Source organism: Sphingopyxis sp. 2PD (assembly GCF_005503695.1).
Lineage (GTDB): Bacteria > Pseudomonadota > Alphaproteobacteria > Sphingomonadales > Sphingomonadaceae > Sphingopyxis.
On the sequence record NZ_SCMU01000026.1, the window covers coordinates 1 to 41,806 of the forward strand.

Genomic DNA, 41,806 nt, shown 5'->3' on the forward strand with positions numbered 1-41,806 from the left:
TCACGTAGCTTGCCGATAATCTCTTCCGGGCGATGCTTCTTGCTCGGCATTCTATATCTCCTTCGTCGTCCAAAATATCATCAATTTTGGACCACTCAGAAGGGGGCAGATCAGTCGGGAAAAATCCATCAACTTATCGAGCTCAACCCCGAATGGATCGCGCGCAGGCTCGGAACAGTGACCCGCCTGCGTTGGACCAACAAATATGGAATCGAAACGTTTGGCGATCTCGTGCTTCCACCGGACGCTCGGCACGATGAGCGTTTGCCACTTGTTGTCGTGCAGTACAGCAGTCGCGGCTTTCTCAGAGGCGGAACTGGCGACGAATATCCGATTCAGGCTATCGCGGCGAAAGGCTTTGCCGTCCTGAGTTTTGACCGTCCGCTCGACTACCGGACCGCGATGTCTCGCGCCGGCCGATCGGTATCCCGACGGCACATCGCGAACGCGTGGACCGATCGTGCGAGCGTTCACGATTCTCTTATGCGCGGAATCAAGCTGGCGGCTGACACGCACCCGATCGATGCCGACCATATCGCGATCACGGGACTCAGCGATGGCGCGTCCACCGCGACATATGCGCTAATCCATGCCGATATATTCTCGCTGGCGCTCATTAGCTCATGCTGTGAAGACCCGAGCATTTTGGAGACCGGTGTTGGGGAAGCCTATGCGAGCATTTTGCGCACGAATGAATATCCACTGCCTTGGGAACAGCACAAATCGAGTTGGAAGCGCGTCAGTCTCGCGATGAACGCAAGCCGCGTGTGCGCGAAGATTATAATTCAGAGCGCGGATCGGGAAGCGCGCCTGGCCACTGCCTCCCTTCGGGCGCTGCGGCAATTCGGCCGTGATGTGACAATGTTCATTTTCCCCGATGAGTATCATGTGAAATGGCAGCCGGTTCATCGTCAGGCCGTTTTCAGACGAACGCTCATGGAACTCGACGACTGGCGGCGATTGCCTAAGGCGCGGTGTTCAAGGTGACTTGCGGCGATGCTCTGCACCAAGCCTCGACGTCGCACAGGCGGAGAATTCGTCCCATATCATTCACGCCAAATGTCAGGTCGTCCTTCAGCTGCTGTTCGATCATGCTGCGATCAAGAATACCCGCGCCGCTGAGTAGTCCGTCCATCAGCATTTCGCGAATGAGAACTCGTCGCTCGCGCAGCATCTGCAATTGAAACTGGCCGAGGCCTCCTTTTGAGATCCGCCATGCGACTTTGGCGGGAAGATCCCGCTCCATGGCTCGGCGGGCTATGTAACGACTTCGCCCCCGGCCGACCCAAAGCCAAGTCGGTATGCGTAGGCAAGTCTCGACAAGGGGCTGCGACAATAGGGGAAATATCCCCTTCATCAAATCGGAGCGCCGATAACCATTCATGTTATAGCAGCTGTTGTATAGTCCATGAACATGTTCAACCTTTCCGGGAAGCGGTCGGTTTTTTGGCGGAGGCCACGGCAGCCCAGGTGGCGATTCATTGGATGGAAGATCTTTGGAAAGAAATGCATCATTCGCGCGCCAGTTGGCGTGGTGCTTGCCTTTCCATCCCTTCCTGATCGCCTTCCAGCCGAGATCCCACGCGTTGCACTGATTTGCACGCGCCACCTCAAAGACGGTTCGTGCAAAATTTGGACTCGGACCTTTCGCTCGAAGGGTGTCCGCCGCGGGTCCGGAACTCTGCAGATGGCAGAATACGGCGTCGCCGCCCTGACCGTTGACAAATGTGTCGATCGACCGGTCCGTTGCCATTTCGAGGGAGATGCGATCGGTTTCTTGAACAAAGGACCGCGAGTGGGGTCGGGGCAAGTGCGGCCGCGCCGAATGAAGAAGATCTGGTCTTCGATGATCAGGCGCACCCTCGTCCAGGGAGATATGTAAGTGGCTGGCTACGCTTCTTGCAAAATTCCTCTCGTCCCCATCGTTTCCTTCGCTGAACATCGTGATCGCGTGAATTTCACGCCCAGCAGTGGCGGACCCCGCCGCGATTATCGACGAATCCAAGCCCCCTGAAAGATCGAGGGCGTAAAACCGTCCGCGCGGCATCTGCGCTCCGATGCAGCGAAGAATTTCCCGGCGAACAAGTTCCATGGCTTCATCTGGATCGGTGATCAGGACGTCGGGATTGGTGAACTTCCAAGGGTCCCAGTGAAAACTGGCCTCAAGCGCCCGTGGGGCTTCAAACTTGATCGATTCTCCACACCTGATCTCGGAAACTCCGGAGAGGCATGTGGATGACATGCTGAGATTATCCCAAATCAGATGTCTGGCGACTGATTCCCAGTTTATCGACGGCGGGCGCCTTGCCATTTCCAGCAATAGCCTTGTGTCCGAGGCAACAACGAGGACTCCGCCCTCGACTATGTAATAGGCATTGATGCTACAGAATGGGGATCGTTCGCAGGTGATCACGCCGTTGGGCAAACTGGCCAGGACGATATAGGAACCCCAATATTCATTGTTCAAATGGCCGCCTCGATACGCCGCCGTGACACGCGCCCCTTCGTCGATGTTCTTTCCAAATGCGCGCGACGGGACATGCCGGCAGAAGACGTCGCCAACGACGACGCCAGTGCCATCGGTGAGGTGGTTGATTTCCAACCCGCTGTCGGAATAGACAACAAGGCGTTCGTCACGATGGGTCACGCTCAGCCCCGACTGATGAGCTATTTCATCCAAATGTAGGTCGAGGGCGCATGGGACCTGGGTCGGCGAGCTGACGGCTAAGAATCTGCCGATCATCGCACTGCTCTGATAGGTTCGAAGGGGCCGACCATTTCGATCGTATCGTTGAGGATGAGGTCATCATCCTGAAGCCAGCAATGGGCTTCGAATGGATGAAGCCGAACACCGAAAACCAGTGTGCTCTCATACCCGTTTTGGGCCAAAAGATGCTGAAGGCCGATTGAACGGAGCAGGCAGCGATCCCTCCTGATCGCAAACCGTTCTACATATTCGAATGCTGATATCAGACCGCTGCGGTTTGACGCCGGAGGGCCTTCTGTCTGGGCGATCATGTTATTGCGTTGCACCCACCACAGCAATTCATCGAATCCGCGCAGTGCAATGGTGAATCGTGCGCTGGCGAGAGATCTGAATGCCGATGCAATTTGCCGGCCGGATGGCGAACGCATATCGAATTCCGCGGAATGTTCACGAGCTGGGCGAGTAATTGCGCAGCAGGAACTACGGGCTCCTTCCGCATTGGAGTTCAACCAGTGGCGATCCTCAATCAGGCGCCGAAGGCTCGGTTGCAGTGAATCAACGTCTCCTCTTCCGAGGGCAGACGCAGCCTCCTTTTCCAAGCGTGAATATCGATTTGCGAGGACATCCAGAAAGACGACCTGACCATCGATTTCGCAGCTCGAAACCCACGAAGGAAGCATGAGTGACGCCTTGGCGGAAAAAGCCGGCCGGGAATTTATCCATTCCCGGCCGGCCATTGATCAGTCGACGACGATGCCGAGCGGCTGGCGCGGCTGCACACCGTCCGGCGCGATGTTTTCGTTCGACCCGTGGGTCTCTTCGGTGACGGTGCCGAGGTCGATCAGTTCAGCGTCGCGATAGTTCGGTTCCTTGTCCATGATAGTCTCCTTTCCCGCCGCACAAATGCGACACCGAAAGAATCCCAGTTTCAGAGGATATATCCAAACATATATGTTCTGAATCTGAAGCTATATATGGAAGGGGCGAACCCCGGTATCGGCATTCTTGAGGCCGCCCTAGGTAAGTCCACTCATGATTTCAGGAAGATTACGGATACGGCGTCGATGATATGCGACTACCGATCGCCTGATTGACTGCCTGTTTCCGCGTTCAATCTTCCCGAGCAAAGCATCGAATTCGCGGCGCAAACCGCTCAATTTACGCTCTTCGGCGCGCCGGATCCGACGCATTCGATCGTTGAGATTCCGGACCAAATGCATGAAAAAGACGTTCTGGGTCACCTGGGAGATCGAGTCGAAGAGTAGTTCAATCGGCGGCGGCGCGCCGAGCTCGTCCTGTTGATTAAAGTCATGGGAAACAAGGAGACTGCTCCGGCACGAGGCGGCTGTGAGCATTACATATTGGCTCAGAATATAGAGGTGGCGAGCCGCATTCTCGTCGAGCGACGGTATTTCAAATCCGCCAGTTACCGGCATGTCGAGTAAAGCTTCGCCGACGAGCCGCAACATCGCCTCGCGGACCGGAGTCGCGCTCATTCCATATCGATCAGCTAGTTGTCCGATATTGATTCGCCCAGACGCGATACGACCTTCAATGAGATCGAGTTTAAGGCTGGTGTAGGCTCTTTGGCTAAGCCCGTGATCTGCGCTCATCTTCATACACTCCGAGTTCGAGCGCCCGTGCGCCAGTCGCGGACATGACCGATGCTTAGTGGAGTCTCGGACTGAGCATTGTGGTCAATCCCGGCGTGGAATGGTCGCCACAGAGCCCCTCCACGGTTCGCGCGTCGGCGACGATGCGACGAATCAGTCAGGAACGCGGGGCGGGTGTGATCGTCTTCGCGCGCGAAGATGCGGCGCGATGTCGCTGATGAGTCCAAGCATATTCCTGGAGCCCGTCACGTGTCCTGCGGTGATGTCGCCGTGTCCCAATGGCGAGGATTGCGACCATTGGATAGGCGATCTTACCTACGATCCACCAATAGGCGACGGGCAAGATCTCGGGATTGTATGCCGTGACGCCGTGTGCCGCGACCGCAACCAACTGAAAGGCTGCCAGCCAGATCGGCCAGAATCTGTCTGCCGCCCCGGCGATTGCCGAAAGCGCCAGCAGGAGCCCGAAATCGATAAGTAACATTTCCCATTCGACGTCGCGATAGGATGGATTGCTTAGTCCGGCCCAAAAAGTTCCCATCGTGGCGATGACCATGCAGATCGACGCAGTCCTTTCCGGGGCTCCGCCTCGCCACTGCGCATAGGCAGAGACGAGGAAGAGCAGGATCATGAATGCCACAATGACGATCACGAGCAGCGGCCCCCTTGGTCAGGCGGCCAATTCAAGGGGCGTCGCGCCGCGCGCGCTTGGGCGCTTGACGACATCCCCGAAAGCTTCAGGATCAATGCCCTGCTTTTGTGCCAGCACTTCAAGCTGTCGATGACCTTCGGCCATGTAACCGAGCGCTCCGGTAACCGAGAGCTGCGCGTTGGTCAGGGCCGACAATATCTGATGTCCGACCAGCGGCGAAAGATTTTGGTGCGTCTGCGCGTCGATTGCCGCAGTGGCGAGCCGCCCGCCTTCCGCGAAAATCTGCTGCAGCAGTTTTTCGTAGCCGAACAGCGATTCGGTCAGATGCTTGATGCGCTCTTCATCGTCGGACCTTCTATCCGAGAAGCCGGGAGAGGACGTCGAGTCCGACGGCGAGCATGCCGAAGCCGACTGCAAGCGCGATCGCAAGGAAGACGAGCCAGAAGTAACGGAGGTACGGGTCGAGGTCATTTGCAGATACTCCCATGGTTCGTAGAGGAAGCAACCTGACCCAGGAGGTGGGCGGTGGTTCCGCCTTCTCCGGTGGCTCATCGGCCTGGCCGGTGCCTACCCCCGTATTCTCCAACTGCATTTTGCGGGGGGTCATCGCGGCGTCTTCGAAGGCGTGGAAAAGTTCCGCTGCGTGCCGGCGATTGCGGGCGCGCAAAATGGCGACAGCCTCGCTGATGTAAGTGTCGACGGTGCCGACGCCCAGACCCAATTCGAGGGCGATTTCCTTGGAGGTCTTGAGCCGATAGACATGGCGGAGGCACTCGCGTTGGCGCGGGGCCAAGCGTTCGCAGAGAGCGATGCTCGGCTCTTTTACATCACTAGCAGACAAGTGCGCGCTGCTTGCCATCAATGGACGGCAAGTCCCTTACGCTATCTAAAACAGCACCTCTTTTTCTCGACCCGAGCATTGCTTTCCGACGGATTCTGCAAGCGGCTCCCCGTGCATTCCGTCAACAGAGCCGGTTCCCGACTCTCTCTGAATTTCAACTTAACACGGGAGTAGGCGGACCGGAATTTTCAGGCAACCCTTGGCAACGATTTGCTTTTCTTCACCGAGTATCTCGTATGGGTGCTCTGCGATAAGGTCCGGTTAGTGAAAATCATGGCTGCGGATACGGAGGATTTCATCTTGTTCGGGGGTCGTCCGAACGGCCGTGACGCCGATGTGCGCCCGCGCGGCGCCCATGTCGGATCGCGCGGATCGGGGCCGCCGCCATTCTTCGCCCCGTCACCGCGGCCCGGCGCGACCGTGAAATCCATCCGTGCGATCGACCGCAGCATTTCGTCGTGATCATTGATGCGGTCGCAGATGATATGCATCGCCGGCGGCAGGCGGTCGGCGGATTGCCGCTCGTGCTGCCGCGCAGGGACAGTCCGCGCCGATGAGGCAGCCCTCCGATGCGGTTACCTCGCATCCGAATCCTGCGCCGGAAACTAGAACGGATAATTGATCCCGCGACCATAGTCGTGATCAAAGGTCGGCTTGCTATCGGCGCCATAGCGCGGCGCCTGTTCGAGAACCTTCTTGTCGAGATCGACGACATAGCCGCCCTGTTCGGTGTCGTAAGTCAGGACGTCCCAGGGCAGCGGATAATAGTCGCTGCCAAGACCGAATAGACCGCCGAACTGGAGGACCGCATATTCGACGCGACCTTAGCGCTTGGTGACCATGAAATTGTAGATCGGTCCGAGCTTCTCGCGGTCGCGGTCGCGGTCGAGTCCCGCCTGGCGCTTCGCAATCGCCCAGCGCCTCTGCTTGCGCCGAGTTTCCTTAGGCTCCCCAGTCGACCACGCGAGCGATAGCGAACTCGGCATCGTCACGGGCTCTGCGTCGATGAAGTCAAAGCGGCCCTTTGCCGTGCTCTCACAGTTTCGGCCGATGAGATGGAGTCGTCTCGGCTGAAGGGACGCCGGCTCTGGCGCCGACGAGGCGCTAGATATCAGGCTCGGTTCCTGTGATCAGCCTCAGGCATTCCCGAACCGTGATAATCCGCGCCCCGCCGTGGCGCCCGAGACTCAACAAGTCGGCCTTATCGCCGGTGATCAAAAGTTCGGCCATCCCGGCCTCAATCGTCGCCAGAAGATAGTTGTCCCAGGGATCCGGGCTGACGGACACGTCGGGCAGATTCTCTATAACAATGGCGCTGCCCTTGAGTTCATTGACGAGTCTGCCGACAACGGCTGGATTCAAGCGAGCCCGCAGTTTGGGATAGCGCGTACCGCGCCGAATTTCCTCTAGCTGTTCAGCAGAGGTGATTAAGGTGATCTTGCCTTGGCACCACAAGGCAATCAGGTGAAAGGGAAGCGACCGCCCGTGCAAATGGGCGCTGACAAGCACATTGGTGTCGATGACAACGCGCATTGATCAGTTCCGACGCGCATCCGCAATCGCTTCATCGATCAACTGGCTCATCTCTTCCGGCGAGACGTCATCGAAACCGGCGCGGGCCTCGGCGAGCGTAAGATCGAGCAGGCGCCATTTCACGGACTCTTCAATGAAGCGCGATAGGTCGCCCTTTTTCATTCCGCGCTGAGCTAGGTATGTGCGGACATCAATGTCGGTTTCGGGCGCGACATTGACGGTCCAGCGCGTCGCACCACCCATAATCAAAAACTCCTCATGGACGCCTATGCGGATAAGCGCTGACCATCTTTTACGCCAAGATTCGATTCCGACATATGCGCTGGATCGACTTTACCACAGGGGGGCTCGATTTTAGCCTACCCGATTTTCGAGCCTCTGCACGGAACACAATAGATCGCAGCATCCACCTCGGCGCCGGACGTTCCGGCTCTCCACGTCAAACTGACGCGAGGCGCAAACGGACGCATGGCGACGCGGATCGAACAAGATGATCCACCGTTCGATGTCGAAGCTCGACGACTTGGCCTTTGCCGTGAACTACTTGTCGAACGGCAGATCATTGCGCGGTACCTCAAGAAGCAAGACTGGAGCCATGCGGGCTGGATCATGCTACTGGAACTCTATGTCGCGGATACGGTCGGTAAAGGGCTGCCGGTTTCAAGCCTAGGATATGCGAGTGGCGTTTCGGTTCCGACGGCGACGCGGCAGACAACTGAGATGGAATCGCGGAAACTTGTGGCTCGCGAGCGCGATCCTCACGACGGGCGCCGAACGAACATCGCCCTGACCGCTCGCGGTCGAGCGACCCTGCGGTGCATTCTAGACGACTATGCGAAGTCCCGGGCGAATGTGCCGCTCCGATAGAATCTGATTGGCCGCCGCGTTCTCGATCGTCCAGAACACAATCTATCATACCTAAGCGAGGGACGGGGAATCCGGCCTCAAGTCCAAGGGAGGAGGAGGGAAGCTGACGTTGGTGTGAAGTTGCAAATGGGAACAGGAGATGGCTGGATGCTCACCGGATCAGGGAAGGCAATATGTCCATTTCCGGAAACTCTTTCGATTCCTTCAATCGGCATCTTCTGATAGGCTGCCGACCGAGAAAACCCATGCAGGCGAGCCAACCTTCCAACGTATCAACAGCCGAGACCGCGCGGCCGCCCGTTGCGCGCAATTGGCTCTGGAAGCCTTGGTACGCGAAGCTCTGGTGGGCGGCGATCCCGGTCTACTGGACAGGCGCGGTGGCCTCGCTGAAGGTCCCGGCACTGGCGGAGTTCTACACCAGCGCTCTCGCAGGCTATCTCAACATGCTGTTCTTTCCGCCGACGGCACTACTGGTGCTTGGTTTCGGGTTCGTCAAAGCTTGGCTCGACAGGCCGCTATCTGGCGAGCCTCTCTCGGACGAGGAAATCGGCGAACTCGAGCAGATGAGGATGGAGGACGAGCACTGGGAGCGTCTTGGGCGACCTCATTGGTCGGTCGACATCTATGATCCGCGCTCCGGCGGACTATATATCGGCAACCCACTCAGCCTTCAGCACCCTGGACGTCGAGATTAGCGCTTCTTGTAGCTGCTATCTCCGTCGAATGGACCATTTGCTAGGTCGGTCGAAAATCGGCCACTGCTCAAGATCGAGGATTGTTCGAGCGACGTCATCGGTCCAGTAATATCGGCGGTTCCACGTGCGGAATCGGCTTGCCCAAGGTAGCGATTTCGCAGCCCCTCGGGGCCAAGCACCTGACGGTTCAGCTCGCTCGTAAATGTCATTTCAGGGTTTGCAGAGCGCGCAGCCGCCCGCTCTGCGGCGGATATCGCCTCGCGTACATCATAGTTTACGATATCGAGCGAGGCCCGAGCTGTCTCGTTACTCGTGCCCATGTCGCTGCTGCTATATCCCAAGCTCCCGCCGACGCTCCCTGACGTTGCTGTCTGTGATCGTTCCTTACCCTTGGCCGGACCACCACGCGACGCATAGTCACTGCTTTGGGCACTTGCGCCGACATTGCCGCCAACCGCAGTTCCCATTGAGATTTGGTCTTGCGCCGAGCGAGATATAGCCCGCTGCCATCCCGTCTGGGCCATGATCGCCGACACGTCGCGTTGAAGCGTATCCGCAACCTGCGGATTGAGCCGCCACTCGCCGTTGCGGTCCATTTCGAAGCCACCGCGCAGCCAGTTCGCCATCATCGCCTGACCCTCGGGTCCGCTGCTTAGCATGTTTTCGATGGTATCGGGTCCGGCTTGCTTGCCGGCCTCATATTTGGTGCTGGTGTCGCTGCGTGCGGACTGCGTGAACCCGGTGCTGCTCGACACGAGCAGGTCGTTGTCCGCGAAGCTGAACCGGGCGCGGCCTCCCTCGGCGATCGTGCCATATTGGCTGTCGTTGATGAGGCCTGCGGCGCGGAGCTGCCGCGCGACGTCGGGCGAGACATTGAGATTGAGATCGCCATTCTGCGCCATGGCGAGCTCGCGCTTGGTCATGTTGATGCCCTCGCTGCGCAGCAGCCCCTGCATGCGTGTCAACCGCTCATTGTCCACGATCCGCGTCAGCCGCTCGTTGCGCGCACGATCGGCAATTCCGGCCGCGCCACCCTCGGCCATGTCGACCTGGTTGCCCGCCGTGCGGCTCAGTGCCTGGATGAAGGCGTCGAGCCGGGCCGCCTCGCGCGTCGATACGCCGGCAGCCGCCGCACCTTCCGCAAACCCGAAATTATCGCTCTGCCGTCGCTGCTCGCCGATGCGCGCGGCGCCGCGCACGCCATCGTGGCCGACTTCGCGCTGGGCATCGAGCTTGCCCGAGCGCTCGGCAAAATCGTAACCAGCGGCCTCGCGCGTGCGGCCATAGACGCTCGTGCCTTCGCGTGCCGCCTCGGCGGTCGCGCCGTCGGCGGTGCCGAGCTGGACCGAGGCGTTATAGGTTTCCAGCGCACGCATGACCTGCGCCTCATTGCGGCCCGTCGCGCGGGAGAGGGAGGTAATCGCCGACGAGCGCGCCTCGCCCGAGAGGGTGTTGATGAAGCCGATGCGGCGCGAGGTTTCGTCGATGGAGAGGCCGAGCATCGACGCGGAATTGCGCTGCCCCTCGTTGTTCCCGGTGCGCCACGCCTGCTCGGTCGCGACGTTGCGGCGTTCGATCCCCGCGACATTGTCGCCCGCATAGTCGCGTCGGCCTTCCATAGCGCCGACGTTGACCTGCGCAGCCGTGAGATCGTTCCGCAGCATTGCCTCCTGGTCGTACGTGTTGGCGATCAACTTCGCGAAGGTCGGGTCGGCCGATGCCTGCGCGATCACGGTCGAGGCCTTCAGCGCAGCGTCTTTCTGATCATAGCCATTGCGCTCGAAATGCCGCTGCGCGCCCCGCATCATCATGTCGTAGGCGCGCGTATCGCCGAAGGCTTTCCACTGCACCATGTTCTGCGCGAAGCCGGCGAAGGCGCGTTCGCCCGCCTGGCCCGGCCCAAAATAGCTCGTGCCGAGACTACGTAGCGCGTCCTTCTCGGCGAAATTGTGGATCGCCGACGTCGTCGCATTGGCGCGCACCGCTGCGGCCGTCGCGGGATGAGTGAGGTCGCGGCCGACGAGGGCAGGGGCGAGCCCCCCGAGCTCGCGTGCGGCGTCCGTGACGCCGAGCCCGAAGCCGGTCGCTCCCGGCGCGCCAGGCGTGCGATCGCTGAGATAGCCACCTGCGGCGCCGAAGGCGCGATTGGTACCGAAGGTAGACCGCTCTCCGAAGTCGCCGAAGCTCGACGCCGCACTGCGCCGTGCGGTCGTGCCGGTCGCCGAGGCCTGCGCCTCGAGCGCCTGCGCGCGGCCTTCATGCGTCATGATCGGGGTGGCGGCCGCGGTGCCCTGGCCCTGCACGCCGAGCGCGCCGCTGGTGAAGGAGGTGAACACATTGCCCGAGAAGCGGAACACGGTGAAGACAAAGGCGCCGGCCAGCCCGGCGGCCGCGGTGCGAAAGCTTCCGAAGATTGCGAGCGCCTTCATCGCCGAACCTGGCGCCAGCATCCAGGCGTTCGCCGCGACATGGTTCGAGCGCATCTCGGCAAGCACGTCCATCGCGCGGCCGAGCGTGAGCTGGTAGATTCCGGCATCGATCACGCCCCACATGGCGACGAAGACGAAGAGGCCAAGCGCGAAGCTCGCGACGCGCAGGTTGATCGGGGTCAGGATGAAGAGCAGCGCGATCGGCATCATGAACAGCATGATGCCGAAGACAGTGGCGCGGATCGTCGGCATCCATTCGTTCGCCGTCGACATGGTGGCGAGACCGCTCGAGACGACGGCACGGTTCGCCATGACGCGCGCGGCGGTCGCAGGGCTATCTTCGAACAGCACGTCGCCGACGGCGTTGCCGAGGTTGATGTTCGTCATCAGCTGCTGGAGCGTCAGCGGCGTCGCGAGCATCTTGTCACCGAGCGCTCCGAGGTTCGACCGGCAGCGCTGGAGCTGAGCCGCGTTCGAGACGTCATAGCCGGTGCGCTCGCAGACCTGTTGACTGTAACCGTGGAACAGCGACGGATCGGAAAGCCGGTCCGAGATATGCGTCCAAGTCTCGGTGCAGCTCACCGTTGTTCCGCCCTTGTCGGTGGCAGTGAAGACGGTGCTGAAGGTCGCCGGCCCAGACATCGCGGCAAAAGCCGCGGGAAGATCGTTCGTGGTACGAAAGAGTTGATCGTCGTCGATGCCATAGGCGGGAGAGACGCGCGCGACGGGATAGCATTGCCGGACATAATCCTTGATCGTTGCATCGAGGAAGGTGTCGGTCATCGGCCCTCGCGGGCTAACAGCGTTCAGGAACAAGTCAAAGCTGTGACCACCCGCACCGAACTCGAGCTTGGCATTGGGGTCGATCGTATTATCGTCGATCGTCTCGGCGATCGCCCGCTCCATCATATTGGTGACGCCCGCGACGAGAACGATCAGGTTCGGGACGTCGCCAACGGGCTGATAGGCGTTGCGGACCCGGTCGTAGACATGGACGGTGCCCGTGGTCGCAACCATGCCGACGAAAAGCCCGATGCCGACGAGCGTCTGAAAGCCGAAAGCGACGATCCCCATGCCGTTGCCGCGCACGCTCGCGAGTAGCGCGCCGAGCGCGATCCCGGCGACCGCGACGATGAGCACCAGCGTTTCGTAGCGCGGATCGGCAAAGATCATCGAGACGAGCCGGAACGCGTCGACGGTCTCGTTGAACCCGTCATAGGTGTGGAAGCTGGTTTCGAGCGCTAGCGCAGCGGTCGGCACGGTGGCGGCGAGGGCGGCGATCAGCGCGGAAAGGAATCGGGAGCACATCGCGATCAGCGATTGCGGTTAGCGGCGGCACCGGCGGCGTCGCGCGCGTCGCGGTCGCGCTGGCGGACGAGCCCGGCATAGTTCGCCGAGAGGTTGGCCTGGTTCAGCGCCGCCATATAGGACTGGCGCATCTGCGCGCGCTGGCGCAGCACTTCCTCGCGAAGATCGCGCAGCTGCTCTATCCCCTTGGTGAGGATGCGCGTCTGGCAGATATTGGCATTGCCTGCGTCGGCGGCACCGGCGGCCGACGTGCCGCGCTCGGCATTCGACAGCGCGAAATCGATGCTGCGAGTGAGATCATTGAGCATCTGGTAGGCGAGGGTCAGGGCGACCAGTTCGTCGGTATCGCCGATCACGGCATCCTCGACGCCTTCGCGCACGCCCCATTCGAGCATCCGGTAGATGGGGAGCGTCTTCACATTGGCGACGAACTGGCGCTCTTCGGCAGTCAGCGCGGCGCGGGTGCGGATCTTGGTCGCGATCGTCTGCATCCGTTCACGCGCGAGGACGAGCGCGCCGCGGCCCGGCCCGTCAGTCGCGCAGTCAGCGCTGGTCGGCGGGACGTTGAGCGACCGGGCCTGGACACGTCCGGTCAGGAAATCCTCGACGCCTTCGGTGTCCTGACGCGGGCAGGCAGGGATGGCCGAAAAGAGCGGCACCTTGTCGGTCGCGTCCCAACGCATGTAAACATCGCCGACCCGCGCACGCATCACGCTGGTCCATTCGCTGGCGCCGACGCGCGCGGCGGCGTGCGCGAGCAGCGAGCCGGTGCGGAAGATGTCGGTGACCTCGCGCGGGCAGTTGGCGAGCGCTTCCTTCAGATCCTCGGTCGGATTATTATTGTTCGCCTCAATCTTCTCGCGGCTTTGCTGATAACTTTTCGCATAACCCTGCTTGATCGAGCGATAGCCGGTCATCTCCTCGATGATCCCCGACATATTGTCGTCTCCTCGAGCGATCTGAACCATGCGGTTCGCAAGGCGGCAGTCGTTGACCTGGATCGAGTTCAGGAAGTTGGTCGCCGCCTCCATCTTCGAGATGATGTTGCCCATCTTCTCGTCGAGGGTTTCGAGGAGATACTGGAAGGCGACGGCGGGCGCGGCCTGCAGGATGCTCTCGAGCTTCTGGACGAGATAGTCGGGATCGAGAAACGACATGCCGCCGAGGAACATGTCGATGCCACCGCAGCCCGCGCGCACCTTGGGCAGCGTCACGCTCATCAGATAGTCGTTGTGGACGTCGACGCGGCCCGAGAAGCCGCCCGCGGTCACATAACCGCGCGCCTGGTCCTCGAAACTGCCGGGCGACGTGTAGGTCACATTGTCGAACCAATGCTCGGCCCAGCTTTGGGCATAGGCTCCCGGCGCGCCGGCTCCGCAGGTTGACAGGATGAGGGCGATCATAATGGCGCGGCGGCCGCCAAGCGAGGACATCAGCGTTCTTTCTCAGGGGCGGGATGTGGCAGGCTGAACCCGCTCAGGGTCGCTTGTGTTGACCTCTCGCGACAAGGGCAGAGGCACGTACGCGCCTCTCAGAGGCAAGGTCCTTCCGCCAATATGTCCCACGCGAAATGGGCCACTGCCATGTCGATCATCGCCTCGTCCCATGTTTCAGGGTCGGCAAGATGCCGTGATGGATTGCAAACGCTTTCAAAGGTTCGTATGTGTATGATCTAAGAAAAGGATACACATCATGCGGACCAACATCGTCATCGACGATAATCTTATGAGCGAAGCTCTCCGGGCAACGGGCCTCAAGACAAAGCGTGAGGCCGTTGAGCTCGGCTTGCGGACGTTGCTTCGGCTTCGCAAACAGGACGAGATTCGGAAGTTTCGGGGTAAGCTCGCTTGGACGGGCGATCTTGATGCCATGAGAACCGACGGGTGATCCTCGTCGATTCCAGCGTCTGGATCGATTATTTCCGGGGCGATGCCACACCGCAGACGGAACGATTAGACGCATTGCTAGGCGCCGAGCCACTGCTGACCGGCGACATCATTCTGGCTGAAGTCCTGCAGGGTTTCACCAGCGACCGCGACTTCAACGTCGGGCTGAGATTGATGGGGTCTCTCGACCAGATCGATATCGGAGGTCGCGATATCGCGATCCAGGCGGCCCGAAACTTTCGGGCACTACGCGGCAAAGGGGCCACTATTCGCAAGACCATCGATACGCTTATCGCCACCCGTTGCATAGAAGACGGGTTAGCACTGCTCTACAGCGACCGCGATTTTGATCCTTTCGTGGAACATCTCGGACTCTCGTCGGCCATGTCGGACGCACGCCGATGATGTGATCCCTGCAAATCTGGATCGTAGCTCCAGATTTGCAGGGATAAGTCGTTGCTCGATTTCGCTTCTTCGCCCTGAACGGATATCCAACCGGAATAAGCTCGAAGTTATGGCTTTGCTCGGCGTTGCGGTGAGATGTCCGGCCCTTGAGCAACAATTCCCGTGAATTTCGAAAACGCCCGGACCCCGGCTTGCAGGGCGCATGCCGGTCAGTATCTTTACGGCGAGATATAAATTGCGCGCGATATTGGGCGCATGATTCGGTGCCAACGGCAATCGGAATGATCCGGTTCGTATCGTTCACCGGTCGGACTCATGCGGCCGGGTATCCGGATTCAGGATAGGCTGTTTCGCTGAAGCTCGTCCGATCAGGTCTCGACTGATTTCTCGGGAGTGGGCAACGAGATTGCGCGTCTTTTCGCGAAGCATGAGCTGGCCAATAATCCCTTCAACATAGGCGGGATTCGTTTTGTTGATGACTGCCAGAGCCGTTTCGCACCTCGCGCGGCCGCAATGCTCAATAGCCCCGACTACATAGTCGGGTCCAAAATGCTCGGCGACCGCTGCAAGGTCGAACATATCGCGCGGCTGGAAACTCCAACCGCGATAGAAGACCTTTTTAGCGATGATTTCCGCTGGCGTTTCAAGCGCGATGGCGTGACCTTGAACGTCGTGCGCTCGTGTTGGATCTGGAATGATGCTGTCGCAGCAGATGAAATCAATTTCGCCCAGATCGTGATAAGCAAGCTTCAGCATATCGGTGCCTGCCTGATAGCTGTCAGGAGCGTGATCGAGTTTGATGCCTTGCGTTTCCGGATTGAGAAATGGGAGGATTTGTGGATCGTCCAGAAACAGGTCGATGTCGTGACTTTCACGATGATCGATCTGCAGCATCAGTGCGGTTCCGCCGCCGAAGCTCCACTGAGGCGCGAAGCCGTTCGCCTTCCTGAAATGGTCAAGAATATCTACGGCGAGATTGAAAAGGACCGGCCATTCGCTCGGCCGCTTTGCAGACACGGCGTCAGGCCGCCAGCAGTAGCGTGTAGCCCGAAAGTTCGGAGATTTTATCGGCGACTTGGCTCGCTTGACTTGCGTCTACGCCCATCGCTGCCATGAACTGTTCCTGGACGTTCAGCGGCACTTCGGAGAAGAAAGCGAAAACCGGCGCGTTGCAGTCAATCGCGCTCTTCAAGTCGACGATCATGGCAGCAAGCTGATGTGCGGAAACGGCCGCCCCATAAGGGGCGTTCACCGTCGTCAGCACTTGAGTTACAGCGTTTGCCATCATTCCACTCATAACACGATCCTGTTTGGATCGTTGTTTTCATATAGTCGCGAGCGGTTATCAAAACAAGAATCTCGCTCAGGTCGCGTCCTACGCCCGACGCGAGGCAATAATGACAAGACCAGATTCAGCTTATGAAGCATGCATCATGGCTTTGATGTTTCAAGCAGATTCCGCGCCAGAGCTAAGAAAGTTCCGTCCGGCTTATCGCGACGGGCCCCCAACGATTCCAGTGAATTTCGAGAGTGCGCGGACGCCTACCGCTGGGCGAACGCCCGTCAGCATCTTCGCGGCGAGATAGAGGTTGCGCGCTAAATTGGGCGCATGATCGGTCCCGACGGCGATTGGAATGATCCGGTTCGTATCGTTCATCGGACGCACCCATGCGACCGGATGCCCGATCCAGGGCAAGCCGAGCCGGCCCGATCGCAGCATCGCTTCCTGCGCGGAAATGGCGCGGACCTGCCAGCCATATCGCCTTCCCAGACTTCCGAGCTTGGTCCAGAGATCGGCGCAGGGAACGCAGCCGGGCGCGGTGCTCATCTCGACGACGAAGGCCGAACTGCGTCCGCGCAGTTCCTCGGTAAAGTCCGGCGGGAAAGCGCGCGTCACCGGAACGCGCGAGAGCCAGTGGTTCATCGCCGCAGTTGTTCCGACCGGATGGATCGCGGCGCGCGCTGCATCCTCGCGGCTGACAGTCTGCGCCATGCCGGGCGAAATGACTAGGATGCTCATGCTCAGCGCGCTTGCACATCGCGCCAACATACTGAACTCGCCTTGCAGGTAAGGGGATTTGCTCTTACCTTGTGCTATTGAAAGGACTCGCCACATGAACGCTGTTACCATTACCGCGAAAGGGCAGGTCACGCTGCGGAAGGAATTGCTCAGGCATCTCGGCGTCCATCCAGGCGACAAGATCAGCTTTGACAAACTCCCCGGCGGTGAAATCAAGATTCGGGCCATCAGGCCTTCCGGAAAGATTGAGGATTTCTTCGGGTCACTCAAGCGGGAAGGCCAGCGGCCCATCTCGATCGAGGAGATGAATGAGGCCATTGAAAAGGGCTGGGCCGGACAGCTGTGAAAATTACTGCCGACACCAATATCCTCGTCCGATCCGCAACGCTGGACGATCCCGTTCAAAGCCCCTTGGCAAAAAAGCTCCTGAAGGAAGCAGAACTTGTTGCTGTGACGCTTCCGGCCTTGTGCGAGTTCTGCTGGGTGCTCAGAAAAGTGTATCGCTATGAGGCGGCAAGGGTCGCTGCATCGGTCAGATTGCTTATCGACGCCGGCAATGTCGCAGCGGACCGACAGGCTGTTGAAGCGGGGCTTGCAATACTGGAGCAAGGTGGAGACTTCGCTGATGGGGTCATCGCCCACGATGGCCAATGGCTGGGAGGCGAGACCTTCGTGAGCTTCGATCGAGGCGCTGTTGGCCTTCTGGCAAAGCATGGGCAATCTGCGATGAACCCCGATCAATCGAAAGCTTGATCCAACTGCGCTGCGCTGCTCGGCAATAGACGCTGTCATCGACGCGGCTCCAAGCCCGCACCGACGAGGTCGCCGCCCAACACACGGGGATCGGTCGCGGAAACCGGCCCATTGCCGAGTGCGTCGAAGAAACCATCTTCCTCGCCCGCGCCGGTCAGGAACTGTTCGGGCCGAATGTCGCCGAGCATCAGCCGCACGGCCTGGTATGTGGTCTGCGCGAGATTGGGATAGGATTCGACACCCGACGCGATCACCATCCTTGCCGAGCTGTCGCGGCGGATCACCATCGTCGTCGGTGTCACCTCGACGCCGAAGCGCTGTCCGAGCTCCGGTCGGCGCTCGAGATCCATCTGTGTGACCTGCCAGCCCGTCTCCTCGCGGAACCGTTCGAGGATCGGCCATTGCACCCGGCAATAGCCACAGGAATTCCGCGAGAACATGACGAGCGCGAACTGGCTTGCGTGGGCGCGGAGATACCGGCGGCGAACCGCTTCCTTCTCGGCACCCATCGCCGCGCGCGCGTCGCCGACGATCGGGTTGGCGGACTTGGCATTGAGTTCGGGGTTCTGAAGCAAGGCGATCTGAGTCACGCCTGCGAACGCACGTGCCTTGCGCCGCGCGAAGTCCTGCAGCCGCCAGAAGTCCGCGACCGCGTCGACGGTGAGCACGGTCGCTGCATAGTCGCGTTGCTGCTCGATCAGCTTGCGGATTTTGGGCGGCGTCCATGTCGCCAGTTCCGCCATCGGCGGTATCGCCGGCTTCATCAGCGCGTCGGGCTCGGCATCCGCATCTTCGACCGGCGGCGGTGCCTGATACCACCAATAGCCCTGCTTCGGTTCGCGGGTGGGTGAGGTCGGCTGCGCGGCGGCGGGGAAGGCCGTGATGAGCGCCGCGAGGAGGGCAGGGCGGATCACAGCAGCTTCTCCATGCGGGTGAGGCGCGCGATCGGCACCGGTCCGTAATAGCGGCTGTCGAACCCGCTCGGGTGCAGCGAGCCGACATAGATCAATCCCGGCGGGATCAGCCCGTGATCGGGCCGCCAATAGTCGAGCCGCTGGCCATTTCGCCCGTAGGGCTTGGTCACGCCGAGCAGGACGCCGTCGCAATAATACCACCCGTCCATGGCGTGGGGCTCCATCGTCGACGGTTTCTCGATCAGCGATATGCGCTCGCCGGGCATGCAAAGCGCGCGCTTGGTCACCTTGACCGGTTCGGGGCCGGCCAGCGGATGGGAGAGCATGAACAGGACGAAATCGCCCTTCTCGATCGGCCCCGGCGCCGCGCGCACCGCCCAGGCGTCGATCGACGGCGACATCACGAGAATGGCTTGCTGCATCGCCCAGCACGTCAGAAGCCCGAGTGGCACAACGATCGCCGTCGCCTTCCAGAGCCGGTCGGGGCGCGCGGGCTCGCCGAGCCCCGGACTGCCGAGCGCAACGGCTGCGCGCCGCGGCAGTCCCTTCAAACCGATCGCCAGATGCTTACCGGCCTTCCAGGCGAGACTGAGCATCGCGCACCTCCTCTTTTCCGCCGAGGCGGGCAATTTCTTCGAGCAAACCGGAAAGGGCGGCATCGCCGTAAGCGATATGGCTCCCGCGCGGACTTTCCTCCTCGCGCTCGCAATAGGGGAGCACCGGATCGCCCGGGATCATGGCGAGCGCGGGCACGCGGGTGACGCCGTGCTGGCGAAAGACCAGCGGGTCGACGATCACCTGCACGTCGCGCATCACGCATGCCGGTCCCTCGCAGCCGGGATCGAGGCGGAGAATCTCGGCGGTGAGCTTCGCCATCGGCGCGACCTTGGCCATCCCGCCCGGCATGCCGCGAAACGCGAGGACACCGCGTGCCTTCTCGAGCTGCGCTGCATAGGTGCGCAGCGTTGACGACGGCATCGACGAGGAGACGAACAGCACAGGCACCCAGCCTTTCGCCGCCGGCGCCGGACCGGCATCGGCGACGGCCTTGATCTCGGGCGCTTCGAGCCCGAGTGCCTGGCCGAGCCGCTTCGCCATCGCCTCGCGCTCTGCGGCGAAGCGGTCTTTGCCGGTCTCAAGCGCATCGCGGGCGCGGGCTTCCATCGCTGGCGACTTGGCACGGTCGCGCATCGCCTCGAAGGCGCGCCGGCGTTCGACCTCGCTCGGCTTCGGCAGGTCAGATGGGCCGTTTTGCTGTTGGGCTTTGCGGCGCGACACCGCGCCCTTCAGCCGGTCCATCGCCGCTTCGCCCTCGCGTTCTACCTTCTCGCGCGCCGACGGGTTGTCGTCGATGCCCGGCGATATTTGCGCTGCGGCAAGGCCGGCGATGCCGGCTACGTCGGCGAGCGCCACCGCGAGTACGGCGCGGCGCCTAGCGGCCGATGGCCTGCATATAGGCATCGATACGATCCTTCATGTCTGACTGGATGTCGGCCTGCGCGCGGGCCTGAACTTCCGAATAATATTCGGAGAGGTCCATTCGGCTGAAGTCGAGCGCTTGGAACTCTTCGGGCGTGAACCCGCGGCAGTTCGGCGTCTTCACCGGTCCCCAGCCATCCGCGAACGACTTCAGCTGCGGGCGGCCCTGTTCCTGGATGATGCGGCCGAGCTTGGTATTGAAGCAGCAATGGCTGCGCGACTTCTGGACGCAGATGCCGAGGATCTTCGACGAGCAATAGGAGCCGACCTCGACGCACATGCCCGAGCCGCGTAGCATGCCCGTCTCCATGTCCTGCTGGTCGCAGGAGGAGAGGAGGAACTCGATCATGACGTTGACCGCGAGGCTGATCGCGATCGAGGTCGGATCGATGCCGACAATGATCGCATTGGCGCCCGCGCTCGCCGCCTGGCTTGCCGTCGCGCCCGCCTGGAAGGCGGCATAGGCGGCTTGGGCTCCGGTGAACACGCCCTTGGCGATCGCGATCTTCGTCTGCGTCGACGCGATCGACGAGCCCATTCCGTCCTTGACGATCTTACCCTTGTCCTTGCAGCAGTTGGAAAAGGTTGTCTTGAGGCCCGCTGGGCGGCAGCGCAGCGCGCGGCCGCCGAATATCTCGATGTTCCCGAGACAATTGCCGTCGGTGTCGACTTCGCCGTCGGCGGGCGCGCCCGGATCGTCGACGACGGGTTCATCCTCGATCGGGTTTGCCGCGGTATCGATGCAGGCGTTCGGCGAGCAACTCGGCACGCCGCCGCTCGCCAGCGTCTCGCACGCATATTGCGAACCAAGCGGGCAGGACGACGCGCCGCCGGGCTCGGGCGCGCACGATGCCCGTTCGATCGGGCACTGCCAGCTACCACCTTGCATCCCGACGCAGCTAGCGGTCTCGCCCGCGTCGTCGGCGTCACCATTGCCATTGAGGTCGACCGCGCAAATCTGCTGCGCCTGCGCTGCCGACGCGTAAACGGCGAGCGCGAAGGCGACGATGCCGAACAGGATCAGCGCGAGGCGCGACGGCCAGAAGAGAAAGCGGCCCATCATCGCGCTGTCGCCGTGCAGGCGAGATCGGCGCCAGCGAGCCTGACCGTTTGCATCATGACCACCGCCTCGGGAAAGGTATCAAGGCAGCCGCAGGGCGTGACGATGGTCTCGCCGGGACCGGCGGGACAGACATTGCCCGGTGAGCAGGCGTGATAGAAGGTGTCGAAGCCGGTCGGGCTGGTCTGCTGCGCGCCGACGACGCCCGCAGGCGCCGCGTCGGTATTGGCTTTCGCAGAGCGCGTCTTGCAGACCGCCTCGCAAGCTGGAACCGAGCCGCGATCGGGAAGCGCGAAGGCGCGCGTAGACGCGGCGCTGCCGCCGTCGGCCGTCCGAACGCGGTCGGCGAGCAGCGTCTCGGTCGAACGATCGATGATATAGGCGCCGCGCGACAGGTCGGGTTCGGGCATCGCGCCGGTGTCGATCGCGCATTTATAGGTCCGCTGGCGCAGGAAAAAGTCGCGGGTAAGGGTAGCGGTGCAACTGCCCGTGCCGAACTGGCGCGACCGCGGGAGGGGGCGAAGGCCGGTGCCGACGCCGTTCAGAAACGTCTGGACGCCATCGACGCTCTCGCTGTCGAGGCGGCACTTTTGATTGGCGCCAATATCTTCGCACTGGTCGACGAGCCGGTCGCTCGGTTCGCATGCGTCCGAAACGCGAATCTCGACGTCAACCAGTCCCCATTCGGTCGTGAGAGGCGCACCGCCGCCGCCGCCGCGCACGCGTGCCGACACCGTCGTCGGCCCCGCCCGCAGGTCGGTGGTAAAATCATAGGAGGTGTAATTGCGCGCCGCGCCGCCATCGGTGCGGCAGTCGCCTGAAGGCAATCCTGTCGTCAGCCACGGACGCGGCCCCGCGGAGCCGACGACGCGGCCGTTGATGCGGCCCTGGACCCAGTCGTCGGCGCCCATCTCGACGATCCGCGCCGACAGGAGCTTCGCGGGGTCGCTGACTTCGAAGCGCGCGGTGAAGATCGGCGGCGCGCTACTGCAATTGCCATCTCCGATGATGCGAAAGCGTCGGCAGCCTTCGCCGCAGCCCTGAACCGAATAGATGACGCCCGTCGCGGAGACGATATCCTCATACGCGAGCGGCCGCAGTGTGACGTCGCGTTCGATCGTGCAGGCGCGGACCTGTTCGGCCTTGCCGATGCCGGCGGGCGATCCCTTGAGGCTCTGGAACAGCGAGCTTCCGGCTGCGGTCGCCGCGGCGTCGCCGAGGATCGAAGTCGGACGGCCGCGATAGGCTGTTTGCGGAAGGTCCGGCAAAGCCGTGCAGGCGGTTGATTGCGCTCCGACATACTGGATCAGCGGGCCGTTGATGCGCGCCTCGGCCACGCCGACGCGGGGATCGTGGCTCGTGAGTGCGCCGATCGCGCCGCCGCCGAGATCCTTGAGCACCGACGGCAGATTGTCCATCACGAGATTCGCGCCGCAGCTGTTGTTGACGCAGTAACAGCCCGCGAGTTCGGCCATTTCGGCGGCGGCGAGCCCCAGGTCGCCCGAGACATCGACGTTCCAACGATGATAGTTGCACGCGTTCCAGCTTCCGGGCTGGCAAGCGATGACGCCGTTGGCGCAGATGCCCGAGACGGGCACGGGCAAGGTGGACACGCGGTCGAAGCTGCCGTCGAGATCGGTGTCGCGGGCGATGCGGACGGTGTTGATGTCGCCCGTGCCGTCAGGCTGGATCAGGATTTCGAGGAGGCTCGATGTTTTCTGGCAGGCGAGACTCGGCGTAAAGCTCTGGCTGCGATCGACCGTCGCGATCGGCTGTCCGCTGAGGCCGGGGGTGAGGTAATTCTCCTGGATCGCCTTGCTGGTCGAGGACTTCGCGCGAGAAGCTTCCGCGGCTGCGCGCGCGCGGTCCTCGACTGACTGCGCCAGTGTGCTGGCGGAAGCCATTGCCGCCATCGGCAGCAACAGGAGAGAAACCGAGCGCTTCACGAACGATCACCGTCCACAGTGCGCGATCCATGCGCGAGCCGAAACAGGTCTCCCGCCCGGAAGTCATCGGATCCGGGCGAGAGGTGCCGATAGACGGCCTGGCCGTCGAACACCGTGAGCACCGCTTTTACCCGAGGACACGGCGGGATCAGGGCCGGTCTCGCTTGTGGCGATGGCAATTTACCCGTATCGTCTGCAGGTGGAGCGGCGCCCGAGAGGGGGCAGGGCGCCGCTCCCGCCTCGCGCGCCTGCCGGCAGCCACCGGGGCTGTGGCGGGCAGACCGGGCCGATTCCGGGCTGCGCACGAGACGATCGGGAAGTGCCGGGTCAGGGCGTCGAAATGCCGGCACAGCAGATCGCTTTCTCGAAGAGCATGAACTGGGCGTTGTCCTTGCCCGGCGCGTGTTTGCCGGAGGTCCAGAGCGCGCCGGGACGGCCGATGTTGACGCACTTGCCGCCCTTCACCGGCTCCATGAGCTGGAGTTTGTATCGGCTCTTGGTCCAGATCGGCTGCGGCTTGAACGAGCAGCCGTCCGCCGAATGGATGGTCAGCGCGCCGAGCCGGCCCATCATGAACGTGCCGCGCGCTGCCAGCCCCGCCCAGGCTTCGACGCGGTCGCCCATGTGAATGTCGCCGGCGACAGGATAGGTGCTTCCCCAACTGCCCATGCACCAGAAGAGCGGGTCGATGACCTTGCCCGCTGCCGCCGCGGCGCTGTCGGACATGCAGGCAAGGCCGGCCGCGGGATTGCCGAACAGGATGCCTTCGGGCTGGATGATCGCTCCCAGCGTCCCCGACTGCCAGGTCGGCATCACCTCGGTCATCAGCGCGACGTCGAAACCGTCATCCTCGAGGCACGGAAGATCGCTGAACATGTCGAGCATCTTCCAGACCGGCGCGACATAATAGTGCATCTGCGCGAACAACTTCGTCGTGTTCGTGCCGTCCGAAATCGACGACTGGCTGCCCTGGAGCTTGCCGCCGGTCGCCATGATGTCCGTGCCGAGCGCCATCATGCAGCCGGGTTCGGTCACCACGTCGATCATCCGGTTCGGAGTCCAGAAACTGACCTTGACACCGAACCAGAAGGTTGCACCTTTGCGGCACGCACACAGCGGTTTCGACGCCGATTGTGCGTCGAGCGCCTTGTCGAGCTTGTCGTAGCTGCCGGCGCGCACGCCGCCGATGGTGATGGGGAAGATGCAGTTCCAACGCACCTTGGTGATCGGGTTGAAGATCGTGTCGCTCGGACATTTGGATGCTTGCGCTGGAGCGGGGATGAAAGCGAGAACTGCGCCGAGCCCGACGGGTACCGCCCAGCGAAAGGACCGGCGCGTCTTCTTCGGCTCGACTTGGCGCCTGGCGCCGCTGCTCCCCGATGCGGAAGTCGCGCGCAAGTGTCGGCAAGCTGGCATGACTTCTCCGTTCCGCCAGGTAGGGCGCTGAAAAGGTTGGATGAGGCTTCGGCGCTCTGTATGGGCGATTGGCCTGCCCGAAGCGGAGATGGACCCGCCGACATGCTCGTCGCAACCAGATGGGAAAGGATATGCCGCGGATGGGCACATCGTTGCCGCTATCAGCGGTGCGGGGCCGGCTTCCGTGACGCTGAGGTTGGATTTGCCGATCAGATGTCTGCTCGCGGTCCCGTCGCGTCCTTGCGGACCAGACCATGGCGAAGGGAAGGCACCAAAGCTCGCTTCTTGCGAAGCGAGTTCCTCCAGGCATCAACGAAGTCGACGATCGGGCCAAATGGGACCCTGCGGAATCTTGCGAACTTCATCGAAGTAAAAAAAGACGCCCGTCCAGCCGGAGCCAGGCGGGCGTCAAGATGAAGAACTCTGTCTTCGTTTCCGATTAGAGCTCCCCTGGGTCGCGGCGTCCGAATAGGCGGATGACCGGATTTGCGATTGGATGAAGGCGCCAAAAAAGAGCTGGCGAAATTACGGCGTGCTCGCCGAGCGTAGGATTTGGCTCGCGGGAGCCGGGCCTTTTCGTTCAAGCGCGAACTCGCTGACCTCGAGCTTTTGTCCGACCTGCGCGACTATGACCGGCGCAACGCGAAGATCGAGCCGCTCCTTCACGCGCTCTTCGAGAATGAACAGCGGGCGCGCAACCTTCTCTCCGAGTGCGATCGGGTCGGTCACCTCCGGGCCGCCTCCGGCGAGCAATATCCAGTCGCTCGCCCGCGCGTGGCCAAGCGCCCAGTTCAGGTCGCGCGAATGAACCACGATCAGGCGCTGCGGCATCGACACATAGGTGAGGGGGTTGAAGGTGTAGCCTTTGGGATAGAGCAGTTTGCCGTCGTCCAACCGGACCTCAAAATCGAGCGTGTGGAACGGCACGACGCTTCGTTTCCTGTTCGCGCGCGCAACGCCGAGGGCGGCTGACTGCATTGCGCTCCACTTCTCACGCGGACCGAAACGACCCGCGATGCTTTTCGGCTGCTGCGCAACGCGCGCCTCGATTTCAGAAAGGGCATCGGGTTCAGCGATCGCCCAGGTGCGCCCGATCGCCGCGGTCTGTCCACGCGCCGTGGCGGCGATGACGAATGCCCCAAACACGAGCATCAACGAGGTGCCAAACTGCCAGGCGGCCACTCGAATGCTACCGCGATCATGTTCCACGACGATATCTCCTCCATCTTTCTCGCGGATCGGAGCTGCCAACACCGATGATCGCACCGACAAGTGAAACCAACGAGAGAAGGCTCAGCACGACGATGAGCGATCGCGGCGAGTTCGCGATTGGGCCGGGCGCGGCGAAGAGGATGAGGGCTTGCGCCTGGCCGAGCATCAGGCCACCGACGGCCAACCTGACCGCGATGGGCGAAGGAGCGTGGGAGAGGAGGCCGTTCATCGTGTCCGCCGATGACCGCGCCACCGGAGCATCAGACCGCTCGTCACGGACGAGAGCCAGATCAGGACCAGCCCGCTTGCGAAGCAAGCGATTCCGACCGTCACCGACGCCTGCGTAAACAGCGACGTCGGCTGGTCAACCAGCAGTCCGGCGATGAGAACGAGGCCAGCCATCATGACGGATTCGATCATGACGAGCCGGAACCGCCAACCCAGTGCCTGCCGCTCGGCCACTGCCGCAACGGCCGCGTCGAACAGCGCCCGATCGGCGGGCAACATGGCGTCGAGCTGCATCGCTAGCTCGTCGGGATGGAGCGAAGGCCGCTTCATGCCGCTGGCTCCGATGCTCGCGGCAAGTCGCGGCTATCGCCCAATATCTCGCGGGGATCGACGTCGGCGAGCTCGCACACAGCCTCGAGCGGCGATCGCCCGGCCCGGATCAGTGCTTCGAACGCCGCGACTTCGCCGGGCGCGCTGGTGTTGATCCAGTAGCTGAAGGGATCGACGACAAGCCGCGCGACCCCGAGCCCGAGCGGAGAGTCGATGAAGACCTCGCTATAGTTCGGCTTGTTGTTGCGGACCGATTTCAGGAGGTCGAGGACGAACCCGGAATAGTCAAGAATTTTGCTCTCGACAGCACGATCATAGGTGGAGCCTTGCAGGAGGAACCGCGTCGCCGCATTCTCGAGGATGACTTGGCCTGTGCCGCCGAACAGCGTGAGGTCGTTCATAGACTGGAGGACGATGCCGAAGCTGCCCTGATATTTGCGGGCACGGCGGTAGCCTTGTGCGAAGGCTTCAGCCAGCCGCGACAGATCCTGACCATCGCTTTTCGTCATGAACTGCGCTGCTTCGTCACAAAGCACGAAGCGGGGCCGGTCGCGCGCCGAGAGGTAGAGCTCCTGCGTCACCGCATTTACCACCACCATGACGATGACGTTGAACAGGTCAGGCATGGCTTTCAGCCGCTCGAGCTCGAGGACGACGAACTCGTCGGCGGAGATGTCGAAGGTCGACGGCCCGTTGAAGAAGTGCCCGTAAGCGCCATCCGAGCCGAAATCCCTGAGATTGAACGCGAGCTCGCGCGCGACCGGCTTCAGATGCTCGACACGGTCGAGATCGGCTGCGGCAAATTGCGGATAGGCACCGAGCCAGGCGCGGACCGAGTCGATGCCTTCATCGGCATAGCCCCCATCGATCGTCCACTGGACGGCCGACTTGATGAGATTCCATTCTGAGGTCGAAACGCCTTTGCGCGTCGCCGCGTTCCCCATCTCGGCAACGATCGCGACCGCCATCGCGATCGCCGAATGCTTGTCCTCGCCGTCTAGCGCGAGCCCGAGGTCGAACGGGTTCAGAACCAGCCGTTCCTCGCCGACGTCGATATAACGACCCGAGCAGAGGGTGCAGAGCTTGCGGTAGGATCCGCCAATGTCGATGATGCGGATGAGGGCGTTCTGGGCATAATATTGCCGGCAGAGATCGTTGAGGAGGAAACTCTTGCCCGCGCCGCTTTCGGCCGCGACCACAAAATTATAATTGTTGATGCGCGGATCGAAGAGGTCGAGTGTGACGAGCTGACCCTTGCGGCCCACATAGAGCAGGGCAGGGCGGCCGCCTCCGCGAAAGTCGGTCTGGATCGGCGCCATCAGCGCTGCCGCCTTCACCGGCATCCGGAAATCGCGCTCGAGCATCTTGATCGTTCGGCGCTCGGGATAAAGGCCGAACGGCAGGCTCGCGGTCAGCAAGATCGGATTGAGGTAGGATTCTTCCTGCACCATCCAGGGCAGCGGTTCACTTTCCCAGAGGCGCTTGGCGCGCGCGGCCATCTCGCGGGCGTGATGGGAATCGCGGCCGAACACCCAGACGGTCGGCATGACCGAGACGAAACGGCTGTTGCCGGCCTCGTCGAGCACCCAGCCGATTTCCTCGATCTGTTTGCCGACCTCGACCGCAAAGCTGCCCGCCGCTTTCTGCGCCGACAATATCTGGGCGCGCTTGTGAATTTCGAACTGCGAATGGTCGAAGAGGATGTTGAGGCAATAGAGGAAGGGGCCGCCAATCTGGTCGCTGTCCTCGGCGCTCCCGCGCATCCCGCCCATCAGCCGGTTCATGTGTTCCGCGGTAACCCGCCTCGCCGGCGCTTTCGGCGTCAGGCAGCGTGCGACCTGGCCCCCGAGGAACACTTCGGGTCCGTCGAAAGCGAGATCGGGGCCGGCATCGACGATCTGCTTGCGGATCGGCGGGGCGGGGTGCCCGGCTGCACCGCTGGCGAATACGCCAGGAGCGTCCTCGAAGACGCCGTTGAAGATACGGCGATAGAAGGAGATCATTTCGTGCGGCTCGACGCGGCGAATGCCGAGCTTGGCAAGCTGCTCTTCGATCTGGCGGCGCAGGTCGCTGTGCATGGGGGCGCGCGTTTTGACAGCGAGGAAGGTCCGGAAATCACGCACCGGAATGCCGTGGAGCGCGCCAAGCCCGTTCCGGCCTTCGTTTAGATAAGCGTGCGTCCGGCGCGCCGATGCCTGGATCAGCGGATCTGGCCGGGTCTTGAGGTCGAGATAGGCGTCGAGCGCTGGCGCAATCAGCGGGTCGGCGAAGCTGATAAGCTGGACGACGCTGTTCTCGGGAAACTGGGCGTTGAACAGGCCGAGCAGCGCCTGGTGAACATGCGCGAACATATAGGCGGTAGGGGTCAACTCCCAAGCATAGCCCCAGCCATCATCGATGCAGAGAAAGGCTTCCTCTTCCTCGACCCAGGCGACGAGCGGGAGGAAATCCGAATAGCGGTCGCGCGCAACGGCGCGGTGCAGGTCGGAGAAGGTAAGACCACCGCCGGTTCCGGGCGCCTTCATGGCCGCGGCTCCGCGCGCGCGGGCACAACCGGCGGCGTCAGTTCGCTTCCGGGCACCTCGCGGATCTGCTCGAGCACCGGCACGCGCGCCGCGGCTGAGACCGGCGGCACGAGATAGCCGCCGACGACCCAGGAGGGGGGCTCAAGCACCGAATAGACGAAACGCGGCATATAGAGCCGGTCGGGCCGGTTCCGATCGGCATAGGGCAGGATCAGTGTTCGCACCGCCTGCGCCGGCCGCAGCATCGGCGCCTCGGGCGCCTCGATCAGCCCCTGAAGCTCCCGGTAGACGCTGTCGCGGTAATCACCATAGGCATCAGCATCGCTGCGTCCTCGGCGCGCGGTGCCGCGCTGGTTCGCCTTGAGCAATATCTTGTCGCGTGTCACCGCCGGGTCCGAACGCGAAGCCCGGCCCTCCGCCGCATCCTCATAGGCTTTCTCGGGATGGATGCACTGGCCGTGATCGTCGTTCTTGCAGCTGAACTTTTCGCTGTACGGCGACATCGCTGAGCCGAGCGTTGCGCACCCTGAGAGTGGCAAGACGCCGGCAAGCAAGAGTGCGGCTGAGCAGAGGCGCGCGCGGCGCCGGTTTGACATATCGGTCATCGATATTCCTCCGAGGATGGGCGGGGGCATCAGAACTTGCTCCCGGCGGTCGGCTTGATCTCGAGCGTGACGCCTTCCTGGATGACGACGACGACGTCCTTGGCGGCGCCCACTTCGACGATAGGTCCCGCCTGCCGCGCGAGATCGAGATAGAAGTCGGTGAGCTTGTCGGACGACTTCGAGAGGCCGCCTGCGATCCCCACCTTGGCGGCGTCGCCGACATCGAGCGTCCGCACCGAACCCAAGGCCGATGTCGACACGTCACCGACCGTGTTCTCGACCGTCTGGCTGATCCCGCTGATCGTGCCGGCGATGAAGGCGCGCGCGAGACTCGCGCCGGCGCGCGTTACCACCTTGCCCGACAGCCCCTTCTTGCCGTCGGTGTCGACGAAGAAACCCTTGATCGGCTGGTCGACCACCGAGCGTTCGTCGAAATCGACGCAGGACAGCGATACGAGCTGGACCTCGACCCGCTCCTTGGCGAGGCTGCCCGTCGCGTTGCCGATGACGAAGCAGCCCGAGAGATTGGCCTTGACGTCATTCGGCAGCACGGCGGGCGCCTGGACGCGCGCAATCAGCGGCTCGGGGTTCGAGGTAGCATCGCGGCTCGCGAGCGCGTCGATCCCGGTCAGCAGCCGCGCCTTTTGCCAGCAACACCTTCTCCGTCTTCTCTTGTGCACAAACGACCGGCGAGGCGAGAAGTGCGGCCGCCGCCAGTAAGACGGCAGGTTTCTTGAAGGGGCCGTTCGCCGATAATGACGATAACCGGAATCGAGGCGCAGCACGATCGTTCGCGGAATCGCATGACATGAGTCCTCCCTGGCGCGACGGCGCCCGTTCGATGTGGGTTGCGTGAACGTCCGATGAGGCAGCCAGTGATAAGTCAGCCGGTCGGAACGGAGGGATAGATGGACGCGCTGTGAGCCAGCGGCAATCGTGAGGGCAGGCGCGTTCCCCAAGGCGGCACGATTGTGCCGCAGCCGAGCATCGTGATTCCAACTTTCATATTGGAATCAATGAATTGAAGGGAATTGCGTCAGGCGCGACACAGACTGAAATCCTTGAAGATGAACGAAGCTAATAGACTGAAAGCATCTCTACTTGCTGTGTCGCTCAGCGATAGCCAGCCTCGCATGGAGCGCTAGCGCACCACATACTATTCGGACGGAAGCTCATGTCGGACACCAGGACATGCGAGAAGGGCGGCGTCGCTTCGCTGGATCAGCTCAAGGAGTTCTCTGGGCGGCGCATCGAAAGCGAGCGTCTTCGCCGTCGCTTGAGTCAGGAGCATCTTGCCCGCAGAGTTGGATTGAGCGTTCGTTGGCTACGAGAGATCGAGAGCGGTAACCCGGCCGTGGCGCTCGATGACCATTTACGTTGCGCAGCGGCGCTCCGTCTCGCGCCCGCGTTCGTCCTTCTTCCCTTGTTGGACCCTGACTACAGCCAAGCTTCGTCGATCGATCCAGCGCCATTCGAATGGGCCGACATCGAATATCTGATCTGGACTCATATCGGCAGACGAGCAGGATGGGCTGCACACCGCGGCGAATTTGAACGCGCCCAGGAACCTCTGCGCGCCGAGGTTCGAGTCCCTGCTGAAAATCAGTCAAGAACAGCACAATCTTTACCTGCTACTCAGGATAGGAGCTAAAATTGCTACTTCTGAAAATTTGTCAAGTGAACCAGGGACAAGGATTTGCGTACCCGAGTTGCATTGCGATCAGAACGACGAAGTTCGGGGCAAACCGACATCCCAGGATCGTCCAGAACTTGCCAAGATACTCGATGGCTTCTGAGCTGCTACCCGTTTCTGGACCGCCCTGCTGGCAGCCTTCCAGCGTGCTGACATCAGGGCGGGCCATGTGCCGCTGATGCCAACATGAGCGATATCGGTGATTTGTTTTCGATCGCGCTGTGCGGTCGTACCTCGTTGTAGTCCCTACGCCAAGCCTCGCATTTTCGCACCGCGTCATCCAGGCTCATGAACCAGTGGGCGTTAAGGCATTCCTTGCCGTTGAAGCTCTCGATGAACGCGTTGTCGGTGGGCTTGCCAGGCCGCGAGAAGTCGAGCGTCACGCCCTTCATGTAGGCCCACAGATCGAGCTCGCGGGAGATAAAATTCGCTGCCATTGTCAGCCCTGATCGAGGCGGGATAACCCACTTGCGCGCAGCCCCGTTCCAGCACCTCGAACACATCCGGTGTCCGGTGCAGGCGCGATTGCCGCTCGACGACGTGTTCATCGCGCTGAAGGACGTGATCCCACACCTGACACGCTCGTCGCTGCACCGTTGCCTGCAACGCCACGGGATCAGTCGGTTGCCCAAAGCCGATCGGGAGAAGCCGAAGAAGTTCAAGAAATATGAGATTGGCTACTTCCACGTCGATATCGCGGAACTGCGCTATGAAGGCGGAAGAGGCTTCCTCTATGTCGAAGTGGACCGCACCTCGAAGCTGGTGTTCGCCCGCATCTATCGCCGGGCGACCAAGCTTGCCGCGGCAGCGTTCCTGCGCGTGCTTATCAAGACGGTGCCATACAGGATCCGTGGCCTGCTGCCGGTTTGGTGGACACCGAGATAGGGTGTTTCCACCTATCGGAGGTCCACAATGCAAAGAAGGAAGTTCAGCCGCGAGTTCAAGCTTGAGGCGGTGAGGATGGTCCGCGAACGCGGGGTGACGATCGCGCAGGCGTCGCGCGATCTGGATGTGCATGCGAACGTGCTGCGTAAATGGGTCCGGGAGCTTGCCGCCGATCCGGGTCATGCCTTTCCCGGTCACGGTCAGATGAAGCCGGAGCAGATGGAGATCGATCGCCTGCGGCGCGAGCTGGCCAAGTTGAAGGCGGAGCGCGACATCCTAAAAAAAGCCGCCGCCTACTTCGCGAGGGACTCGATATGAAGTTCCAGTTCATCGCGAAGCACCGAGGGATCTGGCCGGTGGCATGGATGTGCGGGGCGCTCGGTGTCTCGCGAAGCGGCTTCCATGCCTGGCTGATCCGCCCGCCGTCGCAGCGTGCCCGCGACGACGAGGTGATCGGTGCGAAGGTCCGTGCCAGCCATGTAGGAAGTTATCGCACTTATGGCGCGCGCCGTGTCTGGCACGACCTGCTGGCCGATGGGGTGTCCTGCGGCCTGCACCGGATCGAACGGCTCATGCGGGCGCAGGGTCTGCGAGCGAGGCCGCGGCGACGCGGGCTTCCCAAGGATCACGGCGATCGTTCGGTCATCGCCGGCAACGTGCTCGATCGCCAGTTCACGGCAGACAGGCCGAACCAGAAGTGGGTGGCCGACTTCACCTATATCTGGACGGCCGAGGGATGGCTCTATGTTGCTGCGGTGATCGACCTGTTCTCGCGCCGGGTGGTCGGATGGTCGATGACTCCCAACATGACAGCCCAGCTCGTCACCGATGCGCTGATCATGGCGATCTGGCGGCGCGGCAAGCCCGATGCTCTCCTGCATCACTCGGATCAGGGCAGCCAGTATACCAGCGAGCAGTTCCAGCGGCTCATGGCCGACAATGGGGTCACCTGCTCAATGAGCCGGTCCGGCAATGTATGGGATAATGCCGCCATGGAGAGCTTCTTCTCCTCGCTCAAGACCGAGCGGATCGGGAAGAAGATCTACCGCACGAGGGCGCAGGCGAAGGCCGACGTGTTCGATTATATCGAATGCTTCTACAACCCGACCCGGCGTCACTCGACCTTGGGTTACCTCAGTCCTATCGACTTCGAACGTGAAGCTGGGGTAGCCTGAATGAACTTATCTCGGTGTCCACCAAACCGGCAGCAGGCCACCGTAAGCGCTAATTTACCCCCACATTTTCGAATGTTCTGAGATCGTTATGTTGCGCGCCTTCTGTATCGGGAGCGTAACTAGCGATGGGCGATGTAACGACGTTCGAAAGTAGCTTCGAAAGCAACGGGAACGGTCGTGCTCGCCCGATGGAGGTGATCCCGGCGGGTCGCGAGCGTCGGCAGTGGACGCCGGAAGCGAAGGCCCGGATCATCGCCGAGAGTATGGCGCCGCGGGCGAACGTCGCGGATATCGCGCGCCGGAACGATATCCTGCCGCAGCAGCTCTACGCCTGGCGCCGGGAAGCGCGCGAACGGATGGAATCGGACGACGCGCCGGCCTTCGTTCCGGCAATGGTCGAGGAGCCGAAGGCGCAGGGCAGCGGCGCCGAGATCCGCATCAACATCAAGGGCATGACGATCCGCATTCCCGACGGCGTGACTGCCGACCATATCGAGCGGGTGCTGCTCGCGGTGCAGGTGTCGACATGATCATCCCGCCGGGACCACTCAAAGTGCTGGTGGCGGTGAAGCCGGTCGACTTCCGCAAGGGAATGGTGGGCCTGGCGTCGCTCGTGCAGCACGAGCTGAACCGCGACCCCTTCTCCGGAATCATGTTCGTGTTCCGCCGCAAGCGCGCCGATCGGATCAAGCTGCTGCTATGGGACGGGACCGGCCTGGTGCTGGTGACGAAGCGGCTCGAGACGGGCACGTTCCGCTGGCCGCGCTTCGGCGACGGGGTGATGAGCCTTACCGCGGCGCAGGCTTCGGCGCTGATCGAAGGGCTCGACTGGGCGCGTGTTCATGCCCCGCGTGTGGCGCGTCCGGTGATGGCGTTATAGGCCGTGAAAATGACTCGTCTTGCCGCACAAAACGGGCAGAAAACCGCGAAATAATGTATCCATCCGCACCATGAGCGAGGGGGTGGAAGAGCTGCCCGACGACGTCGAGGCACTAAAGGCGATGATCATCGCCGAACGGCTCCGCTCCGCCCGGCTCCAGCACCTTCTTGATGTCCTCAATCGCATGCACTTCGGCAAGCGGTCGGAGAAGATCGACAGCGGCCAGCTCGCGCTGGCGCTCGAAGATCGCGACGTATCGATGGCCGAAGCCGAACTGCTGGTCGAACAGGGCGAGGAAGCCACCGGCATCGCGCCGCCGCGGCGCAAGCGTGCGGCGGACGAACCCGCGCCTCGCTGCCGGCGCATCTTCCGCGTCACGAGATCGAGATCGCGCCGGAGGCCGGCTGCTGCGCGGGCTGCGGCGGTGCGCTGCACCGGATCGGCGAGGATCGGTCCCAACGACTCGACATCATCCCCGCCCAATATCGCGTCATCGTGACGGTGCGGCCGAGGATGGTGTGCCGATCGTGCGGCGATAGCGTCGCGCAGGCGAAGGCTCCCGCGCATGTGGTGCCGGGCGGCCTGCCGAGGGAAGCGCTGCTCGCCGATATCCTCGTCAAGAAATACGCTGATCACCTTCCGCTCTACCGGCAGGCGCAGATGTTGGCGCGCCAGGGCGTGACGATCGATCGCGCGACGCTCGCGGGCTGGGTCGGCCGCGCGGCGGGCTATCTGAAGCCGATCGTCGACCGGCAGAAGGCGGAGCTTCTGAAGAGCGATCGCCTGTTCGTCGACGAGACCACCGCGATGGTGCTGGCGCCGAGCAGCGGCAAGACGAAGACGGGCTACCTGTGGGCGATGGTCCGCGACGACCGCCCGCATGGCGGGGTCGATCCACCCGCGATCGTTTACAGCTACATGCCGGGCCGGGGCGGCATGTGGGCGGCGAAGCTCCTCGGCGAGTATCACGGCATCCTGCAGGTCGATGGCTATGAAGCCTATGGCCAGTTCGGCAAGGCGGGACGTCCCGGCGGACCCTCGGTGCTGGCCTATTGCTGGGCGCATGTTCGCCGCGGCTTCTTCGACGCCGGCGGCAAGGGCGATGGCGCGCCGATCGCCACCGAAGCGCTGCACCGGATCGGGCTGCTCTACAACATCGAGCGCGAGATCCACGGTCGCACGCCCGAGGAGCGCCTTGCCGTCCGCTAGGCGCGGTCCAGCCCGATCGTCGACGAGCTGCATGACTGGCTCGACGCCAAGCGCCGGCGCATGTTCAGCGGCTCGCCGACCCTCAAGGCGATCAACTATGCACTGAGCCACTGGGCCGGGCTCGTCCGGTTCCTCGACGATGGCCGGATCGACATCGACAACAACCCGGTGGAGCGGTCGATGCGGCCGATCGCACTCCAACGGAAAAATGCGTTGTTCGCGGGCCACGAACTGGGCGCCGAGAACTGGGCGGCGATCGCGTCGCTGATCGAGACCTGCAAGCTGGGTGCGATCAACCCCGCCGCCTACCTGGCCGACGTCCTTGCCCGCATCGTCACCCGCGGCGACGGCGAGCCCATCGATGACCTGCTACCTGGGAACTGGGTCGATACAAAGGCCGCCGAAATGACGTTCGAAACGAGTGCCACCGCCAACGCCGCCTGAGCAAAGCACGATCGAAATTAGATACAACGAAATTAGGCGCCAGCTTCTAATCGAAGCCCGCGCCCGTCCGCCCCGCGTGGGGGAAAATTATCACTTACCAGGATCCACACCATCCTGACAGATAACGGCGTACAGTTCGTGCAGCGGGACCAAGGCGGCCCACTGGGATGGATCGGCCATATCTTCGGCCGTGTCTGCGAGCAGAACGGCATCGAGCATCGCCTCACCAAGCCCTATCACCCATGGACCAACGGCCAGGCCGAACGGATGGTGCGCACCATCAAGGAGGCCACCGTCAAATCCTTCCATTACACGTCGATCAATGAACTGCGCCGCCATGTCCGCGACTGGCTCGTCGCTTACAACTTCGCCAAGCAGTTGAAGGCTCTGCGCTTCAAGACAACCTACGAGGCCATCGAAGAGCTCCGGAAATCCAAGCCAGATATCTTCGATATGAAACCACTCCATCACATGCTGGGACTAAACACCTAACAGTCCACGCGGACCACTCGGTGGGGGCCGGTCAGATTCGAGGGGCAGGAGCCAATGTGCCTCCCATATCGCTCGCGCGAGACGCAAGTTTCCGCAGTGCGCACGCCGGACGTATCTCACACCCATTCCTCGCCCAAGACTGCAATTGGCGCATGAAATCGGCGTCGGAGGGCCTGCTACTGGCCCTCCGACGCCGCGATTTTCATGCGGTATAATTTTTCCCGATCGATTGGGACAGCTAAAGCATTAGAATTTTGCGCCGATCGCGACACCATAACGCCGCGGATCAAGCGTGTAGATATTTGTAAAATTACCGGAAGATGCATCGGTGACATAAAGTCCGGTAACTGAGTTGCTATCGAAGATATTCTGAACGAACCCCCGGACAAACCAGCGCTCGTCGGCACCATTCAACTGCAAAACTGCATTAGCCTGTACGAAAGGTTGGATGCGATTAATTCTGCCGTTGAAGATATTGCCATATTGCTTTCCGGTCATGGAAATGTCGACGCGGGGGACGAGTGTCATACCATTCCCGACCTCTGCCGTGTACTGCACGCCCATCGAGACCTTGACATTCGGCGCTTGCGGCAATGTGTTGCCCTTGATGTTAACCTCGACGCCAGGACTCAATACCTGGATCCCGCTGTTCGCAGGGATAGCGCTCGCGAGGACACCGCAAATGCCGAACGCGCCGCTGGAGGCGATATTGCCGTCCGAAGGAAATTCCTGCGGTGCGCGAAGGCCGAGAGCCGCATTTACGCCCGCAACGAACGCATCAGCAACGCCAGGCGCAGGTCCCGTGACAGCGCAGTGCGCACCATTGCTGATGTCCTTGATAATCACGGCATCAGGATCCCCGCCGCCCGGATCACGCGGATTGGAGAAGAATTGATCGCCGGCGACCTTGGCATTGAGATAGCTGAAGGACAGATTGATAAGCCAGTTCGGGTCCGGCCTGATGACAGACTCCAGTTCGACACCCCAGATATTGGCGTCAACCGTGTCATTCACGGACGTTCTTGCCACGATGCGGCTGAGCTGCAGTCCACTATATTTGTAGTAAAATGCGGTGGCATTGAGTTGTAACGCGCCGTTTGCGAAGACGTTCTTGGAGCCGATCTCGAAGGCATCGATCGTTTCAGAGCCGAAACTCTCGCTGACGGCGAAAATCGGAGAAAGCGGAGGATTGATCCCGCCGGATTTGTAACCCCTAGAATAAGATGCATAGAGTGAATTGTCCGGCGTAACCTCGAAGGCCAGAACTGCTCGTCCGGTAATTTCGTCGAAGCTTACTTCGCGAAACTGGGCGAGCTGTTGGCCCGGCGTCCCCGGGTCGGCATCGAAAAGCCCAGACGGCCCGGTGAGGGGCGTTATCGGGGTATCGAACGGATCTCCATCATTGGCATAAGGGTTCAGGAAACTGATCAGCGTCGTACGCGCCGTCACATCCTTCTTGTCATTATTGTAACGCAGCCCCCCGGTCAACGTCAGCCGGTCGCTTAGATCGAAATAGACCTCGCCGAAAATGCCATAGCTCTCTAGATTCGATTCCAGCGAGTTGTTCCGATACATCGACGTCGCGAAATAGGATGGCGGAAGGCCGCCCGACAAGGAGCCGAATGAACCCAATACGGCACTGGCGTAATCGAGCGCAAACGAGTTCACATAATAGCTATTGTCGGTGGTTTTCGATTTCGCGTAAATTCCGCCCAACAGGAAATTGAACGGCCCGTCGAAGTCACTCGTGAGGATGAGCTCTCCGCTCCACGATTCGCGTTGTTCCGAAGATCGATCGAAAGAAAGCGGCGTTTCGGAACACAGCGAGTTCCCTTCGAAAGCGCCTCTGCTTCCATCATCATTATCCGACGTGCACAGCACGCCCTGCGGACCGTCCGGGATTAGAGCGCCGGCAATCGGCGAAAAATAGGCCGAAGAGCCGGGAATGAAGGCTGGCGCCGGCGGAGCAAGACCTGTCGGTAATCCGTTAGCCGCAAAAAAGTCCAACGTATTGAGCGCCGGGGCGAAACCGGCACGGCTTTGAATTCCAAGAAAATAGTCCTGCCTGGAATCGACTTCAGTATCCTGATAAATGCCGGTGGCCGTCAGGGTCATCGCGCCGAATTTTTGCTCAAGGCGCGCCTGCACCTGTAGCTCTTCGGCAAAATAGAAAGGGGTATAGGCCGTGTTGACGACACGCACATCGCCAGGCTCCTGAAACCCGGAAAACCCATCAGGGCCATAAAGGCTGCCGAGGCCGAGCACGGCGGGAATGCCCTGAATGGCGAAGAACTCGGATGAACTGAGCGTCGCACCGACCGTTGAATTTGCGTTCGTGGTATCGAAATCACGTCGATTGTTCAGGCATCCGAGCACGCCCAATGGATCGCGTTGGCACGTTTGTTTCTGGTTTCTGAGGCGCGTGTCCTTTTCCCGGAAATAATAGCCCATGAGATCGATCGTCGTATCAGGACCGGGTTCGAAACGAAGGGAGCCTCGCAACGCATAGAGGTCCCGAGCGTCGATGTCCGATCCATCATAGAGATTCGTCGTATAACCGTCGCGGTTCACATATATGCCCGCCAGCCTCACGCCGATCATATCCCCGATCGGGACGTTGACCATGCCACGCGCTTCGATGCTGTTGAAATTGCCATACTCGAATTGCGCTTCAGCCTCGAAACGGGAGAGTTTGGGTTTCGCGGTCACAACATTCACGACCCCGGAGGTCGCATTCCGGCCGAACAGGGTGCCTTGAGGTCCGCGAAGGACTTCAATCCTTTCCAGATCGAAATATTCGGTCTCGAACAGGCGTGTTCCGAACAAGGGGGATCCATTGACATGGATTGCGGTCGCAGCATCGCAGGTGACGCCGACGCACAGGTCGCCAACGCCGCGAATAGTGAATGAAGCTGAGGTGAAATTGCCTTTCGAGAAAGATACATTGGGCAGCGTCAGCTGTAGATCCGAGGCATTTTCGATCTGCTGGCTTTCAAGCGCCTCAGCGCTGAATGCGCTGACAGCGATCGGTACGTCTTGCAAGCTTTGCGCCTGACGTTGCGCTGTCACGACGATGACATTGTCACCGCCATCTGGCTCTTCGGCTATGACTTCCTGAGCATTTGAGACCTGTGGCAACGCCATCACGACGGCGCTTGCCAACCAGTAGGCTTTCTTATTCATCACCCTATCTCTCCCTGTCTCGATTTTTTCGTTTCTTGCGCGAACCCGTCCTTGTCCCCGATTGTCGATGTTCAAAAATGGGGCAGCTCGCCGAGCTGCCCCGAGTTTGAGGAGTGGCCAGAAGGAGATTTCCGGAGAGGAAAAGATTCTCGCCGCTCGGCTGGAAGATGAGCAGTTTTTCGGCATTTGGTAAAGAACTTTATTATGGCACTTTATTATTTTGCTCGGGGCGGTGGGAGGTGTGCCATCTCAGATCCGAAGATATCAGTTTATACATCCGATGCTTGCTGTCAGCGCTTCAGCCTTGGCGCGGTCGAGCGCGCGCCGACGACTTTTGGATGCGGCTGCGGTACGGCATGCCCGATCCGGAGCGCATGACCCGCGTGGTCGAAAGTTGGATAGCAGTGCAAAAGGCCGGGCTCTGATCCCGGCTGGTGGAAACCAGGGGGTCAGGTCAGTTCACCTATTCCTTCCCGTTCATTTTAGAGTCATCAAGATCGTATTAACCACGTCACGGTCCCTGCCGGGCAGGGCTTTCACGTGGGGGCATCCATGACCAGAACCAAACCATCCCTTAAGTCAGCTATCCTGTTGGCCAAATAGGATCAAGGCGACCGGCGCACCAATTTACCTCGTGACTGAGCCATGTGCGCGCGAAAACCGTCACCACTTCGATGGGGATTCGACATGACATTGCCATTTCACATGCCGTCCACAATCCGCCTTTCGGGTGTAGGTCTTGCCGCTTGTGCGATTGCCACGATTGCTGCCGCAAGTGCGCAGGCGCTACCACTATCCAGCTTCAAGGATCAGGGCGTCGACCATATCTTTGGCAGCTACGCCCCGCGCGGCGACTGCTCAAAGGAACCGCGCGTAACCATCGATGAAAAGGGCATGACGTTCCGCGCCAATGGTCGGGAAATAAAGCCCCCTCGGGTGGAATATGCTCTCACCTTCATGGGCCAGAGCTATGACGGCATCATGGCAGTATTTTTTCCCTTTCCAGTTAGCAGCAATGATTTTGGTCGGGTTCTCATGTATGTGAACGACGACGAGAAGCGCGGTGTCATCCGCTTTGAATCCGATCTGCCGCGCGGCCAACGCCCGGCTTCTTTCCATGCGGCCTTCACGGGTGGCGGCCCGTTCACGCTCTGCCAGGGCAGCGCTCTTGCTGGCACGCCACTGCCGCCACGGCCTGAGCCGGCGGTGGCCGTGCAAGGCATTCCAGCGGAATGGACCAATCTCGCCAGCCTCGTCGGCAAATATCCGGGAAGCTACGCCAAGGACAATATCGACCTGTTCGATAAGGGTACCTTGGCTGCGGCATTGAAGGCCCGGATGGGGCCGAAGATGGCTGCGCTGCGGACCAATCTCTCAGCCGTCTCGCCATTGCAGCGGGCTGGGAACTATTACTATCTTTCCGGCAATGCGCAGCATCAGGGCGGTGTGGAGCAGGCCTATATAATAATAGACCCGGCGCGCCGTGCGGTGCAGGTGGGCCTTTGGGAGCGCGGCAAGCTAACAGTTTATCCGTCTGCTTCGGGCGTTAGGCTGCCGATTGCGCCGGAAATCAAGACGCTGTTGGACAAAAGTCCGCCCGAAACGGCAGTGCCGCTTCCCGGTACACCCTGGGAAGTTGTACCGGTGCAAGGTCGCGCGCCCATGGCTTATGTGAGCGCCGCGGCATCGCCCAACATCGAAGCCCTCAGTCTCTATTGTGAAGGCGGAAAGCCCTACATGGCGATGCTGCTCAACAAGCCCTCCGCCGACAATGCGATGACGATGACGTGGAACTTCTCCGGTCGGCTCGTTAGCATATCCGTTCAGCGCGCCAATGCGAACGGCACTCAATGGATCGGCGGCGTGACGGGTACGCAACTTGTTCCCCTGCTCATGCAGCAAAGCGGGACGGTGATGCTACGTATCAACGGGCGGCTGGAAGGCGAAGCCTCGCTCAGCAATTCAATTGCAGTGCTGCGCGATACCCTGCGGGGATGCGTGCGGCTCTGACCTGTGAGAACGGCGCCGCCTCCATTTCAGGTGCTCTGCCACCTGAATTCTGGACCAGTTGCGGTTAGAGTTTTCCGCCGTAGATATCATTGGCTGGGCGAGGAGTTAGAGCGGGATGACATTTGGCTGATTCAAAGGGGATTCTTTTTTGGGCGGTTTTCTGATTCATATGTGGACGCCCCCTATGGCAAGGGCTTTGTGGTCGCGATGGCTTTGATCGGTTGCTTTCATATGTCCGGCCTGTTTGTGCGGCGTTTTGAGTGCCGCTGGCCTTGATGGAAATCCGCCGGTGAGGTCCCTAGGCCGCGTTGACAAAAGACTTCAGCCATAGCCGCGTGGCGGCGAGGTTTAGGAAGCTCTCGAACGAGAGAAGGGTTTTGTCATATCGAGTGGCGATGCGTCGTTGCTGTT

38 protein-coding genes and 6 pseudogenes are annotated in these 41,806 nt (G+C 61.3%); 16 read left to right on the top strand and 28 right to left on the bottom strand.

The window, feature by feature from the left end; genetic code table 11:
- A partial coding sequence (locus FFS18_RS14120; protein ID WP_212743054.1) for a prolyl oligopeptidase family serine peptidase occupies nucleotides 1-987 on the top strand: 987 nt, incomplete at its 5' end.
- Here the strand turns inward: FFS18_RS14120 and FFS18_RS14125 are convergent.
- From FFS18_RS14125 to FFS18_RS17915, 7 genes are all read right to left on the bottom strand, one after another.
- Nucleotides 965-2,743 carry an asparagine synthase-related protein gene (locus tag FFS18_RS14125; protein WP_082819775.1) on the bottom strand — a complete coding sequence of 593 codons (1,779 nt, stop codon included), beginning with the start codon at nucleotides 2,741-2,743 and terminating at the stop codon, nucleotides 965-967. The genes FFS18_RS14120 and FFS18_RS14125 overlap by 23 nt on opposite strands.
- The gene (locus FFS18_RS17630; protein WP_202988352.1) at nucleotides 2,740-3,135 is read right to left on the bottom strand and encodes a lasso peptide biosynthesis B2 protein; all 396 of its coding nucleotides are present in this window, start codon (nucleotides 3,133-3,135) and stop codon (nucleotides 2,740-2,742) included. Before FFS18_RS17630 ends, FFS18_RS14125 begins: the two co-directional genes overlap by 4 nt.
- Before the next feature lie 312 nt (nucleotides 3,136-3,447).
- Entirely contained in the window at nucleotides 3,448-3,585 is a 138-nt protein-coding gene (locus tag FFS18_RS17515) for a hypothetical protein (protein WP_160328052.1), read from the bottom strand.
- Between the two features lie 138 nt (nucleotides 3,586-3,723).
- Nucleotides 3,724-4,320 carry a GntR family transcriptional regulator gene (locus tag FFS18_RS14135; RefSeq protein ID WP_160328053.1) on the bottom strand — a complete coding sequence of 199 codons (597 nt, stop codon included), beginning with the start codon at nucleotides 4,318-4,320 and terminating at the stop codon, nucleotides 3,724-3,726.
- A 157-nt stretch (nucleotides 4,321-4,477) separates the two neighbouring features.
- The gene (locus FFS18_RS14140; protein WP_136173716.1) at nucleotides 4,478-4,972 is read right to left on the bottom strand and encodes a hypothetical protein; all 495 of its coding nucleotides are present in this window, start codon (nucleotides 4,970-4,972) and stop codon (nucleotides 4,478-4,480) included.
- Nucleotides 4,973-4,990: 18 nt separating this feature from the next.
- Complete coding sequence (locus FFS18_RS14145) at nucleotides 4,991-5,443, bottom strand: hypothetical protein (RefSeq protein WP_137871337.1); 453 nt, start codon at nucleotides 5,441-5,443, stop codon at nucleotides 4,991-4,993.
- Nucleotides 5,328-5,831, bottom strand: a complete 504-nt coding sequence (locus FFS18_RS17915) for a helix-turn-helix domain-containing protein (protein WP_058804235.1) — start codon at nucleotides 5,829-5,831, stop codon at nucleotides 5,328-5,330. Before FFS18_RS17915 ends, FFS18_RS14145 begins: the two co-directional genes overlap by 116 nt.
- Nucleotides 5,832-6,086: 255 nt before the next feature.
- Between FFS18_RS17915 and FFS18_RS17520 the strand changes: the two genes are divergently transcribed.
- Nucleotides 6,087-6,275 carry a hypothetical protein gene (locus FFS18_RS17520; RefSeq protein WP_160328055.1) on the top strand — a complete coding sequence of 63 codons (189 nt, stop codon included), beginning with the start codon at nucleotides 6,087-6,089 and terminating at the stop codon, nucleotides 6,273-6,275.
- 143 nt (nucleotides 6,276-6,418) lie between these two features.
- Here the strand turns inward: FFS18_RS17520 and FFS18_RS17760 are convergent.
- The 3 genes and pseudogenes from FFS18_RS17760 to FFS18_RS14170 all read right to left on the bottom strand — a co-directional run bounded on the left by FFS18_RS17760 (nucleotide 6,419) and on the right by FFS18_RS14170 (nucleotide 7,589).
- A pseudogene (locus FFS18_RS17760) lies at nucleotides 6,419-6,799 on the bottom strand (PRC-barrel domain-containing protein).
- 118 nt (nucleotides 6,800-6,917) lie between these two features.
- Nucleotides 6,918-7,346: a putative toxin-antitoxin system toxin component, PIN family gene (locus FFS18_RS14165; protein WP_120216960.1), complete on the bottom strand. Its 429-nt coding sequence runs from the start codon at nucleotides 7,344-7,346 to the stop codon at nucleotides 6,918-6,920.
- 3 nt (nucleotides 7,347-7,349) lie between these two features.
- Complete coding sequence (locus FFS18_RS14170; protein WP_058804239.1) at nucleotides 7,350-7,589, bottom strand: ribbon-helix-helix domain-containing protein; 240 nt, start codon at nucleotides 7,587-7,589, stop codon at nucleotides 7,350-7,352.
- A 225-nt stretch (nucleotides 7,590-7,814) separates the two neighbouring features.
- Here FFS18_RS14170 and FFS18_RS14175 point away from each other — a divergent pair, with 225 nt between their 5' ends.
- Nucleotides 7,815-8,213: a MarR family winged helix-turn-helix transcriptional regulator gene (locus FFS18_RS14175; RefSeq protein ID WP_082665249.1), complete on the top strand. Its 399-nt coding sequence runs from the start codon at nucleotides 7,815-7,817 to the stop codon at nucleotides 8,211-8,213.
- A gap of 173 nt (nucleotides 8,214-8,386) precedes the next feature.
- The gene (locus tag FFS18_RS14180) at nucleotides 8,387-8,908 is read left to right on the top strand and encodes a hypothetical protein (RefSeq protein ID WP_232014686.1); all 522 of its coding nucleotides are present in this window, start codon (nucleotides 8,387-8,389) and stop codon (nucleotides 8,906-8,908) included.
- On the opposite strand, the gene FFS18_RS14185 is transcribed toward FFS18_RS14180, so the two are convergent.
- Both FFS18_RS14185 and FFS18_RS14190 read right to left on the bottom strand, forming a co-directional pair.
- Entirely contained in the window at nucleotides 8,905-12,645 is a 3,741-nt protein-coding gene (locus FFS18_RS14185) for a conjugal transfer protein TraG N-terminal domain-containing protein (RefSeq protein ID WP_062900423.1), read from the bottom strand. The genes FFS18_RS14180 and FFS18_RS14185 overlap by 4 nt on opposite strands.
- A 5-nt stretch (nucleotides 12,646-12,650) precedes the next feature.
- Nucleotides 12,651-14,048 (bottom strand): conjugal transfer protein TraH, encoded by a 1,398-nt coding sequence (locus tag FFS18_RS14190; protein ID WP_234178595.1) that lies wholly within the window; start codon nucleotides 14,046-14,048, stop codon nucleotides 12,651-12,653.
- Nucleotides 14,049-14,337: 289 nt separating this feature from the next.
- On the opposite strand from FFS18_RS14190, the gene FFS18_RS14195 reads away from it, so the two are divergent.
- Together FFS18_RS14195 and vapC are read left to right on the top strand one after the other, a co-directional pair.
- Nucleotides 14,338-14,532, top strand: coding sequence for a type II toxin-antitoxin system VapB family antitoxin (locus tag FFS18_RS14195; protein WP_058804243.1), 195 nt, complete (start codon nucleotides 14,338-14,340; stop codon nucleotides 14,530-14,532).
- A complete protein-coding gene (gene vapC, locus FFS18_RS14200) occupies nucleotides 14,529-14,936 on the top strand; it encodes a type II toxin-antitoxin system VapC family toxin (RefSeq protein ID WP_058804244.1) in 408 nt (135 codons plus the stop codon). The genes FFS18_RS14195 and vapC overlap by 4 nt, the downstream gene beginning before the upstream one ends.
- A gap of 300 nt (nucleotides 14,937-15,236) precedes the next feature.
- Here vapC and FFS18_RS14210 read toward each other — a convergent pair whose 3' ends face one another.
- The 3 genes from FFS18_RS14210 to FFS18_RS14220 all read right to left on the bottom strand — a co-directional run bounded on the left by FFS18_RS14210 (nucleotide 15,237) and on the right by FFS18_RS14220 (nucleotide 16,986).
- The gene (locus FFS18_RS14210; RefSeq protein ID WP_052208291.1) at nucleotides 15,237-15,953 is read right to left on the bottom strand and encodes a nucleotidyl transferase AbiEii/AbiGii toxin family protein; all 717 of its coding nucleotides are present in this window, start codon (nucleotides 15,951-15,953) and stop codon (nucleotides 15,237-15,239) included.
- A gap of 4 nt (nucleotides 15,954-15,957) precedes the next feature.
- Nucleotides 15,958-16,233: a hypothetical protein gene (locus FFS18_RS14215; protein WP_232014685.1), complete on the bottom strand. Its 276-nt coding sequence runs from the start codon at nucleotides 16,231-16,233 to the stop codon at nucleotides 15,958-15,960.
- Nucleotides 16,234-16,425: 192 nt separating this feature from the next.
- Nucleotides 16,426-16,986 (bottom strand): thioredoxin domain-containing protein, encoded by a 561-nt coding sequence (locus tag FFS18_RS14220; protein WP_039575506.1) that lies wholly within the window; start codon nucleotides 16,984-16,986, stop codon nucleotides 16,426-16,428.
- A gap of 64 nt (nucleotides 16,987-17,050) precedes the next feature.
- Between FFS18_RS14220 and FFS18_RS14225 the strand changes: the two genes are divergently transcribed.
- A complete protein-coding gene (locus FFS18_RS14225; RefSeq protein ID WP_039575504.1) occupies nucleotides 17,051-17,302 on the top strand; it encodes an AbrB/MazE/SpoVT family DNA-binding domain-containing protein in 252 nt (83 codons plus the stop codon).
- Nucleotides 17,299-17,709 (top strand): type II toxin-antitoxin system VapC family toxin, encoded by a 411-nt coding sequence (locus tag FFS18_RS14230; RefSeq protein WP_054588716.1) that lies wholly within the window; start codon nucleotides 17,299-17,301, stop codon nucleotides 17,707-17,709. The genes FFS18_RS14225 and FFS18_RS14230 overlap by 4 nt, the downstream gene beginning before the upstream one ends.
- 35 nt (nucleotides 17,710-17,744) lie before the next feature.
- Here the strand turns inward: FFS18_RS14230 and FFS18_RS14235 are convergent, their stop codons facing one another.
- The 11 genes and pseudogenes from FFS18_RS14235 to FFS18_RS14285 all read right to left on the bottom strand — a co-directional run.
- Nucleotides 17,745-18,623: a conjugal transfer protein TraF gene (locus tag FFS18_RS14235; RefSeq protein ID WP_082665250.1), complete on the bottom strand. Its 879-nt coding sequence runs from the start codon at nucleotides 18,621-18,623 to the stop codon at nucleotides 17,745-17,747.
- Complete coding sequence (locus FFS18_RS14240) at nucleotides 18,620-19,219, bottom strand: S26 family signal peptidase (RefSeq protein ID WP_054588715.1); 600 nt, start codon at nucleotides 19,217-19,219, stop codon at nucleotides 18,620-18,622. The genes FFS18_RS14235 and FFS18_RS14240 overlap by 4 nt, the downstream gene beginning before the upstream one ends.
- Nucleotides 19,191-20,084, bottom strand: a complete 894-nt coding sequence (locus tag FFS18_RS14245) for a type-F conjugative transfer system pilin assembly protein TrbC (protein ID WP_054588714.1) — start codon at nucleotides 20,082-20,084, stop codon at nucleotides 19,191-19,193. The genes FFS18_RS14240 and FFS18_RS14245 overlap by 29 nt, the downstream gene beginning before the upstream one ends.
- Nucleotides 20,056-21,165 carry a conjugal transfer protein TraN gene (gene traN / locus FFS18_RS14250; protein WP_039575491.1) on the bottom strand — a complete coding sequence of 370 codons (1,110 nt, stop codon included), beginning with the start codon at nucleotides 21,163-21,165 and terminating at the stop codon, nucleotides 20,056-20,058. The genes FFS18_RS14245 and traN overlap by 29 nt, the downstream gene beginning before the upstream one ends.
- Nucleotides 21,162-23,075, bottom strand: a complete 1,914-nt coding sequence (locus FFS18_RS14255) for a hypothetical protein (protein WP_054588713.1) — start codon at nucleotides 23,073-23,075, stop codon at nucleotides 21,162-21,164. Before FFS18_RS14255 ends, traN begins: the two co-directional genes overlap by 4 nt.
- A gap of 360 nt (nucleotides 23,076-23,435) precedes the next feature.
- Nucleotides 23,436-24,389, bottom strand: coding sequence for a TraU family protein (locus FFS18_RS14260; RefSeq protein ID WP_039581037.1), 954 nt, complete (start codon nucleotides 24,387-24,389; stop codon nucleotides 23,436-23,438).
- Nucleotides 24,390-25,049: 660 nt separating this feature from the next.
- The gene (locus tag FFS18_RS14265; protein WP_054590308.1) at nucleotides 25,050-25,676 is read right to left on the bottom strand and encodes a hypothetical protein; all 627 of its coding nucleotides are present in this window, start codon (nucleotides 25,674-25,676) and stop codon (nucleotides 25,050-25,052) included.
- Between the two features lie 285 nt (nucleotides 25,677-25,961).
- Nucleotides 25,962-26,294 (bottom strand): hypothetical protein, encoded by a 333-nt coding sequence (locus FFS18_RS14270; RefSeq protein WP_054588712.1) that lies wholly within the window; start codon nucleotides 26,292-26,294, stop codon nucleotides 25,962-25,964.
- Entirely contained in the window at nucleotides 26,291-28,819 is a 2,529-nt protein-coding gene (locus FFS18_RS14275) for a TraC family protein (protein ID WP_120216958.1), read from the bottom strand. The genes FFS18_RS14270 and FFS18_RS14275 overlap by 4 nt, the downstream gene beginning before the upstream one ends.
- Nucleotides 28,816-29,424 (bottom strand): TraV family lipoprotein, encoded by a 609-nt coding sequence (locus FFS18_RS14280; RefSeq protein ID WP_054588710.1) that lies wholly within the window; start codon nucleotides 29,422-29,424, stop codon nucleotides 28,816-28,818. The genes FFS18_RS14275 and FFS18_RS14280 overlap by 4 nt, the downstream gene beginning before the upstream one ends.
- A gap of 29 nt (nucleotides 29,425-29,453) precedes the next feature.
- Nucleotides 29,454-30,074, bottom strand: a pseudogene (locus tag FFS18_RS14285) (TraB/VirB10 family protein); the annotation flags it as partial.
- Between the two features lie 524 nt (nucleotides 30,075-30,598).
- Here FFS18_RS14285 and FFS18_RS14290 point away from each other — a divergent pair.
- Nucleotides 30,599-31,075 carry a helix-turn-helix domain-containing protein gene (locus FFS18_RS14290; RefSeq protein ID WP_081997358.1) on the top strand — a complete coding sequence of 159 codons (477 nt, stop codon included), beginning with the start codon at nucleotides 30,599-30,601 and terminating at the stop codon, nucleotides 31,073-31,075.
- A gap of 197 nt (nucleotides 31,076-31,272) precedes the next feature.
- Here FFS18_RS14290 and FFS18_RS14295 read toward each other — a convergent pair.
- Nucleotides 31,273-31,621: pseudogene (locus FFS18_RS14295) on the bottom strand (integrase core domain-containing protein); the annotation flags it as partial.
- A 6-nt stretch (nucleotides 31,622-31,627) separates the two neighbouring features.
- Between FFS18_RS14295 and FFS18_RS14300 the strand changes: the two are divergent.
- The 6 genes and pseudogenes from FFS18_RS14300 to FFS18_RS14325 all read left to right on the top strand — a co-directional run.
- A pseudogene (locus FFS18_RS14300) lies at nucleotides 31,628-31,978 on the top strand (transposase family protein); the annotation flags it as partial.
- Between the two features lie 51 nt (nucleotides 31,979-32,029).
- Nucleotides 32,030-33,177 (top strand): IS3 family transposase gene (locus FFS18_RS14305; protein ID WP_095385752.1). Its coding sequence is split into 2 segments (ribosomal slippage): nucleotides 32,030-32,288 and nucleotides 32,288-33,177, totalling 1,149 coding nucleotides; the frame shifts between segments, so codons are not numbered across the junction.
- Between the two features lie 188 nt (nucleotides 33,178-33,365).
- Nucleotides 33,366-33,707: an IS66-like element accessory protein TnpA gene (tnpA, locus tag FFS18_RS14310; RefSeq protein ID WP_039581028.1), complete on the top strand. Its 342-nt coding sequence runs from the start codon at nucleotides 33,366-33,368 to the stop codon at nucleotides 33,705-33,707.
- Nucleotides 33,704-34,057, top strand: a complete 354-nt coding sequence (gene tnpB, locus FFS18_RS14315; RefSeq protein WP_054588704.1) for an IS66 family insertion sequence element accessory protein TnpB — start codon at nucleotides 33,704-33,706, stop codon at nucleotides 34,055-34,057. Before tnpA ends, tnpB begins: the two co-directional genes overlap by 4 nt.
- Before the next feature lie 70 nt (nucleotides 34,058-34,127).
- Nucleotides 34,128-35,710, top strand: a pseudogene (gene tnpC / locus FFS18_RS14320) (IS66 family transposase).
- A 99-nt stretch (nucleotides 35,711-35,809) separates the two neighbouring features.
- Nucleotides 35,810-36,202: pseudogene (locus tag FFS18_RS14325) on the top strand (integrase core domain-containing protein); the annotation flags it as partial.
- Between the two features lie 246 nt (nucleotides 36,203-36,448).
- Here FFS18_RS14325 and FFS18_RS14330 read toward each other — a convergent pair.
- Nucleotides 36,449-39,385 carry a TonB-dependent receptor gene (locus tag FFS18_RS14330; RefSeq protein ID WP_054588702.1) on the bottom strand — a complete coding sequence of 979 codons (2,937 nt, stop codon included), beginning with the start codon at nucleotides 39,383-39,385 and terminating at the stop codon, nucleotides 36,449-36,451.
- Between the two features lie 687 nt (nucleotides 39,386-40,072).
- On the opposite strand from FFS18_RS14330, the gene FFS18_RS14335 reads away from it, so the two are divergent.
- Nucleotides 40,073-41,395: an Ivy family c-type lysozyme inhibitor gene (locus tag FFS18_RS14335; protein ID WP_039575466.1), complete on the top strand. Its 1,323-nt coding sequence runs from the start codon at nucleotides 40,073-40,075 to the stop codon at nucleotides 41,393-41,395.
- The last annotated feature ends 411 nt before the right edge of the window (nucleotides 41,396-41,806 follow it).

Coding starts and splice junctions, on each gene's coding strand:
- FFS18_RS14125 (WP_082819775.1), bottom strand. CDS start 2,743: ATGATCGGCAGATTCTTAGCCGTCAGCTCGCCGACCCAGGTCCCATGC.
- FFS18_RS17630 (WP_202988352.1), bottom strand. CDS start 3,135: ATGCGTTCGCCATCCGGCCGGCAAATTGCATCGGCATTCAGATCTCTC.
- FFS18_RS17515 (WP_160328052.1), bottom strand. CDS start 3,585: ATGGACAAGGAACCGAACTATCGCGACGCTGAACTGATCGACCTCGGC.
- FFS18_RS14135 (WP_160328053.1), bottom strand. CDS start 4,320: ATGAGCGCAGATCACGGGCTTAGCCAAAGAGCCTACACCAGCCTTAAA.
- FFS18_RS14145 (WP_137871337.1), bottom strand. CDS start 5,443: ATGACCTCGACCCGTACCTCCGTTACTTCTGGCTCGTCTTCCTTGCGA.
- FFS18_RS17915 (WP_058804235.1), bottom strand. CDS start 5,831: ATGGCAAGCAGCGCGCACTTGTCTGCTAGTGATGTAAAAGAGCCGAGC.
- FFS18_RS17520 (WP_160328055.1), top strand. CDS start 6,087: ATGGCTGCGGATACGGAGGATTTCATCTTGTTCGGGGGTCGTCCGAAC.
- FFS18_RS14165 (WP_120216960.1), bottom strand. CDS start 7,346: ATGCGCGTTGTCATCGACACCAATGTGCTTGTCAGCGCCCATTTGCAC.
- FFS18_RS14170 (WP_058804239.1), bottom strand. CDS start 7,589: ATGGGTGGTGCGACGCGCTGGACCGTCAATGTCGCGCCCGAAACCGAC.
- FFS18_RS14175 (WP_082665249.1), top strand. CDS start 7,815: ATGGCGACGCGGATCGAACAAGATGATCCACCGTTCGATGTCGAAGCT.
- FFS18_RS14180 (WP_232014686.1), top strand. CDS start 8,387: ATGTCCATTTCCGGAAACTCTTTCGATTCCTTCAATCGGCATCTTCTG.
- FFS18_RS14185 (WP_062900423.1), bottom strand. CDS start 12,645: ATGTGCTCCCGATTCCTTTCCGCGCTGATCGCCGCCCTCGCCGCCACC.
- FFS18_RS14190 (WP_234178595.1), bottom strand. CDS start 14,048: ATGATCGCCCTCATCCTGTCAACCTGCGGAGCCGGCGCGCCGGGAGCC.
- FFS18_RS14195 (WP_058804243.1), top strand. CDS start 14,338: ATGCGGACCAACATCGTCATCGACGATAATCTTATGAGCGAAGCTCTC.
- FFS18_RS14215 (WP_232014685.1), bottom strand. CDS start 16,233: ATGAGTGGAATGATGGCAAACGCTGTAACTCAAGTGCTGACGACGGTG.
- FFS18_RS14220 (WP_039575506.1), bottom strand. CDS start 16,986: ATGTTGGCGCGATGTGCAAGCGCGCTGAGCATGAGCATCCTAGTCATT.
- FFS18_RS14225 (WP_039575504.1), top strand. CDS start 17,051: ATGAACGCTGTTACCATTACCGCGAAAGGGCAGGTCACGCTGCGGAAG.
- FFS18_RS14240 (WP_054588715.1), bottom strand. CDS start 19,219: ATGCTCAGTCTCGCCTGGAAGGCCGGTAAGCATCTGGCGATCGGTTTG.
- FFS18_RS14245 (WP_054588714.1), bottom strand. CDS start 20,084: ATGCCTATATGCAGGCCATCGGCCGCTAGGCGCCGCGCCGTACTCGCG.
- traN (WP_039575491.1), bottom strand. CDS start 21,165: ATGATGGGCCGCTTTCTCTTCTGGCCGTCGCGCCTCGCGCTGATCCTG.
- FFS18_RS14255 (WP_054588713.1), bottom strand. CDS start 23,075: ATGGCGGCAATGGCTTCCGCCAGCACACTGGCGCAGTCAGTCGAGGAC.
- FFS18_RS14265 (WP_054590308.1), bottom strand. CDS start 25,676: ATGCTCGTGTTTGGGGCATTCGTCATCGCCGCCACGGCGCGTGGACAG.
- FFS18_RS14270 (WP_054588712.1), bottom strand. CDS start 26,294: ATGAAGCGGCCTTCGCTCCATCCCGACGAGCTAGCGATGCAGCTCGAC.
- FFS18_RS14275 (WP_120216958.1), bottom strand. CDS start 28,819: ATGAAGGCGCCCGGAACCGGCGGTGGTCTTACCTTCTCCGACCTGCAC.
- FFS18_RS14280 (WP_054588710.1), bottom strand. CDS start 29,424: ATGACCGATATGTCAAACCGGCGCCGCGCGCGCCTCTGCTCAGCCGCA.
- FFS18_RS14290 (WP_081997358.1), top strand. CDS start 30,599: ATGTCGGACACCAGGACATGCGAGAAGGGCGGCGTCGCTTCGCTGGAT.
- tnpA (WP_039581028.1), top strand. CDS start 33,366: ATGGAGGTGATCCCGGCGGGTCGCGAGCGTCGGCAGTGGACGCCGGAA.
- tnpB (WP_054588704.1), top strand. CDS start 33,704: ATGATCATCCCGCCGGGACCACTCAAAGTGCTGGTGGCGGTGAAGCCG.
- FFS18_RS14330 (WP_054588702.1), bottom strand. CDS start 39,385: ATGAATAAGAAAGCCTACTGGTTGGCAAGCGCCGTCGTGATGGCGTTG.
- FFS18_RS14335 (WP_039575466.1), top strand. CDS start 40,073: ATGACATTGCCATTTCACATGCCGTCCACAATCCGCCTTTCGGGTGTA.